This window comes from Salmonella sp. 32120201201600049SM (genome assembly GCF_017572835.1).
In the GTDB taxonomy this organism is placed as follows: Bacteria; Pseudomonadota; Gammaproteobacteria; order Enterobacterales; family Enterobacteriaceae; genus Salmonella; species Salmonella enterica.
Window position 1 is genome coordinate 57,672 of record NZ_JAGESA010000009.1, and the last position, 57,671, is coordinate 115,342.

A 57,671-nucleotide genomic window follows, 5' to 3' on the forward strand; every position below is an offset into this window, starting at 1 on the left:
CGGGGGCCCCAGCAGGATCACATTCTCGCAGCGCTCCACGAACGCCAGACCGGCCAACTCCCGGACGACCTTACGATCGATGCCTGGCTGGAAGCTGAAGTCGAACTGCTCCAGCGTTTTGACTCATGGCAGACGAGCCTGTTTCAGCCGGGATTCCATTCCGCGCTGATGTCTGCCGTTCTATTCCTGCTGCAGCGCCATGCACAGGAATGTCGACTTATTTTGGGCTGACAGAGGCATTGGTCGTTAAGACTTGTATATTCATGTTGCTTACTCGCACAAAAGGGGGAAAGGAACCGTAAACAACATTGACAGGTAAGGGACTGGCATCAATTTGAATGGTGTTTTTTTATAACATTATGTTTTAAAAGGTGAATTGTATTTTCATGGTGAATTGTTCTGTTTTATATTGTTGTTTATGGAATATTTAACCAATATTTCATCTAAAAATAGTGTATTATATTGATTACACTTTGCTGGAGAGGTGTAAACATCAAGCGTAACCATATGATGTATATAAGTTTTTGTTTGCTGATATCATATTTTTAACAGATATTGAGCAAGTAAATCTGATCTAACTGTAACTTTAGTTTTCTAAATTAATTACTTTGCTTACTTTTTTTTACCTGGTTTTGTAAAACCTCATGATGATCAGTCTATTTGTGGCTTTGTTTAAGGTTTATTTGGTTTTGTAGTCTGAATTGTATCTCCCTCCTGGAGGGCTTTCTTTAGATTCTCTGTCTCCTACGTTGTTATGTTACGTATTTGTTGCTTTGAAGGAGGGGGAAATACAGTTCCATTTATCTGAGTAAGTCAGGTACACTGTAACAACTTTCTTATGAAGAATTTCCAAAATTTTTACTGCGGCGTTATTAATTGTTCAGCGATTCTTACAGATCTGTCGTTCGCTTTTGGTGAATGAAATCCGTGGACTTTTATTTACTAATTTTTTCTTTCCTGAAAAAAACAGAGGTATTGAGCGAAAAATTTTATTCCGTATGATGCCCTCCACACAAAATGTATTAACACTGAATCGTAATTTGCTTCTTTATGCTGATAACTTTCTGTCTATGCTAATACTAAAATTTAGATGACTTTTATACGGTAAAATCTAGTATGAATTTTAAAGATACTCTTCCCGGGGTGTTTCTCTGTGTCGCTATGTTTGCATGTGGCCATGCCAGGGCGAATATGCTCGTTTATCCCATGGCGGCAGAAATTAATAGTAGCCGCGAAGAGGCCACCTCGCTGTTCGTCTATTCTAAATCAGATCATGTGCAATATATTCGAACAAGAATCATGCGTATTGAACACCCTGGTATGCCACAGGAGAAGGAGGTACCAGCAGGGAATGATATAGAGACAGGACTTGTTGTCTCCCCGGAGAAATTTGCCCTTTCCCCGGGAACAAAAAAAACAATACGTGTTATCACTACTCAGGCACCGGAAAGAGAGGAAGCCTGGCGGGTATACTTCGAGGCTGTTCCTGAACTGGAAGATGATCCACAGGCAGGTGGAAAGCAAAATTCATCCGTAAGTGTGAATCTTGTCTGGGGGGTGTTGCTGCGTGTTTCTCCGTCAGACCCCAGGCCTGCGCTGGTAACGGACGGTCACCACCTGCTGAATACGGGAAACACACGGCTTTCTCTTATTCGGGCTGGCAACTGCGACACCACATGCCACTGGCAGAATATAGGCAAAAGTATTTATCCCGGCGGGAGTGCTGATATTCCGGCCGGAATAAAAAGTAATGCATTTCGTGTGGAATATCGTACGGGTGCAAATTCACCGGTAATCTCTGCTGATTTAACAGCAGCCGGAAAGTAAAAACACACGGAGCGTACGCTATACCCTACATTTATTCTCAGGGGGAGCGGATGTATACCGAGTGTACATATATCACTGTAATAAACAACAAAGCAAGGTTATTTTTTATGAACATGAAAACATCTTTTATTGCCGCAGCTGTGGCATTGGCCACCGTTTATTCTTTTTCTGTTTCTGCGGTTCAGAAGGATATTACCGTCACTGCCAATATTGACAGTACACTTGAACTGCTGCAGGCCGATGGTTCATCCCTCCCGTCGACTATGAAGCTGGATTTCATGCCGGGTAAGGGCCTGGTCCATAAATCACTCCAGACCCGCCTTTACAGCAACGATCAGACCAAGTCGGTTAATGTAAAACTGTTGAATGCTCCACAACTTATCAACGTCCTGGATCCCACCAAAACCATTGATATGGAAGTGACTCTGGGAGGACGGTCACTGACCACCACCAATTCTGTACTGGAAGCTAAAACCCTGTTCCCGGACGGAAAAACTGGCGATGCTTCAGCTCTGCTGAACCTGGATATTGGTCAGAAGGCTGGAGCAGCCTTACAAAACCTGCCTGCCGGTGAATACAGCGGATTGGTCAGTCTGGTGATTTCACAGGCTGTCACTGCCGGCTAATAACCGGTTATTAGCTCTTCATCTGATCCGGTTTTGGGGTGTCACCGTTCGTACCTGAACCGGATCCGGTATTGATCTTATTATTCATTGCAATTCAGGTCTCTTTACGTGAGTCGTTATTTCTGGATGTATTATTTACTGGGATTGTGCAGTTTTACCAGCCAGGCAACTCTTATTCCCCCACCTGGATTTGAATCTCTGCTGGAAGGACAGACTGAGCAAATTGAAGTGTTGCTACCAGGGCATTCACTGGGATTATTTCCGGTGGTGGTTAAACCGGACACCGTGCAGTTCATGTCCCCATTGATGGTACTTGAAAGCAGTGGGCTTGCCGCGTTGCCGGTCGCAGAACGGCAAAAAGCGCTGGCTGCACTCAGCCGTCCGTTGCTACGTAACAGCAATCTGGTCTGTGGTGTCTCAGAAGCAAAAGACAGCAGCGAGTGTGGTTACGTGGCAACAGATAAAGAGGATGTTGCGGTTATTTTTGATGAGAACAACGGTCAGTTATCTTTGTTTCTTAACCGGGACTGGTTGCCGGATGAAGAACGACGTGATAAACGCTGGCTGACTCCGACCCCGGAGGGTGTCAGCGCATTTATTCACCGCCAGACGCTGTATCTGAGTGATGATCTCCACAGTCGTAATATGACACTGAATGGTAGCGGTGCCCTGGGGCTTGGTGACGGTCGTTATCTGGGAGGCAACTGGGCGGCTATCTGGAATCAGTCAGAACATTACAATAACAGTCAGGCCTGGTTTGACAATCTGTTTGTCCGTCAGGATCTCGGCAATCAGTATTATCTCCAGGCTGGTCGGATGGATCAGCGGAATCTGTCCAGCGCCACGGGGGGGGATTTTGGGTTCAGTCTGCTTCCCCTGAGCCGGTTTGATGGATTACGAACCGGGACCACCCAAGCTTATGTTAACCATGAGGTGGACCAGAATGCCACTCCGGTTATGGTTCAGGTTACCCGAAATGCCCGTATTGATATTTATCGTGGCAGCGAGTTGCTGGGGAGTCAGTTCCTGACCCCGGGAATGCATACCCTGGATACTCACTCTCTTCCACCGGGAAGCTATTCTCTGGCGTTGCGGGTGTATGAGGATGGGATTCTGCGGCGAACGGAGACCCAGCCCTTCAGTAAGGGGGGCAATAGCTTCAGTGCACAGACCCAGTGGTTTATTCAGAGCGGGCTGGAAGATACCGGGGATAAAGCCAGCCATTATGACGGTGAGACTGTCATGGCTGCCGGATTCCGAACTGGGCTGCGGAAAAATATCAGTCTGACCGAAGGTATCTCTCTGGCACATGAGGCCTGGTACAGTGAAACCCGACTGAATTCACAGCATGCAGTGCTGGATGGCACGCTGGACCTTTCTGCCGGGATACTGCATGGGACAGACAGCACGAGCGGTAACACTGAGCAGGTGACATACAACGACGGATTTTCCGCGAGTCTGTGGCGTAACCATACGGAAAGTGATGCCTGTAGTGGTCGTCATCCACAGTCAGTGCATGCCAGTATGACCTGCCAGACTTCGATGAACGCCTCCCTGTCGGTTCCGGTGGGGAACTGGTATGCCCTACTGGGATACAGTACCAGCAGGACAGAAGGTCGGCCGGTTTACCGGGGATATGATGATAACAGTGACAAAGAAAATGTGTTCTGGCGACAGGCATACATCCCTGCCTCTCACCGCGAATCTGCTCAGGCTAGTGCAACGTACAGCCTTAATATGGCTGGCATGAATATTAATACCCATGGGGGAGTATGGCGAACCCGAAATGACGGAGTGAATGATGATGGCTTGTTTATGAGTGTCAGTGTGTCATATGCCTCTCAACCACCGACAATGACTGGCAGTAATGGGTATACCTCAGCCGGGACCGATATTCACAGTAGCCGGAATCAAAAAACACAGACGTCCTGGAATGTGAACCATGTGAGATCCTGGCAGCAGGATCTGTATCGTGAACTGTCGGTGGGTTTCTCCGGTTATAACGACGACAGCTGGAGCGGGAGTCTCGGCGGACGCATGAGCGGCCGTATGGGTGAACTGAGCGCCACTATCAGTAACTCCCATCAACGTAATGCGGGCAGCGCCAGTTCACTCACCGCTGGCTACAGCTCGTCTCTGGCGTTATCCCGTAATGGACTGTTCTGGGGAGGTGGTCAGGACGGTGAACCGGCCTCTGGCATGGCGGTGAACGTGGAGTCAGAGGGGGACGAGGGCAGTAGCGGGAAAGTAGTCAGCGTTCGTGGCAGCAGCCAGCCGTTCAGTCTCGGTTTTGGTCAGCAGTCGCTGTTGCTGATGGAAGGCTATAACGCCACGGAGGTGACCATTGAGGATGCAGGGGTTAGTTCACAGGGTATGGCAGGCGTAAAAGCGGGAGGGGGAAGCAGGCGTTACTTCCTGACACCCGGGCATCTGCTGGTTCACAACATCAGCGCCAGTATGAGCCGACTGTACGTTGGCCGCGTACTGGACAAGGATGGCAGACCGCTGCTGGACGCACAGCCACTGAACCATCCATTTTTGTCGTTGGGACCTTCCGGGCGATTTAGCCTGCAGAGCGAGCATAAAGAATCCAGCCTGTGGCTGCTGTCAAAAAACAGGATCCTGCGTTGTCCGATGTCAGTACATAAACGTCGGGATGTTATGCAGGTAGTGGGTGATGTGCGGTGTGAATTAAGTGACGTGGATGCCCTGCCACAGGCGTTGCAAATATCGCCGCGGGTCATCCGTTTGCTGAACGTGGCAGGTTTGCTGCGCCATTCCGTTCAGGAAGCATGACGTAGAGATAAAAGCGTTAACTATGAGTAATAAAATGAAGTGGACGAGTATGACAGCCTATTGGTCAGCAATTATTAATTTCATCCGAAAATATGTTTATCCAGCAAGGATAATTGCCATCCTGCTGATGGCTGGCGCTACACTGCCACAAGTCGCCGATGCGATTACCGTCGACCTGAATTACGACAAGAACAATGTACCGGTCATCACTCCTGTCTGGTCCCAAGAATGGAGTGTAGCAAATGTGTTGGGGGGATGGGTATGTCGTTCAAACAGGAATGAAAATGAGGGGGCGTGTGAAGAAACACATTTGGTATGGTGGTATGCTTTTGGAGCTTATTCAAAAATTCGTCTGCGTTTCAGAGAACAAATCAGCCATGCTGAAATCACGCTCATACTGCTCGGCAGTGTTCGTAATGCCTGTTATACTGGTGTCGTGAACATGAACGCTGCTGCATGTCAATGGGGTAGGTCGCTGAAACTTAGGATACCTTCAGAAGAGCTTGCGAAGATACCTACAAGCGGAACATGGAAAGCAACGTTAGTCCTGGATTATTTACAATGGGGCGGAGACGATCCTTTAGGCACATCAACTACAGATATCACGCTGAATGTAACAGACCACTTTGCAGAAAATGCGGCTATTTACTTTCCGCAGTTTGGTACTGCAACCCCTCGTGTTGACCTGAATCTTCACCGGCTGAATGCCTCACAAATGTCGGGCAGGGCTAATCTGGATATGTGTCTGTATGACGGAGGTGTGAAAGCCCGTTCATTACAGATGAAGATAGAAGGAAGCAATAAGTCAGGTACGGGATTTCAGGTTATAAAGAGCGATTCTGCTGATACGATTGATTATGCGGTCAGTATGAATTATGGGGGACGAAGTATTCCTGTCACCCGTGGCGTGGAGTTCAGTCTGGATAACGTGGATAAAGCAGCAACGCGTCCGGTGCTACTTCCCGGGCAACGGCAGGCGGTACGTTGTGTGCCAGTGCCCCTTACCCTGACAACACAACCCTTTAACATCAGGGAGAAGCGTTCTGGTGAGTATCAGGGAACGCTGACAGTGACAATGCTGATGGGAACACAAACCCCCTGACAGTAATTATTTATTTTATTGATATCTTTCTTATATGGTTTTTTAAATCAGAGTTCTCTTTATATACTTGTTTTATTTAATAAAGAAAATCTATTCACTTATGAAAATCAATGCGTGAGGTTCTGCTTTCCTATGACTGAGTATTTAGATGATAAAGATAAAGAATTATTGAAAGAAATCCAAAAAGATTGTGCGCAAACTTTATGGCAACTTGCATATAAAGTGGGACTTACGCCCACACCATGTTTCAAACGTTTAAAAAAACTTAAAGACAGGGGGGTTATCATTGGTCAGTTCGCTTTATTGGATAAAGAAAAACTAGGTCTTTCACTTAATGTCTTTATTATGATTAACATATCTGAGGAGCAATACGCTAGTATTTCTGAGAAAATAAAGTCAATGCCTGAGGTTATTGCCTTTTATCGAATTTCTGGATCATTTAATGCATACAGTATTTACAGATATGAACGATTACTATAGTTTTTATGAGAAAGTAATATTAACTAATTCTTCAATTAGTGGATCTGCATCGAGCTTTGTTCTTGAGCAAATAAAGGAAACAAACGAACTGCCAGTGTGAAAGTGTGATGTGTACTTACTGATTTAATACATTATTATCCTTCTTACGGAACAACAACGGCAGATTGCGGCTGTTGAACAAGGATTTTAATCAGCAGTGGTGAAATTAAGCGGCACAGAATAACACAGCGGAATATCACATGGTTAAATATCACCCCGTGCATGTAACAAAAAACCGCATTAAAACAGATGATGTTACTGATATTTATTTCGTTGAACCCTTCTGGAAAGAAGGCGAAAACCACATAATTGAGTCATTGATGTTTTTTGAAGAGTTACAAAAGTCATTTAATTTATTCAACCATAAATATGGGTTAAATAAATATATACTCAGGATTCCCTGGGAATTTGTGCTCATACATATGGAAAGGATCAGTAAATTAAATAGCGTCGGGTTATTTGCTGTTTCTGTTGACTTTAATAACAACCACAAATTTCTGAGCGAGTACATCAGGAGTCGCAGAGATTATGGTATGGAAGTTTGGTTTGATTTTTGTGGTAAACATTCTTATTCCAGTGAAATTAAAAACCTTGGGTTCTTTTTTCAGGCTTGCGTAGTGCCTCGTGATCCTAATTTTATTAGTAGTGTTTATCATTATCATAAGTTCCAAAAGATTCTTGTCGGGGATATAAATGATGTAGAACAGAGGGCCGTGTACCAGAACGAAGTTGATTACATGTATGGAATGCAATGGCCATCGTCATATGACGGTTTTTTCTTTCGGGATCATAAAAAAAATGAAACTTGGTGTATATAACAGAAGGAGTGAAAATTTGAATCAAAAATATCTTATTTATTTTTTGTTTAATTATTGTTTTGTTTTTTATTACGATTAAATATAAAGAACATCATTGTTCGTGCGGTGGGGAGGCTGGAAGTTTAGGGGATGACCGTTTATCAACAATTTTATTACAGCCACCATACGAATGGTTTATATATGCACTAGATGTATTATTTTAGTTTAATATATCGATGGTTGCTATTTGCATTGATGATGTTCCGTTACATTAAGGAATATGCATCTGTATCTCGTTATACGCACACTCACATTACTAATCATTATTAATATGAGTGTGGTTCTTGTTTTACGCATGCATGGTTGCATGTGACGTTAAATTTAAATGAGCTGACTGTATGAATTCTAAATACTTTAGAGAGGTGTTTTTTGTCTCGGTAGTTGTTATATTATTATTTTATTTGGTGTTATTTGCAGCCAGTGCTCATGCTGAAGGCGGCTTCAGCTCTGGAGGCATTGGGTTATTTATGACGGGAACAAGAGAGATGCTACTGTAGAGATAATAAATTCTGCTAAAGATTCCCCAATTCTTGTGCATTGACATCCTCCACGTCCTGAAGGGCGTGGGTTCCTGCTCCAACGGGCTGCCTGACTGCACGCTCCTTCCACAGGCAAGCACGGCGTGTCCCGCTCTAAAATGTTACGCGCGCCGTTTACATCGGCGTTCGCAGTATATCTTCATACCAGACACTTGTAAGTATCTCGCATAATCGTGCCATTCACATTTAGAGATCATACAACAGGACGGGGCTGTTTTTGGGCAGCCGGAAGTTAAGCCCATACCAGAAACGTTGCAGTGTACTGAAAAATGGCGCCAGGTTGCACCTGTTCAACGATTTTCTGAAGGCGCAGGAGTATTCATTACTGATATCCTCCATTGCGCCTTCGGGAACCCACAGGACCAGCTATTTTACCGATAGTGTTTAAAAGGCGTAAGTAATGCCGAGCATGAAGTCATTGGAGGCAGCCTTTGTGTCTGCATCATAAGCGGTATGTTCATCACCAGCATAGTGATTTTTTGAAATGCTTACTTTGCCAGCATTAATGTATTTATAACTGGCGTCAATCATAATATTATCTGTTACAGCATATTTTGCACCGATACCTGCGCCCCAGGCAAAGTTATTTTTTGAAGCAGACAGAGTTTCATTAATACCAAAACCAACAGGAATGGTGTTATTACTTAGCTTCACATGAGCGAGGCCAACGCCTGCGCTGATATAGGGAGTAAATGCCGTACTATTGTGAAAATCATAATAGCCATTAACCATGTAAGTGGTCATTCGGATCTGATTTTTTACATTTATGTGTACTGGATCACCAAATGCAATAATATCCTGCCCGCCTTTAGCATCCGTCTCACCTCTGAAAGTGGTATCCAGTTCTAAACGTACTGGAAGCTGGAATGGATCATAAAAGTCATACCCGATAGCAACCCCGCCGCCAAAAACGCCTTTGGTACGGTCAGGTAACGTTGCATGACCATTGACTATCTCATCCTGGCTGAAGGTTGAGTTGATTCCATAGACATTGACTACGGATGTTCCCGCTTTCCCGGTGATATAGATCCCTTCTTTTGCTGATGCAGTAGCGGACCAGGCTACCACAAGGGGAATGATGCAGACTGCGAAAAAGTTTTTCATTTCAGAACCTGCCTTAATATTGGGCTAAAAGACAAGTTTCACGGTATAGGGTGTGATATAACGATTACATAAACGAAGCCCAAAAAACGGTCTATTGTAACGCTGGGTTTTCTGTAAGCGGGTAAAAAATGAGATGAAAATTTTAAATAACAATACGATAATCGTCGGTATGGAAATCCATCTCCTCGCCAAATTGCCCCACGTACGGTTTCACTTCTACGTTATGTAACGGGTAGTGTTAGATAGAGCGATGCTGTAACAAAAAGATGAAGATGAATTTGTACCCGACCTGGATAAAGCCCGTTATCCAGGAATAACGGGCAAAAATATTTACTCAAGTGCCTGGGCGAGATCTTGTTGTACCTGTTGACGCTGTTCTGGTGTTAAGACTTTGCTTAAATCAAAATAATATTTAACCCGATAATAGCGAGCCTGTTGTTCTATGTTACTGAAGGCTGCAAGCTGCTGTTTTACGGCGGCGTCATCCCATTTACCGGATTTAATCACCTCTATCAGCGCACCGTCTTTAATTCCCTTCATAGAAATCTGACTGACGTCGGTTTCCAGTTGTTGGTGAAGTTTTTTGATCCGGGTAATCTGATCGTTTGTCAGCTTCAGATGCTGGACAATAGGATCCTGGGCGGGCAGGGGAGGATTGGGGACAGCGGTGGCGAAAGCGCCAAAAGAAACGCCCGCCAGAGTCGCTGCCAGTAAAGTTGTGCGTACAAAGTTTTTCATGAAGATATCCTGATAAGGGAGTGATTAACCGTTTTTATTACCCACGAATGGCGAGCAATTATCTTAGAGCCTATCCCATTAGGGCTATTTTACTTGCCATTTTGGACCTGGGCAGTGCTCAAAATCCTCACGTACTACGTGTACGCTCCGGTTTTTGCGCGCTGTCCGTGTCCAAACTGGCTGCGCCAATAACGCCTGGTGGGATAGGCTCTTAGTCAGAATACGTTGCCTGCCACATTACGCCACGCGAATTTGTTTTACGGAGAGTTACGGAGTGAAACAATCCCGCCGCGGTGAGCGGCAGGTTGCTTACAAGGTGAATGGATCGGCATCGCGCCAGGCTGGAAATTTTTCGCGATAGTCCTGCAAGGCGACGAGAGAAAGATCGGCATCAATACGTGTCGCCTGGTGTGGTTCGGCGGTGGCGATAATATCACCCTGGGGATTAATGATCCGGCTATCGCCGCGATAATGTAACCCGTTACCATCGGTGCCAACCCGGTTGCAGCCTGCGACATAAGCCTGATTTTCAATAGCGCGCGCCGTCAGTAATGTTTGCCAGTGTAGCGAGCGCGGCGCGGGCCAGTTCGCTACATACAGCGCCAGATCGTAATCATTGCGGTTGCGTGACCATATCGGAAAGCGCAGATCGTAACAGATCAGCGGCAGAATGCGCCAACCGCGCCACTGCACGATGATGCGTTTATCGCCTGCGGCATAATGTTGATGTTCATCCGCCATACGAAAGAGATGGCGCTTATCATAGAGATGAACCTTGCCTTCCGGTTCAACCAGTAAGAAGCGATTTACGGCGCCGCGCTCAGTTTGTAGCGCCGCGCTGCCGGCAATCAGAGCGTCAGTTTGTCGGGCTTTGGCCTGCATCCACGTAATCACGCTATCTTGCGAAAGTGAGTTATTAGCGGCCTCCATCGCGAAGCCGGTGGTAAACATTTCAGGCAGAACAATCACATCCCGGCCAGATATGAGCTCTAGCTGTCTGTCAAAATGACGCAGGTTTGCCGGGCCGTCCATCCAGACTAAAGGTTGTTGCAACAGAGTAATTTTCAAACCAGACACGATCGGAGCTCCTCATTGAACAGCGTCTTTACACTGTAGCATGAGCAATAATAAAAAAGCGGCAAGAAAAAGCCCCGCGAAAGCGGGGCAGGAAAGAGGCGAGACTGATTATGCGGCTTCGACTTTACGCACTTTCTCCGGCAGCTTTACCGGTTTGGTCGCCAGCGCTTCAGGTTCAAAATCATCAACGTTGATACTGCGCAGGCGGCTCTCTTCCGCTTTCGCCAGAATGGCGGCTTCATCTTTATCTATAAGCCCTTTCGCCAGCGCATTGCGCGCCAGTTCATCCAGACGAGTAAACGGCAGATTTTTACCCAGTTCTTTGCAGATGCGCTGGTGGATAGGGTCGGCAGCGATGACATCACGCAGCGCTTCTTCCAGTAAACCGACCGGATTATGTTCGGCGGGCGTCAGATACTGACCGCGCCCAATGCGTGAACGTGTGGCGTTCGGCACCTGCAGGATCTTCGCCACGGCGTGATCCAGCTTATCAGACGGCGCCAGATAATGACGGCCAGTCGGGAAGATCATCGCGGTGAGCAATCCGGCCACGACGCGGTTCGGGAAGTTCTGCAGCAGATCGTCCATCGCTTGTTCAGCACGATACAGCGCATCCTGTACGCCCCAGTGCACCAGCGGCAGGTCGGCTTCGTGGCGACCTTCGTCGTCGTAACGCTTCAGTACGGCTGAGGCCAGATAAAGCTGACTCAACACATCGCCCAGACGCGCGGAGATACGCTCGCGGCGTTTCAGGCTGCCGCCCAGTACCGCCATTGACACGTCAGACAGCAGCGCCAGGTTTGCGCTCAGTCGGTTCAGATGCTGGTAATAACGCTTCGTGGCGTCGCCGGTTGGCGTATGGCTCGTTAATCCGCGGGTCAGGCCAAGCCAGAAACTGCGGACGGTATTGCTGCCGACATGGCCAATATGTTTAAACAACAGTTTATCAAAGGCATTCACATCATTATTCTGCGCTGCGGCCATCTCTTCCAGTACATAAGGATGGCAGCGAATGGCGCCCTGACCAAAGATCATCATGCTACGGGTCAGGATATTCGCGCCTTCCACGGTGATCGCGATAGGCGCGCCCTGGTAAGCACGCGCCAGGAAGTTGCTCTCGCCCAGCATAATGCCTTTACCCCCAGTGATATCCATCGCGTCGATAATGGACTGCTGGCCGCGGTGGGTGCAGTGGTACTTCACGATAGCCGACAGTACCGCCGGTTTTTCACCCAGCATAATGCCGTAGGTGATTAACGATGCGGCGGCATCCATCACATAAGCGTTACCTGCAATACGCGCCAGCGGTTCTTCAATACCTTCCATCTTGCCGATAGAAATTTTGAACTGACGACGAATGTGAGCATAGGCGCCGGTTGCCAGCGCGACGGATTTCACCCCGCCAGTGGAGTTGGACGGCAGGGTAATACCGCGTCCTACCGACAAACATTCCACCAGCATACGCCAGCCCTGTCCGGCCATTTTGGGGCCGCCGATAATATAATCAATAGGCACGAAAATATCGTTACCGCGGGTTGGGCCATTCTGGAACGGAACGTTAAGCGGGAAGTGACGACGACCAATTTCCACACCCGGCGTTGAGGTAGGGATCAGGGCGCAGGTAATACCCAGCTCTTCTTCTCCGCCTAACAATCTATCCGGATCGGAAAGCTTAAACGCCAGGCCCAACACGGTAGCTATCGGCGCCAGCGTAATGTAACGCTTGTTCCAGGTCAGGCGCATACCCAGCACCTGCTGGCCCTGCCATTCGCCCATGCAAACCACGCCGGTATCCGGAATGGCGCCTGCATCAGAACCTGCTTCCGGGCTGGTCAGCGCAAAGCAGGGGATCTCCTGGCCGCGCGCCAGTCGCGGCAGATAGTGATTCTTCTGCTCTTCCGTACCATAGTGCTGCAACAACTCGCCAGGGCCGAGTGAGTTTGGAACGCCGACGGTGATAGCCAGAATCCCGGAGACGCCGGACAGTTTTTGCAGTACACGGGACTGCGCATAAGCGGAGAACTCCAGCCCGCCATACTCTTTTTTAATGATCATCGCAAAAAAACGATGCTCTTTCAGATAAGCCCACAGTTCCGGCGGCAGATCCGCCAGTTCATGGGTAATCTGGAAATCGTTCGCCATCCGGCACGCTTCTTCTACCGGACCGTCGAGAAACGCTTGCTCTTCGGCAGTGAGTTGCGGTTGCGGATAGTTGTGCAGTTTTTTCCAGTCTGGCTTGCCCTGGAACAGATCGCCTTCCCACCAGGTTGTACCGGCATCAATCGCTTCTTTCTCAGTGCGCGACATCGGCGGCATGACCTTACGGAAGCCGCGGAACACCGGTGCGGAAATCATTGATTTTCGCATCGGTGTGAGGTTAAACGGCACGAGGATAATGGCCAGAGGAACCAACAGCCAGATGGACCACAGGCCAGCGACGCCAAGTGCGGCGGTCCAGGCGAGCAGAATCAGGCTGCTGAGAAATAAACTCACGCGGTGATAGAACAATGCGCCGAGCAGAACAACCGTAGCGATAATACTCAAAATCATCATAACGAAAAGCTCCCTTGCTTGTAGGAGGTCTGACCACTTGTGATGATTAGGTTGTAGTGGATGTAAAATCTTTTAGCAATGTGTTTACAAAATAATTACAACAAAGCTCACATTGTTGCCGTTTTTGGGGGCACGAAAAATCAAAAGCGTGAGGCGTTAATTCGGCTTATGCTTCTCGCCTGTACTGCTATCCGGTACACTGCATACTGTCATTTACATTCATGCTGAAGGATATCCTCATGTACCAGGATCTTATTCGTAACGAACTGAACGAAGCGGCGGAAACGCTGGCTAATTTTTTAAAAGATGACGCCAATATTCACGCCATTCAGCGCGCGGCGGTCCTGTTGGCTGACAGTTTTAAAGCGGGTGGTAAGGTACTTTCCTGCGGTAACGGCGGCTCCCATTGCGATGCGATGCACTTTGCTGAAGAGCTGACAGGTCGTTATCGTGAAAATCGTCCGGGCTACCCGGCAATTGCGATTTCTGATGTTAGCCATATATCCTGCGTCAGTAATGATTTTGGCTATGACTATATTTTCTCTCGTTACGTTGAGGCGGTAGGGCGCGAAGGCGATGTCCTGTTAGGGATCTCGACGTCGGGTAACTCTGGTAACGTGATTAAAGCGATTGCCGCGGCCCGTGAAAAAGGCATGAAAGTGATTACGTTGACCGGCAAAGACGGCGGCAAAATGGCGGGAACGGCGGATATTGAAATTCGCGTACCGCACTTCGGTTATGCCGATCGTATTCAGGAAATTCATATCAAAGTAATTCATATCCTGATTCAACTGATCGAAAAAGAGATGGTTAAATAACTATACCCGTCATACTTCAAGCTGCAGGTGCGTTGGTTGCGCTCAGAAACCCCAGTCACATAGTTATCTATGTTCCTGGGGATTTCCTCCCTTACCGCCTTCCTGCAACTCGAATTATTTAGGGTATAGCATATTGTTTTCTTTGATATTTTGAGATTTGATTGGCTGTAAAAATTACGCCTTCCCGCTTAAGGCGTTTGTGGAGGTGATGTATGTGCGAACTGCTTGGGATGAGCGCCAATGTGCCGACGGATATCTGCTTTAGCTTCACCGGACTGGTGCAGCGTGGCGGCGGAACCGGGCCGCATAAAGACGGCTGGGGAATTACCTTTTACGAAGGAAAGGGCTGTCGCACGTTTAAAGATCCGCAACCGAGCTACCATTCGCCGATTGCGAAACTGGTACAGAATTACCCGATCAAGTCCTGCTCGGTTATCGCCCATATCCGTCAGGCTAATCGCGGTGAAGTGGCGCTGGAAAATACGCACCCTTTTACCCGGGAATTATGGGGACGCAACTGGACTTATGCTCATAACGGTCAGCTCAACGGTTATAAGTCGCTGGAAACCGGTAATTTTCGTCCGGTGGGGGAAACCGACAGCGAAAAAGCGTTTTGCTGGCTATTGCATAAATTAACGCAGCGTTATCCCCGCACGCCGGGCAATATGACGGCGGTATTTAAATATATTGCGACACTGGCGACGGTATTACGTGAAAAAGGCGTTTTTAACATGCTGCTGTCAGATGGGCGATATGTGATGGCGTTTTGCTCAACCCATTTGCACTGGATCACTCGCCGGGCGCCGTTTGGCGTAGCCACGCTGGTGGATCAGGATATGGAAATTGATTTCAGTTCACAGACCACGCCAAATGACGTGGTTACCGTGATTGCTACCCAGCCGCTAACGGGGAATGAAACCTGGCAAAAGATTATGCCAGGCGAATGGGCATTATTTTGCCTCGGAGAGCGTATAATTTGAGGCCAGCTGTGGCTGAACGACTTCGTGACTCAACGGTTTGCTCACGACGTAACGCCCATCAACGATAGAAACAGTTGGCGGCTTATGCGTCTGTTCAAAATAATCGTAGCCGGGTTTTAGCTGCGCCCAGAAATCTTTGTAATATGAATATTTATGACGCTGCATATTGGCGTCGGTCATCCGGAACGGATAAATACTCACCTGCACGCTCGGCTGACCAAAGACCAGCGCGGCGGTGACAAACTGGAAAATCTCATCAATGCCGCTGTCGGTCATGGCATAGCAGCCGACGGAAACACAGGCGCCGTGAATCATCAGATATTTACCATCATAGCCATGCGCGCGATCGTAGGCATTGGGAAAACCAATGTTGATGGCCTTATAAAAACGGCTGTCTGGCTTGAGTTGATTGCGCTGAACGCTGTAAAACCCTTCCGGACTTTTAAAATCGCCCTGACGGCGTTTCGGGCCTAACCCACCGGAATAGTTGCAAATTTTGTAGCTATCAAGCAACTGGTATTGCTCACCCATTTTGACGTAGAGATCAAGAGTGCGCTCTTCTTTAAAAATCTGAATATAGACCGGTGAGCCCATTAACTGCTGCTTATACTCTTTACTGACCGGCGTGACGGGGCTGCTGCTGCTCAGCAAACCGGCAAATGAGACGCACGGCATCAGAAGCATCGCAAGAAAAAATGCGATTTTACGCATACTGCTTGTTCCTTGATAAAACGGTTACACACGCCAGAACGGCAAAAGAGTCCCCAAATCGGAGTAATCTGGATTTGGAGCGCTCACATTAGCACCACGGCAGTTTTTCGCAAGTCCCCGTGTGTACGTTTACAATTTTCCCGCCGCTTTCGTCGTCATACCTTCGAATATGTCGCATTTTTAACGCGAATGTCTCTTTGCGCGCAATAAAACATACTGTACACTTAAACAGTATTGTGGGGGCGAGCGATGCGCAAAATCATACATGTTGATATGGACTGTTTTTTTGCCGCGGTAGAGATGCGTGATAATCCGGCGTTACGCGATATTCCCATTGCCATTGGCGGGAGTCGTGAGCGTAGAGGCGTTATCAGTACCGCCAACTATCCTGCGCGCCAGTTTGGCGTACGTAGCGCGATGCCGACCGCCATGGCGCTAAAACTGTGCCCCCATCTCACCTTATTGCCTGGCCGCTTTGACGCCTATAAAGAGGCTTCGCGGCATGTACGTGACATCTTTTCCCGCTACACTTCACTGATTGAACCGCTCTCGCTGGATGAAGCCTGGCTGGATGTGACTGACAGCCCGCACTGTTATGGTTCGGCGACGCTGATCGCCAGGGAGATTCGTCAGACTATTTTCAATGAACTGCAACTCACCGCCTCCGCCGGCGTTGCGCCAGTGAAATTTCTGGCGAAGATCGCCTCCGATCTCAATAAACCGAACGGACAATATGTTATTACGCCAGCCGATGTACCCGGCTTTCTTAAAACGTTGCCGTTAGCCAAAATTCCAGGCGTGGGGAAAGTTTCCGCCGCCAAACTGGAAAATATGGGGTTAAGAACCTGCGGGGATATTCAACAGTGCGATCTGGCGATGCTTCTCAAACGCTTTGGTAAATTTGGCCGGGTATTATGGGAGCGTAGTCAGGGTATTGACGAGCGTGATGTTAACAGCGAAAGGCTGCGTAAATCGGTAGGCGTTGAGCGTACTCTGGCGGAGGATATTCATGAGTGGTCGGACTGCGAGGCCATTATTGAACATTTATATCCGGAACTGGAGCGTCGTCTGGCTATAGTAAAGCCCGATTTACTGATTGCCCGCCAGGGCGTTAAATTAAAATTTAATGATTTTCAGCAAACCACTCAGGAACATGTCTGGCCGCAATTAAATAAAGAAGACTTAATTACCACCGCCCGTAAAACCTGGGACGAGCGTCGCGGCGAGCGCGGCGTACGGCTGGTGGGGCTACACGTAACGCTGCTCGACCCTCAGTTGGAACGACAGTTGGTGTTAGGGTTATAAGTCAGGCTATTAAGATTTTATCACTATTACGATTGCGCCATCTAAATTTCAGTATTACTATGCCCGCGCTTTCTCATTCTCAATAACTGCAAAGGAGGTTCATCATGACACTTTATTCTCTGAACGCACTTTGCAGACCTTTCCAGGATTAATTTTCTTTTATTGCTCTGGATTAGTCTGCCATTTCCTGATTTTTTAATTCATATATGGAATGGTATATGGGCAATTATATTCGTCCTTTATCAGATGTGGTATTTTCTATCGCATCGGATAACCTGTGGATCGAAGATTCCGCGATCCAACAATTATATACGACGGCTAAGTTAACCGGTATGAAACGCGTTATCGGGATGCCAGATCTGCATCCGGGGCGCGGCTACCCTATTGGCGCAGCCTTTTTCTCGCGTGGACGTTTTTATCCGGCGCTGGTCGGCAACGATATCGGCTGCGGCATGGCGTTATGGCAAACGGATATTTTAGGGCGTAAATATAACGCCGATAAACTGGAGAAGCGACTGGCGTCGCTGACTGACGTGGCGGACGCGCAGTGGCTGGAGGAGAATGTCCCCGTCGCAATGCAGCATCATTCGTGGCGCTCTGCGCTGGGTTCCATTGGCGGCGGCAATCATTTTGCCGAGCTGCAACAGGTCGATCGCATCGTCGATGCTGATTCGTTCGCTTTGTCGGGGTTGCAAAAAGCGCAGTTATTACTGTTGGTACACAGTGGTTCACGCGGTCTGGGGCAAGCTATCCTGCGTCGTCATGTGGAGGCGTTTTCGCATAACGGTTTGCCGGAAGATAGCGACGATGCGCGCCGCTACCTTGCAGAACATGACGATGCGCTGGCATTTGCCCGCAGTAATCGCGCGCTGATTGCCCGCCGGATACTGCAACAGCTCAGGGCTGAGGGCGAACCGCGGCTGGATGTGGCGCATAACTTCGTTGAACCCTGTACTGTCGCGGGTGAGGCGGGGTGGCTGCACCGTAAAGGCGCTACGCCAGATGGGCAGGGACTGGTGATTATCCCCGGCTCGCGCGGCGATTATAGCTGGCTGGTGAAACCCGTCGTCAGCGAGGAGAGCCTCTTCTCCCTGGCGCACGGCGCGGGGCGCAAATGGATGCGTACCGAGTGTAAAGACCGGTTATCGGCAAAATTTACCCCGCGACAGCTCTGCCGTACCGGGATGGGTAGCCGGGTGATTTGCCGCGATCGCCAGCTCATTTATGAAGAAGCGCCGCAGGCGTATAAATCCATCGATAGCGTTGTGGATTGTCTGGCAGACGCCGGACTGATTACGCCGGTTGCCTGCCTGCGTCCGGTGCTGACGCTGAAAACCTCAGGGGAGAAAAGCGCATGATCTTACTGCAACTTTCTTCCGCACAGGGACCGGACGAGTGTTGTCTGGCGGTAAAAAAAGCGCTGGATTGTCTGACGAAAGAAGCCGCCAGAGAAAAGGTATCGCTGACACGGCTTGAAACAGAGCCGGGACGATTACCAGACACGCTGCGTTCCGCGCTGGTCTCGCTGGACGGCGAAAAAGCCATGGCTTTCAGTGAACGTTGGTGCGGCACGTTACTGTGGATTTGTACCAGCCCGTATCGCCCGCACCATGGGCGAAAAAACTGGTACGTCGGCATTGGGCGCTTTTCCGCCGACGAACACATACAGTCTGATGAGATTCGTTTCGAGACTCTGCGCTCTTCCGGCCCGGGTGGGCAGCACGTTAATAAAACCGACTCGGCAGTGCGGGCCACGCACCTGGCGAGCGGGATTAGCGTGAAGGTTCAGTCGGAGCGCAGTCAACATGCGAATAAGCGTCTGGCCCGGCTGCTGATTGCCTGGCGGCTGGAACAGCAACGGCAAAATGAGTGTGCGGCGTTGAAGTCTGAAAGGCGTCTGTTCCATCATCAGATTGAGCGCGGCAATCCGCTACGGATATTTAAAGGAATGGCGTTTACGCCACAATAATTCGGTGCTACCAGCGCTGTTATAGGGCTGTCCGGCTATTCGCGTGTAGCCGCAGCGCTATTCAGCGCATCCAGGAGAGCTTATCTGGCAATGGATACCCGATATTCCATATTGATAGCCCGTACCAGAAATGGGACGGGCATTTTAGCGCTTTCTTACTTCGCAGGAATCGCTTTCAGCAATTCGGTCAGCAGAGTCCAGTAGTGGCCGACGCTTTCGATATGTACCTGCTCATCCGGAGAGTGAGGTCCGGTAATGGTAGGCCCAATAGAAACCATGTCCATATCCGGATAGGGTTTCTTAAACAGACCGCATTCCAGGCCGGCGTGGATAATCTGGATGTTCGGTGTCTTGTTGAACAGACGCTGATAGGTTTCCCGCACCAGGTGCATCACCGGCGAGTTCGCATCGGGCTGCCAGCCAGGATAGCTGCCTTTTGCTTCGGTTTTCGCGCCAGCCAGCTTGCCCAGCGAATCCAGCATACTCACCACATAATCTTTACCGCTGTCGATAAGAGAGCGAATCAGGCAGTGAATTTCGACATTCGCATCAGACATTGTGACCACGCCAACGTTCAGCGATGTTTCCACTACGCCTTTCGCCACGTCTGAATTGCGGATCACGCCGTTCGGCGTTGCGTTCAGCAGGCGCACAAAGGTATCGCGTGACGGCGCGGTCAATGCGGCTTTATCACTGGCAACCTCATTGAGTTGCAGCGTCAGGTTTTTCTCTTTTTCCGCCAGTTCGTTTTTCAGAATATCCTGGTAAGCGTTCACTAACGTTTTCAGAGCGCCTACGTTGTCTGCGGCAACGGCGAGGGTAGCGAACGCTTCGCGCGGAATCGCGTTACGCAGCGTGCCGCCGTTGAAATCGATCAGACGCAGATCCAGTTCTTCTGCGTGCCCGGCCAGAAAACGCGCCAGCAATTTGTTAGCATTGCCAAGGCCGAGGTGAATTTCACCACCGGAGTGGCCGCCTTTCAGGCCTTTCAGGGTTAGCTTAAAGCACGCAAATCCTGCGGGTACAGCTTCACGGGTCAACGGCAGATTAGAGGTAAAATCAATACCGCCTGCGCAGCCCATATAGATCTCACCTTCTTCTTCAGAGTCAGTGTTGATCAGGATATCGGCCTGCAACCAGCCGGACTGGAGGCCGAACGCGCCATCCATGCCCGCTTCTTCGGTCATGGTCAGCAGCACTTCCAGCGGGCCGTGGACGACATTATCGTCAGCCAGTACCGCTAACGCAGAAGCCATTCCAATACCATTGTCGGCGCCGAGCGTAGTACCGCGCGCTTTAACCCATTCGCCATCAATATAAGGCTGGATAGGATCTGTAGTGAAGTCGTGAACGGTGTCGCTATTTTTTTGCGGCACCATATCCAGATGCGCCTGTAAAACGACCGGCTTGCGATTTTCCATACCTGCAGTGGCGGGCTTACGGATCAGAATATTACCGACCTGGTCGCGATCCACGTAAAGGCCTTTCTCTTTGGCCCAACTCACAATATGTTCCGCGAGTTGCTCTTCGTGATAGGACGGGTGAGGAATAGAACAGATTTTGGCAAAAATATCCCACAAAGGTTGTGGTGATAACTGAGACAGTTCAGACACGATAAGTCTCCTTGGCGGTGGTCTGAAAAACGTTCTTACAGGCCACAGGGTTAGCGGAATTGATAACTCTTACGAGATGCGACTGAGAATACCACTTTCTCCGCCTGCGGGTAGTATAAAGCATACAAAAAGAGGCGTGGATTCCGCTAAACACTGGTTTTTAGCGCGTCAGGTCTCTATAATCTCGCGCAACTATTTCCCCCTCGAACACTTTTTAAGCCGTAGATAAACAGGCTGGGACACTTCACATGAGCGAAAAATACGTCGTCACCTGGGACATGTTGCAGATTCACGCACGCAAACTGGCGAGCCGCCTCATGCCTTCAGAACAATGGAAAGGCATTATTGCCGTAAGTCGTGGCGGCCTTGTACCGGGCGCACTACTGGCGCGTGAATTGGGCATTCGTCATGTCGATACCGTATGCATCTCCAGCTACGATCACGATAACCAGCGCGAACTGAAAGTGCTGAAACGTGCAGAAGGCGACGGCGAAGGCTTTATCGTCATCGACGATCTGGTCGATACCGGCGGCACCGCCGTCGCGATTCGCGAAATGTACCCTAAAGCGCATTTCGTCACGATTTTCGCTAAACCGGCGGGCCGTCCGCTGGTTGATGATTATGTTATTGATATTCCTCAGAACACCTGGATTGAACAGCCCTGGGATATGGGTGTGGTATTTGTACCGCCGATTTCAGGTCGTTAATCAGCAGCTTTTCAGAGCGCCCGGCAATGCCGGGCGCTGTTTTATTGGTTACAATAAGCCTCTATGAGTATCCAAGGAGGCTGCACGAATGACACAGGCTAACCTCAGCGAAACCCTGTTCAAACCCCGCTTTAAACATACTGAAACGTCTACCCTTGTCCGTCGGTTCAATCGTGGGTCGCAGCCGCCCATGCAATCCGCGCTGGACGGTAAGAACGTCCCGCACTGGTATCGCATGATAAACCGCCTGATGTGGATTTGGCGCGGCATTGACCCACGAGAAATCCTTGATGTGCAGGCGCGTATTGTGATGAGCGACGCAGAGCGAACGGATGATGATTTATACGATACGGTCATCGGTTACCGCGGCGGCAACTGGATTTATGAGTGGGCAAAGCAGGCGATGGACTGGCAGCAGAAAGCCTGTCAGGAACAGGACGCCATGCGCAGCGGACGCTACTGGCTTCATGCCTCAACGCTCTATAACATTGCCGCCTACCCGCATTTGAAGGGCGATGAGCTGGCGGAGCAGGCGCAGGCGCTGGCGAATCGCGCCTATGAAGAGGCCGCGCAGCGGTTGCCAGGCTCGTTACGTGAAATGGAATTTGCCGTTCCTGGCGGTTCGCCTGTCACCGCGTTTTTACATATGCCGAAAGGGGATGGCCCGTTTCCGACGGTGCTCATGTGCGGCGGCCTGGACGCCATGCAAACCGACTATTACACCCTGTATGAACGCTATTTCGCGCCGCGCGGTATCGCGATGTTAACGCTTGATATGCCTTCGGTTGGATTTTCATCAAAGTGGAAATTAACCCAGGATTCCAGCTTGCTCCACCAGCATGTGTTAAAAGCGCTTCCTAATGTCCCCTGGGTGGATCATACCCGTGTTGCGGCGTTTGGTTTCCGTTTTGGCGCCAACGTTGCGGTGCGTCTGGCCTATCTGGAAGCGCCGCGTTTGAAAGCGGTGGCTTGCCTGGGGCCGGTGGTCCATGCGCTACTTAGCGATCCGCAACGACAGAGCACGGTGCCGGAGATGTATCTGGATGTGCTGGCCAGCCGTCTGGGTATGCATGATGCTTCGGATGAGGCGCTGCGTGTGGAGCTCAATCGCTATTCGTTGAAAGTACAGGGGCTACTGGGCAGACGTTGTCCTACGCCAATGCTTTCCGGCTTCTGGAAAAACGATCCTTTCAGCCCGGAAGAAGAGTCTCGCTTAATTACAACATCATCTTCAGACGGTAAGCTGATAGAGATCCCTTTTAACCCGGTGTACCGTAATTTTGACCACGCGCTGCAAGAAATTACCGACTGGATTAATCATAGATTGTGTTAATAGATTGATAAATTCTATTGATTTGGTAAAACAGTTGCTTCATTAAAGGAGATCGCAATGACGTTACCGAGTGGACACCCGAAAAGTAGATTGATCAAGAAATTTACCGCGCTTGGCCCCTATATCCGGGAAGGGCAGTGCGAAGACAATCGTTTTTTTTTCGATTGCCTGGCAGTTTGCGTCAACGTGAAGCCCGCGCCAGAGAAGCGTGAATTTTGGGGCTGGTGGATGGAGCTGGAAGCACAAGAGAAACGCTTCACTTATCGTTATCAGTTTGGTTTGTTTGATAAAGAGGGCAACTGGACCGCAGTGCCGATTAACGAAACCGAAGTGGTGGAGCGACTGGAATACACGCTACGCGAGTTTCATGAAAAGCTACGCGACCTGCTGATTTCTATGGAGCTGGCGCTGGAGCCGTCTGACGATTTCAACGACGAGCCGGTAAAACTGTCGGCATAACCCTGCTGTCATGCCTGATGGCGTAGCGCCATCAGGCACAATGCGACTTATCAGAACTGGTAGGTCAACCCTATTGCCACAATATCATCGTCATTAATGCCTAACGTGTTATCGCTATTAAGCTGATTGATTTTGTAATCTACAAACGCGGACATATTTTTGTTGAAGTAATAGGTTGCGCCAACGTCAATGTAATTCACCAAATCCTCACTGCCGACGCCCTCAATATCTTTGCCTTTTGACAGCACATAGCCTAATGACGGACGCAGACCAAAATCAAACTGATACTGGATAACTGCTTCGAAGTTTTGGGTTTTATTGGCAAATCCGCCGGAAACTGGCGTCATGTTGCGGGTTTCTGAATAGAAGGTCGCAATATAAATATCATTCGCGTCATACTTTACACCCGTAGCCCAGGCTTCGGCTTTATCGCCCGTACCGCGGCGCTGCAGATTTTGCTCCCTGGTGCGATCGGAGAGAGTATAAGCGCCGCTGACGGCAAAATCGCTGCCGCCGAAATCATAGCTCACGGATGTGCCGAAGCCGTCGCCGTTTTGCTTTTTCACATCGCGATTTTCGTTTTTCCCCTGATACTGTAAGGTAAGATCCAGTCCATCAACGATGCCGAAGAAATCGGTATTGCGGTAAGTCGCCAGCCCGCTGGCGCGTTTAGTCATAAAATTATCGGTCTGGGCGGAAGAGTCGCCGCCGAATTCGGGAAACATATCCGTCCAGGCCTCAACATCGTACAGCGCGCCCAGGTTACGTCCATAGTCAAAAGAACCGATATCTTTTAATTTCAGGCCAGCAAAGGCCAGGCGGGTTTTTTGCTGGGACGAATCACTTTCGGCTTTATTACCGGCAAACTCAGCTTCCCAGCGCCCGTAGCCGGTCAATTGATCGTTAATTTGCGTTTCGCCTTTAAAACCAAAACGAACGTAGCTTTGATCGCCATCTTTGCTGTCATAATCGCTCATATAGTGCATGGCTTTAACTTTTCCATACACATCAAGCTTATTACCGTTTTTATTGTAAACCTCGGCGGCGTGAACAGATGCTGATGCGATGATACTCACCACTATTGCCAGAGTGCTCTTATTCATTTCCATTCCTGTTTTAATTACGCGCTATGATTTGTCGGGAGACCCGGTAAAAAACAGGAAGGTTTTTAACGTTCGGTAATGAAAGATTTATGACAAAGTGAGAATTTTTTTAAAAAAATATGTTTAATTGTTGCGGTAATAAAATGGTCAAATTCCGCCGCTACGCTTGCTGATCCTGCGCAACAAAATTTCACGCTATGCGTACAGGTTGTTGGCAACCGGAGCCAGTCCTGCTAAAACGTTCATTTGGTCTTTATTTCTTATTTTGAACGGCAGAGAATCATGAGTGACAGCCAGACGCTGGTCGTAAAACTCGGCACCAGCGTGCTAACAGGCGGATCGCGCCGCCTGAACCGTGCCCATATCGTAGAACTTGTCCGCCAGTGCGCGCAGCTACACGCCGCGGGACATCGTATTGTTATTGTTACCTCTGGCGCGATTGCCGCCGGACGTGAACATCTCGGCTACCCGGAACTGCCGGCAACGATCGCCTCTAAACAGCTTCTGGCGGCGGTAGGGCAAAGCCGCCTGATTCAACTGTGGGAGCAGTTGTTTTCAATTTACGGTATCCATATCGGGCAGATGCTGTTGACGCGTGCGGATATGGAAGACAGAGAGCGCTTTCTGAACGCCCGCGATACGCTACGTGCATTACTGGATAACCATATTGTGCCGGTTATCAATGAAAATGATGCCGTTGCGACAGCGGAAATTAAAGTGGGCGATAACGATAACCTCTCCGCGCTGGCGGCTATCCTGGCAGGCGCGGATAAACTGCTGCTGCTGACCGATCAGCAAGGATTATTTACCGCCGATCCGCGTAGCAATCCGCAGGCGGAGCTTATCAAAGATGTGTATGGCGTTGACGATGCGCTGCGCTCTATCGCGGGAGACAGCGTTTCCGGGCTGGGAACCGGTGGTATGAGCACTAAGCTTCAGGCGGCAGACGTAGCCTGTCGCGCGGGTATTGATACGATTATTGCCTCAGGCAGTAAACCGGGCGTGATCGGCGATGTGATGGAGGGGATTTCCGTCGGCACCCGTTTTCATGCGCAAGCCTCGCCGCTGGAAAACCGCAAACGTTGGATCTTCGGCGCGCCGCCGGCAGGTGAAATTACGGTTGATGAAGGCGCGACCGCGGCAATGCTGGAACGTGGCAGTTCACTTCTGCCAAAAGGCATCAAAAGCGTGACGGGCAATTTCTCGCGGGGGGAGGTCATCAGAATTTGTAACCTGCAAGGGCGTGATATTGCTCATGGCGTCAGCCGTTATAACAGTGATGCTCTGCGGCGGATAGCCGGTCACCACTCTCAACAAATCGATGCGATTCTGGGCTATGAATATGGCCCGGTCGCTGTTCATCGTGATGACATGATTACTCGATAAGGAACAGGCATATGCTGGAACAAATGGGCATTGCTGCTAAAGCGGCGTCGTATAAGCTGGCGCTGCTCTCCAGCGGCGAAAAAAATCGCGTGCTGGAAAAAATAGCCGATGAACTGGAAGCGCAAATGGAAAGTATCCTCAGCGCGAACGTACAAGATGTTGAGCAGGCGCGGGCCAACGGCCTGAGCGAAGCGATGCTGGACCGCCTGGCGCTGACCCCTGCGCGTCTGAAAGCGATTGCTGACGATGTGCGCCAGGTCTGTAATCTCGCCGACCCGGTCGGGCAGGTGATCGACGGCGGTCTGCTGGACAGCGGGCTACGTCTGGAGCGCCGCCGCGTGCCGTTGGGCGTGGTTGGCGTTATCTATGAGGCGCGTCCGAATGTTACCGTTGATGTGGCTTCTTTGTGTCTGAAAACCGGTAATGCGGTGATTCTACGCGGTGGGAAAGAGACGCATCGCACGAATGCCGCAACCGTTCGTGTCATTCAGAAGGCGCTGAAAGCTTGCGGTTTACCGGAAGCGGCGGTTCAGGCGATTGATAATCCGGATCGTTCGCTGGTCAATGAAATGCTGCGTATGGATAAGTACATCGATATGCTGATCCCGCGCGGCGGCGCAGGCTTGCATAAACTGTGCCGCGAGCAATCCACCATTCCGGTGATTACCGGCGGGATTGGCGTGTGCCATATTTTTGTCGATAGCAGCGCAGACATCGCCCCGGCGCTGAAGATTATCGTCAACGCTAAAACCCAGCGCCCGAGCACCTGTAACACGGTGGAAACCTTGCTGGTGCATCAGGACATCGCAGAACGCTTTTTGCCTGCGCTGAGCAAGCAGATGGCGGAGAGCGGCGTGACGTTGCATGGGGATGAAACCGTCATGCAGGTACTGCATGGCCCTGCCAAACTGGTGCCGCTGAAACCGGAAGAGCTGGATAACGAGTTTCTGTCTCTGGATCTGAACGTTGTGGTGGTCGAAAATATGGATGGCGCTATCGCCCACATTCGCGAACATGGTACTCAGCACTCCGATGCGATTTTGACGTGTGATATGCATAATGCTGCGCGTTTCGTGAACGAAGTGGATTCCGCTGCGGTTTATGTCAACGCCTCTACCCGTTTTACCGACGGCGGGCAGTTTGGGCTTGGCGCAGAAGTGGCGGTCAGCACGCAGAAATTACATGCCCGCGGTCCGATGGGGCTTGAAGCGCTTACCACCTATAAGTGGATAGGCTTTGGCGATGGTACGATTCGTGCGTAATTAATGACGAGCGGTGCAAAAATAGCCGGTTGAGTAGCAAGGCTATTGACGCACCGCCCGGTTAGTTTTAACCTTCTACCCCGTGATTCACCCGCGTGAACACACCCTTCTCAGGGCCGATATAGCTCAGTTGGTAGAGCAGCGCATTCGTAATGCGAAGGTCGTAGGTTCGACTCCTATTATCGGCACCATCTCAAGTTCCTCAAACGTCCGTATTCATCCATAAATACACTGATTTATAACGACTTTATTGCTTTTTTGTCCATCACCGTCCGTAACCATCCAGTAGAATCCGACACTGAATGTGTATAGGATTGTGTATATGTTCCTGTTCGGTCTTGGATTCCTATCCACATGCCTTTAAACGATATGCAGATTCGCCGCGCTAAGCCTGAAACTAAAGCCTATACACTCGGAGATGGGCAAGGGTTGTCATTGCTAATTGAACCTAATGGAAGCAAGAGCTGGCGGTTCCGTTATCGTTTTGCCGGTAAGCCAAAAATGATCTCGCCGGGTGTGTATCCGACGATCACACTTGCAGATGTCAGTTCTCGTCGTGATGATGCCCGAAAACTTGTGGCAGAAGGAAAGAGCTGTGATCCTACCCGCGTAATATGGGCACAACCCTAAGCGAGGTTCTGGTTTTCAAATTGTTCCGGACTGAGACCGCCACAGGCACTGTGACGACGCCACCGATTGTAATCACACTCACTATAATTAAACACTGCTGTCCGCATTATTTCCCGGCTGACAAAGTCCTCTCCGTGGATACATTCCACCCTCAGCGTATGGAAGAAGCTTTCCGCACAGGCATTGTCGTAACAACAACCTCTGGCGCTCATACTTCCCCGCAGATTATGGCGTTTCAGTAAGCTCTGGTAATCCGTTGAACAGTACTGACCGCCTCTGTCTGTATGCACGATGACATTTTCCGGACATTTACGCCGCCACAGCGCCATCTGTAACGCATCGCAGGCAAGCTGTGCTGTCATCCGCGAGGACATCGACCAGCCAATGACTGACCGCGACCACAGATCGATAACCACGGCCAGATAAAGCCAGCCTTCACCAGTGCGAAGATACGTGATGTCACCCACCCACTTCTGATTCGGGCCGCTGGCGTAAAAGTCCTGCTTCAGCAGATTCTCTGAGACTGGCAGACCATGTTTGCGGTAACTGACCGGACGGAACCGGCGCGAGGCTTTCGCCCGCAGCCCCTGCCGACGCAGGCTGGCCGCCACGGTTTTCACGTTGAACTGGTAACCCTGAGCACGAAGCTCATCCGTCAGGCGTGGCGCACCATAGCGTTGTTTTGCGTCACTGAATGCTTCCCGGAAGACGTTATCACAGACAAGGTGGAACCGCTGACGCCGGTTTATCTGATGACGACGCTGATGCCAGACGTACCGCTTACAGATGCAGGCTATCGCCAGCGAGCTAAGCGCCCGGTTAAATACCCCAGTTGAAGTCGGTGGTGTGGAAGCCAACATGGCTGTGGCTGGCGCGTTAACGACGCCTGGATGCGACGCTCCGCTGGCGATCCTCGATTTAGGCGCAGGATCCACCGATGCCGCCATTATCAATAACGATGGCGTAGTGAAGGCGGTACACCTTGCCGGGGCGGGGAATATGGTCAGCCTGTTGATTCAAACGGAGCTCGGCTTAAGCGATCTGTTTTTGGCAGAGGAAATTAAAAAATACCCGCTGGCCAAAGTGGAGAGCCTGTTCAGCATTCGCCACGAGAACGGCGCGGTGGAGTTTTTTCGTGAACCGCTCAGCCCGTCAGTATTTGCCAAAGTGGTGTATTTGAAAGACGGCGAGCTGATCCCAGTCGATAACCAGATCTCGCTGGAGAAGATTCGTCTGGTGCGCCGTCAGGCCAAAGAGAAAGTCTTTGTGACCAACTGTCTGCGCGCGTTACGTCAGGTCTCGCCTGGCGGCTCGATTCGCGATATCACTTTTGTGGTGCTGGTAGGTGGCTCATCGCTGGATTTTGAAATTCCGCAGATGATCACCGATGCGCTGGCGCAGTACGGCGTTGTCGCCGGGCAGGGTAATATCCGTGGTACTGAAGGCCCGCGCAATGCGGTAGCGACCGGGCTGGTTTTAGCCGGAGAAGCCAAAAAATAGTGCAGAAAACAGCCGCGCAAGCGTTTAGCTGCGGGGTAAGTCAAAGAAAGGCGATGTTCTCTTTGATATCCCGGCGGAGTTGGGTACATAGTATCAAGGTGTCTCTCACGTGGTTAATTTTAAGGATAAGAGCATGCCAACAGCAATTGAAAAAGCCTTGGATTTTATTGGTGGTATGAACACTTCGGCGTCAGTGCCCCATTCAATGGATGAAAGCACCGCTAAGGGAATTCTAAAGTATTTGCATGACTTAGGTGTGCCAGCGAGTCCGGAAGTTGTGATGGCACGGGGTGAGCAGGAGGGATGGAATCCTGAGTTCACGAAAAAAGTGGCCGGATGGGCAGAAAAAGTCGCCTCCGGTAACCGCATCCTTATCAAAAACCCAGAGTATTTTTCGACCTATATGCAGGAGCAGCTCAAAGAACTCGTGTGAGCTGACTATCGAATAAAACGCTAACGGACGTTTCCATCTAAGGATGGCGGCGTCCAGAAGGGGTTGCCAGTGACAATTTTGGACTGCCGATTCATTTCTTTTCGTCAAATTAATGTCTATATATTTATTGAATAAATATATAGTTCATAACTTACTACGTTGCCATTACCGCGTCATTCTTAGATGATCTACATTTCATAAAACACTTGATTCCATTTTGTCTCTATTAAGAAAAATAAAATGTGAACGCTGTCAATTCTGTAAACGTAAAAGATAAATATTGTATACACGGATGTTTGTTGGCAAACAGGCAGATGGCAATCAGGATCTTTTACGGAACATTGTGTATGAAAAATAATATTGAAGAGACAATAGGTAAGTACTTGCCTATTTTAATGATATTACCTCTGGCGGGTTTGGCAGAGTTAGCTTCTTTATATTCAATCCAGGCTTTATTACCAAAGTTAAGTGAGGTTTATAATATCCCATTGAATCAGGTAGGGATGATTTTGTCTGCTGAGGTGGGGTTTCTGGCATTAGCCATGTTATTTAGCGGCACGTTATCTGACCGTTTTGGGCGAAAGCCAATCATTTTTTATTCGTTGCTGGCAGGAGGTATTTTAACTCTATTGTGCGCAACTGCATCATCATGGCCGATGCTGGTGGTATACCGCGCTTTGCTCGGCATTGCAGTAAGTGGTATTACGGCGGCCGTTACAGTCTATATCAGTGAAGAAGTCTCTCCTGCTTTGGCAGGGATTGTTACTGGATATTTTATTTTTGGCAATTCGCTAGGGAGTATGTCTGGTCGTGTGTTTGCAACTTTGATGATGGAGCATGTATCTATAGATACGATTTTCTTTATCTTCGGTGGTGTTCTGATTGCTATGGCACTCGCGGTGAAGTTGTTTCTCCCGACATCCCGACAGTTTGTTCCTACACCTTCACTACAGCTTGGTGCAGTGTTGAACGGCGGGTTGGAACATTTTAAGAATATCCGCGTATCATTATGTTTTGTCATTGGATTTATTCTTTTCGGCTCTTTTACGTCCATCTTTAATTTTCTGGCGTTTTACCTGCATCGACCGCCTTATGAGCTGAGCTACACCTGGATAGGTTTGATTCCAGTTAGCTTCTCATTAACTTTTTTTCTTGCGCCATATGCTGCCCGTGTCGCGTTGAATATTGGGTCGATGAATGCGCTCAGTATGCTGATCATCTGTATGATGGTCGGTGCATTTCTCACGCTAATCGCCCCTTCTCTGTGGGTTTTCATTTCAGGTATCGTTTTACTGTCAGTCGCATTTTTCTCTGCTCATTCCACCGTATTAGCCTGGGTCAGTTCACGGAGTCCAAACGCAAAAGGACAGGCGACATCGTTTTATCTGCTTTGCTACTACGCTGGCGGTGCAGTAATGGGGTATTTCAACGGGTATCTTTTCTCCTGGCAGGGATGGAATGCTATTGCGGCATCATGTCTGATGATGCTGGGGATAGGATTATTTATCTGCCGGTTTATTTTCGCAAAATATGAGAAACAACCGCAAATCAAAAAACAGTCAGTTCAGGAGAGTTTCTGATTATAGACACGAAGTGTGTTTTTATACTTTCCATAATGGAATCATCATTTTTTCATTAATGTGTCACTATAGCTAAAAGCTTAAACTGTGAATATTTGGCTACCCGGATATTCGTTGCTCCAGGAATATATATGTCTGCTAAAACGCTGTATGAAAAATTAGTTGAGTCACATACCATTCGTGAACTTGATAACGAAGGACATGTTTTACTTTATATTGATCGTTCAATACTGAATGAATATACCAGCCCGCAGGCATTTAGCGGGTTAAGAGAACGCGGTCGCACCGTTCGGCACCCCGACACGTTTTTATTGAATATTGACCATGTTAATCCCACGCGGTCGCAACGGGATGTCTTAATGACCGATCCGGGAGGACAGCTACAGGTTGATTACTTTCGGGAAAATGCCGCTGACTTTGGCATCACATTATTTGATGTGCTGGATCCGCGTCAGGGGATTGAACACGTGGTTGCTCATGAACAAGGGCTAGTGATGCCTGGCATGGTGATCGCCGCCGGGGATAGTCACACGACAACCTATGGTGCATTTGGCGCGCTGGGCTTTGGTATCGGGACGTCGGAAATTGAACATCTGCTGGCCACGCAGACGCTGGTTTACCGCAAGCTCAAAACCATGCGCGTAAGTGTTCAGGGAGAGCTACCTTTCGCCTGTTCCGCAAAAGATATTGTTCTTGAATTGCTTGAACGTATTGGCGCTGATGGCGCGACCGGATATGCCATTGAATTTGTGGGTGAGGCCATCAGCGCGTTGAGCGTTGAAGGACGAATGACGCTCTGCAACATGGCGGTAGAAGCGGGGGCGCGTGGTGCCATTATTGCGCCGGATAAAAAGGTTTTTGACTATATCTACGGTAAACCGCAAATGCCTGTAGGTGAACTCTGGCAGCAGGCATTGCTGGAATGGTCACAGTTGAGCAGCGATGCTGATGCGGTATTTGATAAGACGGTGGCGATCAACTGCCATGATCTTGAGCCTAAAGTCACCTGGGGAATCAGTCCGGATCAAACAGGTTCCATCACCGGACGTGTCCCTTTCCCGGAACAGGAAACCAATCCGCTTAAGCGCCTGGCGCTTGAGAAGGCCCTTCATTACATGGGATTAACGGCTGGCATGTTGCTGAAAGATATTCGTATCTCTCACGCTTTTATTGGTTCATGCACAAATGGTCGCATTGAGGATTTGCGTGCCGTTGCGAAGGTGCTTGAAGGGCGCAAAATCGCCAGCCATGTTCGCGGGATCATTGTGCCTGGTTCAACAATGGTAAGACGCCAGGCGGAAGAAGAAGGACTGGCGAAAATCTTTATTGCTGCCGGTTTTGAATGGCGGCAGTCGGGTTGCTCAATGTGCCTTGCGATGAATGAAGATGTGTTGTCGCCCGGCGATCGCTGTGCATCAGGTACGAACCGTAATTTCCCTGGACGACAGGGCGCTGGAGCAAGAACGCATTTGATGAGCCCGGCGATGGTTGCGGCGGCGGCGGTAGCGGGGCATCTGGTCGATGTTCGGTCATTACTTCAGGCAGGGGAATAAGATGGATACGTTTAAGCAAATCAGCGGGCGAATTGCGCCGATGCTGGAACCGAATATCGACACTGATGTGATTATGCCAAAACAGTTCCTGAAAGGGATCGATCGCCAGGGGCTGGATAAAGGGGGGTTTTTCGATCGTCGCTTTATGGCTGGCGGCCAACCAAATCCTGATTTTATTCTGAACATGCCGGGCTGGCAGAGCGCGACATTCCTGCTGGTTGGCCCCAATTTTGGCTGTGGATCGAGTCGTGAACACGCCGTATGGGGATTAAAACAACTGGGAGTACGGGGGCTGATAGGTAGCACATTTGCAGGCATTTTCGATGATAACTGCCAACGCAACGGGATCCTCACGGTCTCATTAGATGAACCTGCTTTGGCGCGCCTGGCGCAGCTTGCCGCGAGTGCTGATACCAATTCTATCACTGTTTCACTCGATCGCTGCGAAATTACGACGGCAGAGGAAACGATCTCCTTTGTGATCAGTGAACTCAAACGGGCGATGCTGGCCGCAGGCGAAGATGCGATAGCCTGGACATTGCAATACTTGCCGGAGATTGAAAATTTTGAGGTTGCGCATTATTCACGGCGGCCGTGGTTAAAACGCCCTGCATCCCCGCGCGGTTAAGGAAGAAGACTGCAATGAAACTGGTTCAATATCTTGTGAACGGTGGCAAACGCTACGGCATTATGCAGGAAACCGGAATAATTGATCTCTCGCAGCGGCTTGGCGACAAATATCCCACTTTGAAATCTCTCCTGTGCGCTAATGCGCTGACGGATGCGGCGTTATGGTGTGATGAGCCGGCGGATTATTACTACCAGGAAGTCACTTTTCTGCCGGTGATTGACGATCCGCAGAAGATCATCTGTGTCGGAATGAATTATGCCGATAAGCGTATTGAGTTTAATGAAACCAACCCGGCCCCAACCCTTTTTGTCCGCTTTGCGGATTCTCAGACCGGGCATAATGGCCTGCTGCTGAAGCCTGAAAATACCAATGAGTTCGACTACGAAGGTGAATTAGCCGTAGTGATTGGGCGGCGATGCTCCCGGGTCAGCGCTGAGGATGCTTTAGATTATGTCGCCGGATACAGCTGCTATATGGATGGTTCAGTGAGGGACTGGCAGCATAGCTGGTTTACGGCTGGAAAAAACTGGCCTTCGACAGGATCATTCGGTCCGTGTCTGGTGACCACAGACGACATTCCCGATCCCCAGATGCTACGTTTACTGACACGACTAAACGGGCGGGAGGTGCAGAACGAATCTACGGCAAATATGATCCATCCTATCGCTTCACTCATTGCTTATATAAGCACCTTTACTCTGCTTTCCCCAGGCGACACGATCCTCACAGGGTCGCCTGGTGGAGTGGGCAAAAAACGCGTTCCACCGCTGTTTTTACACGATGGTGATGTTATTGAAGTTGAGATTGAACATATTGGAACCCTGCGCAATGTCGTCCGGGATAGCCGTTATTTAACATCATCTGTTAGCTGGCATGACGGGAGAAAGTGATGAGTACACTGATTGAATGCGGCGCCTCTCCGTTTATTCCGGGGTTTGCGCTCAAGGATGTTCGTCTGGAAAATGGTCTGACGGTAAGAGTGGCTATCGGAGGCAGCGGTTCACCTTTGGTACTGCTACATGGGCATCCGCAGAATCATACAACATGGCGGAAAGTCGCACCGACATTGGCGCAAAATCATACAGTCATTTTGCCGGATTTGCGTGGCTATGGCGACAGCGATAAACCAACGAGCGATCCGGCGCACCGTACCTATTCAAAGCGCACCATGGCGCAGGATATCGTCATGTTAATGGATGCGCTCGGCTTTTCCCGTTTTGCCTTTGTAGGGCATGATCGTGGCGGACGCGTAGGACACAGGCTCGCGCTGGATTATCCGGATCGTGTGACCTGTTGTACTTTTATCGACATTGCTCCAACCGCGACGATGTACGCCTTGACCGATAAATCCTTTGCTACGCGTTACTTTTGGTGGTTTTTCCTGATTCAACCTTTCCCGTTACCCGAAACGATGATTGCGCACGATCCGGCATTTTTTCTGCGTAAGCATATTTCTGGCCAGCTAAAAATAGAGGGCGCGACCTCGCAGGAAGCATTCAATGAATACCTGCGCTGTTACCAGAACCCTGAGATGATCCACGCGATCTGTGAGGACTACCGGGCTGCTGCGACGATTGATTTGGACGATGATGCCGCAGATACGTCGGCGCGTATCCGGTGTCCGTTACAGTTGCTGTGGGGAGGGCTGGGAACGGTAGGGCAACTATATGATGTGGTTGGTACCTGGAAAGAAAAGGCGCTAAACGTTCAGGGGGAAGCATTGCCTTGCGGACACTCTCCGCAGGAAGAGTGTCCTGAGTACTTTATCCAGAAACTTCAGTCCTTTTTACATTCAGTGTTATAACTCGGTCATCCTTTGCAACTTCGCACTGATGCTATGAAAACGACACCTGTAGGAAAAAAACATCGCCAGCCCCTTGAGGGCTGGCCTTCTGTTGAAGATCTTTTCGTTTTTGTCACCGTTGCTCGCAACGGTGGATTTGCCCGGGCAGCGCTGGAGCTGGGGTTATCTCCCTCCTATATCAGCAAACGTATCGCTATCCTTGAAAAATGTCTCAACGCCCGGCTTTTTTTTCGAAATAACAGAGTGATGCGTCTCACACCGGAAGGCGAAAATGCGCTGTGTGGGGCTATGCAGGTCGTCAGTGAAATGGATGGCTTTGTCAGTCGTTTGGATAATCAACGTGGTGTGTTGGCTGGTAATATCACCATCAACTGCTCATTTGGTTTTGGGCATAAATATGTCGCAGAGGCGCTGTCGTCATTTATGATCGCCTATCCTGATATTACGGTAAAACTCACGCTAACGGATCGTGAAGTGGATCTGGTGGAAGAGGGGATCGATATTGAAATTCGCGTTGGGGATGATATCAACGAATTGTATATCGCACGGCAGTTAGCCACTAATCGACGGGTCCTGTGTGCTTCCCCTGAATACCTCGAACGCCACGGCAAGCCAGAGTCTGTTAGTGCGCTTGTGCAGCACGATTGCCTAATGATTCAGGAAAAAAACTCGGCATTTGGCAATTGGATATTAACGGACGGTAAGCAGCAGACACATTGCCGACTAAACGGTTTTCATTCTTCCAACAGCGGCAGTGTGGTGCTTATTTGGGCCCTGAAAGGCCATGGCATTACATTGCGGTCGGAATGGGATGTTGCGCAGTATATTGAACGAGGTGAGCTGGTTCGCGTGTTGCCTCAGTGGTATCAGGAAGCGAATATCTGGGCTGTATATACCCGGCGTTCATCAAGTTCTGATCGTATCAAAATCTGCATCGATTTCCTCACGGAGCATCTTGCACAATGCTTGCCAGGCGGTAAAGCACCGGGCGTACTGTGATCAGTCGGCGCCAACTGTCGTGGCGCCAGATGCTCTGACTTACGTTTACTGTTAGGTGTTCTTTTTGCCAGCACCCAGTAGCTTTTAGGGCGTTGCGTTGGTGGCGCGGTTTTGTTTCCGCTATCGTGGCGAAGTTATCTTTTATCCCACCACGCGGCCCAACCTCCACATAGATACCTCCATTATTACCGGATTTCTCACCTGGTTTTAACGTCATATTTTATCTCCTGATTTTTGGGTGACGATTATCGGAGGTTGAGAATTCTATTGGTATCGGCTGGATGGCATTGTAAGTATCACACACTCACTCCATAACAATCAGATTGATTGAGCGACTACTTTAGCTCAATAGATATGTGTTCATCTTAAGCGTATTATCGCAGGTTGGTAATTAAAATTCTTTAAAAAACAATACCATCCATCAATTCAATATGCTGATTTTTCGAGGTTTTCTCAAATTTAGTTATGCTTATGTAATGCTACCTAACTGACTAAAAGTAATGCTCTTTTCACACAAAAGCCTTAACAGAGGAAACGCAATATTACGTGACTTAATGCCTCTGCTCATTCTCATTAGTTATACCAATGTAATGTTTTCTCACAGCAAAAGAGAAGTAGCTACCTGTGCAGCATTATAGGCGGAAAATCCATTGGGGGTATCACCAAAGATGAAATAGAAAATTAATATTATTAATTAAATGAATATGAAATAGGTATTGTTCCTGTTATCGTTACAACCTTTTCTGTCATAACAATCTTCTCATTTTCTTTCTCGCATACTTGCTGAGCATGATATAAATGTCTATGAGGACGTCAGCTCGGAAAGCATTCGTTCTGCATGGTATGCCTTTCGCTATTCTCAGGGGCGTGAAATGAAAGTTTTCTTTGATGGAGTCTATATAACTATATGAAATTGATAATAATCCTCCTTCTCGCGCTATTCCCGTTATGTTCATCTGCCAGCAATCATTATGCCCTTGTTTTTGAAAATAACACGATACTGCTTGTTTTAAATCTTAAATGTTCTCCCTGTGATTTAAACTGCGCAAATATTCAATATCAGCTTTTCAATAAAGAGACGGAATCTGTTATTTCAGGGGTTGCTAAGCCTGTGACAACGGGCATCGAAAATAATTTTCGTGGTTATATGATGCGTAATAATAATACGTTCTACACATTAACTGAGTCAGATAATGAAAACGTATGGGATATGTCTGTTGAGGAGAAGGGAACTCAACAGAACAAAGATGCCGTGCAAAAAGTAAAATATCAGCTTAATACTATTTTTGACAATGGTACATGCTGAGTCTGACTTGTCTCAGGGATACGATCGCATCCCTGAATATTTCCCATCAAAACTCAGGAGTAAAATCACTCTCACTAATATATTTTTCCAGTATGGCGGTATATTGTCGCCAGTTCCCGGAGTCATTGATTACTGCATAATTTATCGATGCTCCCGGCGTTGGCGAGCGTGTTAGCGGCACATCACGTGCTGTTTTCGGCGCAACCATGATATCGCCGATACTTTTCCTGTCATCCGTCGTTAACGTTAAACTCATATACCACGAGGTGGGGTTAACTATCCGTATAGTATTCTCTTTAGCAATAAAGCGTAATTTTTTCTCCTCCGCTTCCGTTGGCGCTTTTAATCCGGTCGGGCGAATTAAAATTTTTAGCCGCAAACGAAGCGGTAATACCAGTTTTCGCGGGTGGTTTTTAATGTCCTGGGTGACTGGCGGTATCTGATAAATGTTTAGCCAGAAGAGACTCTCCCGGTCCGTTGCCAGCTGCTGGCGGGAACTCAGGAGCAGGCGAAGCGTTCTCAGTTCTCCTGGCTGCATTTTAAATACCGGCGGCAGCGCCACCAGCGGCGTTTTGCTATTATCCGGAGAGGCGTCAATGTTTCCGGCGTCGGTCCATACCTGTAACAGCATCGGCGTTGTATTATCGTTGGATAATGTCAACGATTGAGCGACCTCATCTGAAGCAAAAATAATTCGGGTTCTGTCAATATTAACGGCGGCTTGTACCGGGCCATACCATCCCGTCAACCCAAGTAGCGTTAATATGACTTTACTGAAAACTAACCACTGCCTGTAATTGCGCATTCACGCTTCCTGCCGTTACTGTTTGTCCGCCGATCGCCTCAAGCGAGGCAGTAAAATCACCGCTGTAGGTTTCTACTGAACCGGATGATACCCGTGTGGTTAAATCTTTATAGCCATACCAGCCTCGGGCGTTGCCAGTGCCTGTCTTGATCCGATCGGGTAACAGGTTAATCGGCGTACCGGCATCGTTATAGATGCGGATACCCACTCCGGAAGCTACGCCAGGTTCGCCATAATGGGTGTCCAGTAGCCACGACAGACCGCCTGCGGATGTGGTTAGCCCCAGGCGACGCGCCGCCGCCACGGCGGTGGGTTGATTAACGACAAACCCCATTGCGACATTAGCGGCGCTGGTGGACGGTAGGGCACTGGACACGGCGCCGGACTCACATTCCAGGCTGACATGGAAAGGCGCCTGACTATTGCCTCCGGCGGCTAATATGCCGACGGCGACAGGGGGAATTTTCACGATCGCAGGATAATCTGTGATTTTACATAACGCGCCGCGAACATAGGTGACGCTATTATATGTACTCCATGCCCCGGGCCAATAGCTGGGCCAGCCATAATAATCGCTGGCATGATCCAGTCCCGCTTTGATCCGCTCGGTAATCAAGCCTGGGCCTTTAAACGCGATATAACCCCGAGGCTGCGTCCAGGTATCTCGGTCCATTGGATTCTGGTAGGCAAAATATTTTCTTGAGTCAATTTTAAACATCTCATATAGCACGTTGCTAAACGCGCTGGCAGGAATATAAATATATTTGTCATCCTGAAACCAACTGTCTGCGGTAAGTTGGCGTTCTTTCCAGAAACGGCTGTAATATTCGCCGGTACTGAGGTTTGTCATACGGACAGCAACATTACGCTCCACATCATAATAAGCGCCTTCTACTTCGGGAGTAAAAAATGCCCCCGCAAAAGCGCTATCGCCATTTGTCGAATACATCTCATAGAGTTTCCCGGCATCGGCGGTATCGCAGCGGTAAAGTACCTGTTTACTGGAATAGGGCGTGCCGGTGGCGGCCGTCAGGAAGTTACCGATCCCACTGGCCAATAGTGTGCCGGAGGGTTGAAATGTTTCACTATTACTGACGCTAATCACCGTTGGCAAACCGATATTACCCGTATTCGTGTCAAGTGCGCCGATCCAGTTTTGCGCCGTGTAGCCCGCTTTTATCGCCGCGTCAGAGAGCGCGCTCTTATCGGTGACTTTGATACATGACGACCATGTTCCGGCGCTGACGAACAGGCTGGTGATAAACAATAGCGTTCGGAAATTAAAAAGCATTGTGCTATTCCTTCTCGCAGATTTTGTTCAGATAGAGAAACGGTTCTTTGGTGTGAAGATCGAGTTGGTAGGCAACCCGGCAACGCTGGTTTGCCCCTGTTCCCCAGCGCACCAGTAGAGAACCCGACGGATGGGCGATACGGGCATAAATCTGCCCACTCTGGCCGACCATGCCGATGTTTGTGCCTTCACCGTTGAAAACATCAGCGCCCATTGGCGGTATGCCGCCATCCGGCATCTTCACGGAGATCAGCACCGCTTTGCCGCTGATAGTGGCGAAATTGACACGCGCGATGGCGCCGGCATAGGGCACAATCTGCTGACTTCCTCCCGTCAGTTCGGCATCGCTGCGCATCTTACGGGTATCGAGCGTAACGTTATTGACGCGGTAAGGAGATAACGAAGGCAGAATGGCGTAACCAAAGCGATCAACCACAGCGCCCTGGCCATTTTGTACGATCGCGCCCTGCGCGCCATCGGCATGAATAAGCGCAAAGGTATCGCTGGTATAGGGGCCAGCCGTCAGACCGCCAGGGTGGAGTACCAGGGTGCCGGACGCGCCCAGTCCTTCCTGACGATAGTTATCACCCTGGTCATAGTTGGCGCGAAGTGCGCCAAACCGGGTGTTTTGTTGTAGATTACCGCCAAACGTCGTTGGCGCGCTGCTATCGCTATTACTATTGCGATAACGCTCGTAGCCGCCATAAACCGACCATGACAGGTCGCTGTTTTCACCGCTACTGCCGGTCATGGATACGGTTGAGGAACGGCTTTGACTGGACTGGTTATAATTCATGGCGACAGACGTTCTGTTTTCGCCCCAATCCAGCGGTATAGAGACATTAAACGACATTGTGGTTTCGGTATATTTTTGTCGGCTACTCACGTCCAGTGGTTCGTTAACGCCGTGATAAAAGCGATCGTAATCCCAGGTGGTGCGCTGTCGTGCGATATTCACCCCGTAGCTTATATTCCGCCACTGGTTGCTATACCCCATTTGTAGCTGTGTTATACGCGATTGGTTATTGTAGTAGTCTGCGGTGCTGGCGCTGAGGTTAAGCGTGCCAAGCCGTCCTAACGGCTGGCTTACCGTCGCGGACAGGCGATTGCGCTGATGCAGCGTGTCGGAGTAGTAATCAATCCCCGTTTTTGCTTCCCGGCGTACGCCGAGCACGTCCTGAAGATCGCGAAAGCCGTTGGTTGAATAACGATAAGCCGCCAGCACCAGGTTAGTGCCGGTGGTAAACGTTTTGCTGTAACTGAGTTCCGCGCGCCAGCCTTGCTGGCGATCGTTATGCTCTGCGCGCGCATTCGACCAGGTGGCGTTAAGGCCGAACGCGCCCATACCGGTGGCCCAGACACCGCCCGCCAGCCATGCCTGGTAACGCTGCGCAATTCGTGAACCGAGGTTGAGGGTAATGGTGTTATTAACGCCGTGCTGGAACGTTCCCTCAAAGAAACGATTTTCAATATCGTAGTACTGACGAACCCTGCCGAAGGCCAGCGAATAGTGCCAGTTACCGGGGCGAACCGAATCCGGCACGGAAGAATAAGGCACGGTGAAACGTGAGGTTTTACCGCTGGCCTCGATAACCTCTACCTCCAGATCGCCTTGATAACGGGTGTTGTACAGATCGTCAATATAAAATGGGCCCGGCGGAACGTTGGTTTCATAAATCACTTTCCCCAGTTGTTTTACTACCACGTGCGCGCTACTGGCCGCTACGCCCCGAACTTCCGGCGCATAACCGCGTTTGCCCTGCGGGCGCATCCGCTCGTCGGTGACAAGCTTAGCCCCGTTAAAAGACAGACTGCCGAATAAGCTGGAGTCCGTATAGCTATCGCCCAGCGACAGGATACTGTTAATAGACGAGACAGGTCTTTGCACCCAGGTTCGAACGCTATTATAGCGCCAGGCGCTTCCGCTCTGGTTGCTATTGGCATAGCGCAGATTACTTTGATGACGGACCTGCCAAAGTCCGAGGTTAACGCCCATGTTTAAACCGCTCCATAAGTATTGGTAGCGATAATGGCTGTCGGTATTTTCGGTGTGGGTCCAGTTTGTGTTATGGCGTAAAAACAGCGCCAGCGCGCCGCTATCCCACTCTGAAGGGGAGATATAACCGCGCGGTTTGTGCGTAAGTTCGGTCATTGGAATCGTCAGCAACAGGCGAAGCGTGGCGCTATCAAATTGCCAGCCGGCATGAGGTACCCACTCCCTGAGCGGGCGGCACTCGGTCGCAGCGTCGGTCGCGGGGAGTGATTTTATTTGTGCCGCTTTCATCACCGATAAGGGCAGGCAGGGTTCAGTCTGTTGACCCTCTTTTACAGCATTAAATCGAATATTAGTGCTCGAGGTTACCAGCGTGCCATTAACGTAAACGTCGGCAAGATAGTCTCCGGAAGGCGTTTGCCGTTCATTAAAACGGGCAATATTTTGTCCGTAAGTGGCCCCCTGAAGTAGCGCAGGATCAAAATAATACTCTTCACCTTGCGCGGAGCCTGAGCAAACTATGGCGATCAATAGCGCAAGGCTTTTGCGGTTCAAATTAATGGTGGGGGACATCGTAGCTCTCGCTTATCCTTGCGCCCAGGTCGTTAACCAAAGTAACGGTGACTGTACCGGAGAAGGATTTGAGTGACCGTTTGCCCGGCAGCCACCAGGTTTGACTGGAGAAAGGGGCAATCATGTCAGCATCCAGGTTATACGAAGCGCCGTTCACTTTTACATTCAGGTTACTTAAAGAGGCAAACCAGGGCTGCGGATTAACAATAACAATACCGCTTTTTCCGGAACCCTTATTTACCGTTTTAATCTGTAGTTTTTTCGCCAGATTATCAGGTTTACCTAGCCCGTCAGGACGATAGAAAAGTTTTATTCTTGAGCGCAGCATCACCAACATTTTATTTTGTCCGCTGTCGCTGCCAATATTCGTTGGTGGTACCTGTAATACGTTAAACCAGAATACTGACTCACGATCCTGCGGCAATTTTTTCGTGTTGTTATAAATTACGCGTACCACCTGGCCTGCTTTGGGTTGAATACGAAATACCGGCGGCGTGGCAATGAACGGCATCGCGCTGCTATTTTCCGGGCTGGTATTCATATCGCCATCGTCAAACCAGGTTTGTACGATATAAGGTATTGCATCATTATTTTTTAACTGCACATCTACGGAGGAGGCTGTTGATGGGTAAATTATTCGGCTACCCAAAATAGTAACGCTCGCCCACGATGCTGTGGCGGGTAGGGCCAGCAATAGAAAAACTATTAAGTAATATAATGCGGAATGTCGGGTATCCATTTTCATCTCAACAACTCCCTGGCGATTGAAAATGGTCTGGCGTTTCAACGCCAGACCGTAGCGACGATTATTTATACGAAACGGCGTATTGTAGGGTGGCAGCGACTGTCCCAGCCTCTGCTTTCCCGGTAGAGTAATACCGCGCGGTATAAGTCGCGCTCGCTTCAGAAGCATTTGGTTCCAGCTGTAGGTCGCCGTCGCCAGTAAAGCCGCCGGTCAGATTGATTGGCTCCCCTGAGGTGTCGAGTAATTGGACTTCAACATTTTTCGCGCTGCCAGTATTACCCAGGTTACCGTTACTGGTGACCTGATTACCGACAAAGACAGTGGAAATTTTTGTTGTTTTGTCCTGAGAGCCGGTACATCCGGACAGCCCAATATCAAACGTTATTGGCCCCGCGGTTTTCCCTTGTTCTGATAAATCTTTAGTACTTACTGTTGGTAATAACACGACGGGTTTAGCCTGATTACCATTAATCACGACAGAGCATGTTTCATCAGAGACTTCCCCTTGAAAGGTGATGGTGTTATCAGAAACAGCCATCGCGCTGCTGGAGACAAGAAGTGAGCCTGTGATCATTGCTAAATATTTTTTCATAGACATATGATAATGTTCCTGTATTAATCTTTACTTTTTCAGGACGAGTGCAATTCGCCCGAATGTTTCGTGCTTATGGAGGAGTGGTAAAAATAACGATCATTAACTCTATTTTTGGATGTGAGCTATACCCTCCTGACTATTGATAATGCGATATAAAACAAACAGACTTATTTCTCTTATCATGAAATAGAGCGATAAGCGCTTTCGTCCATACATCTCATTAGTACAACTGATAGTGTTATCATTTGATTGAGTGTAATCCGATAACAATTCTCTCCGCGTCTGAATAGATAGACTATGTTGCAATACAAACCTGCACATTTTTGCTATGTAAAATCCGTATCAGTTAAACCTCCCGATGGATAATACGATGGTGAGATTAAGGTAAATTTTCTGAAATGTGCTTCTGAAACAGTATAATTAGTCTTACTTTTTTCTTACTTTTGGCCTTTCAGAAGTTTCCTGAGTTTGCGTTAAGGTAAAGAAAAGTGTTCAGATTTACCTATAACTGTTTGATTTGTAATGTGCAGGTAATACTTGTGTCAATTATTGTTTACTATAAGTGAGACTTATAAGTTAAACTCAGGTTAATTAGGGGGCTGAATTCTTTTTTGAGCATGATAATATGTCGTCTGAATGATGGATGCAGTTACCTTTAGGATTGTCATGAATGAAAGCATATTTTTACTTGATAAGCGTGTTGTATTTGATAGTACGAAGATGACCTTATCGCATGGTAATGAGATAATCAGAATATCAGAAGCTGAGACCCATCTGCTTCTTGCTTTTTGGCATGGTCTTTACAAAAAAGAAGATATTATTCATTTTGTTTGGGAAAATCGTGGAGGCTGCGTCTCAGAATCAAGTTACTATAAACTCATTAATCAAATGAGAAATGATTTTAGTAGCATCGGTCTACAGTCATCTGACATCGTAACTCGTCCTCGGGTGGGGGTGTCGCTGTCTGTTGCCATTGAACCTATAAAAAAAATCACCTCCCTAAAGGTGAGTGATGAAAACGTTAAAGGCACCCCGACTCGGGAGAACATATTTTACAAAATTAAACGTCACAGCGTATTTGTGGTATTAACAGGAGCCATTCTTCTGGCATTGCTCTATGGTGTATTTACTATATATAAAGCGCCTGTTCGTAACAGCCCTGATAGTTTTTTTACATATCTTGGCGAATATAACGATTATGCAATCTATAAAACAAAAGAGGATAAGGTCACATTAAGTGAAGTAGTTTTTGCTTTTAACTCTCTGAAAATTAAAATTTACCGGCAAAATGGACGCCATCTTTATTATATCAGGGAGCCAAATATGAATATTTTTCTGCAATGCTTAAATCCTGTTGAAATGGCGGTGCCAAAATGTATTACAGTAAAAGAACGTTACTGATTATATTTGTAATATTTATCGCCATTGTCGCAATCGGATCGGTAATAGCGCTTGAGTGGGTAAATCGTGACTCTTATAGAACCAATAATCTTATATGCACGACAAAATCAGAAGCGTATATTGAACCACGAAAATTGTACATGGATGGTGGACTTGTGCTGGATCTTAAATCCGGCAGGATTACCCTACACTACGATGTTACTACCGATACGAAAGAGAAGCGGCTTTTTTTTCGTGACATCTGCATCAGCAAACTGCGCAGAACGGGTATGAAAACATTTACTTTTAAAGTCAATTCAGTTAAGACCTTTGAGTCTGATACTGCTGGCGATTTATTTTCCTGGTTGAGGTTGTTACAACCCGGTACGATTAATGAGCTAAAGATTATCAAAATTGGGAAAAACACCTACATGTTTTCGCTTAATCGGCATTTGTATAATGTGTGTACCACCAGTAGTAACGTTGAGTTGTAGCCAATAATCCCTGTATTGATGGGAATTCGTTCCGTGATTTATGCCTCATCAGGCAGCGAACCTGGTATCAGGCTAACATATTGAATTTAGATATCTGCTATCGCTTATTCTAACGATAGTATCCTGCACCTGTTGGGTATTGATATTTTCTTGTCTATTTTCGGCACAGGGAGTGCCATCTTGCTATCATTAAGAACGTATAACCTATCTCTCAATATTGCTTTTCTATATTAATGTTACTTTAGTTATCCTATAAAAGCGTACAGTGGCAAAAGGAAGGCCGGTAAGAGGGCAATGATTTGAAAGTAAGAAAGCTATTTCTGATGTTGTTTATTGCCGTTCCACTGATCGTAATGATATTGGTGGGGTTACTCGCGGGTATCTTCCAGCTAAAACGAGATATCGCCGTCAGCGCCAATACGCTGCTGCGGTTTAGCGCGGATATATCTGCCGCCTCCTGGCAAGTCGCCGGAAAAGCCGCCAGACTGGCTGAGAGTTCTTGCACTGACACGCTGAAAGAACTGTCCAGAACGCGGGCCTTCACTCCTTATGTCCGTGACATTGGGTTTCTGGAAAATGGCGATATCACTTGCTCCTTTGTCACAGGAACCGAACGCTATCATTTTTCCCGGCTGGCAGGGCTTTCTTTACCTGCTTCTTATCCGGAACGGTGGTTGCGATCTATCGGTAGTATGGCCGAAGGACCCGATCGCCTTGTTGTGGTGTATGTGAAAAAAGTAGCAGCGGATAAAGCGGCTTTCGTCATTGTGGATTCGCAGTATGTCCAGGAGCTCATGGAGATATTGGCTGCAGAAAGAGCATCAGCCTTTAGCCTGACATTCGGCGCAGGAGAGGCGATTACCAGCGCTGCGAAGTTGCGCGGTAAGGCGTTTTTAACGCAGCGGTTCACCTCAACCGATCACACTATCCAGCTGATGGTGCGAACCCCTTTCTCAACGTTATCGGCATACTGGTTACAAAACCTTTTTATTTTTATTCCGCTGTCATTATGTCTTTCTGTAGGGATGATGTTGTTCTACAGGCGCTGGTATTTAAAACGCTTATCTCTGGCCCGGGAGATTGCCAGGGGAATAACGCACAATGAATTTACGGTACATTATCAACCTGTTTTTAATGTTAAACACGGTAGTTGCGGCGGCGTGGAGGCGCTAATGCGCTGGCCGCAACCGGATGGCCGTTTTATAACTCCCGATATTTTTATTACCGCCGCAGAAAATGAAGGCATGATTATTCCACTCTCTCGTCATCTGTTCGAACTGATTGCTCATGACGTGATAAACTGGACTGTACCGGATGATTTCTATATCAGCGTAAATATATCGCCTGCGCATCTTATGGATGACGGTTTTATACAAGATATAGAGGCGCTCAGGACTCGTTTGGGAACGATAACGCTTATGTTGGAGCTCACCGAACGTAGCCTGATTGTAGAACCTTCACAGGTCGCAGAAAAACTTTCAACGCTCCGTGAAAAAGGCGTGTTAATAGCGATTGATGATTTTGGGACCGGCTATTGCTCCCTCTCCTATCTCCAGCAATTACCTGTAGACTCTCTTAAAATAGACAGAACGTTTATCGATACCATTGATACCAGCAGCGATGATGTTCCTGTCCTGGATACTATCATTACGCTGAGTCAGCGACTGGGACTCAATGTGGTTGCCGAAGGGGTCAGTACCCAGCACCAATTGCGTTACATCTTAAGCCACGGGGTAGGATTCGTTCAGGGATTTCTTTATGCCAGGCCGATGGGGACTAATGACTTTATGAGTTGGCTTGGCAAGTCAGCCCAGCGGCAAAATGGTTTGCTCAAGGGGGAAAGCGGATCCGCGAGCGGCCTGGTGGCTGAATAATGCAGGAACTCGCTACGGAAAAAAATTCAATAGCACGATATATCCTGGTAATATGTTTATGCCGTGAAGAAACGTGATAGCACTGGGGCGGATATTTTTATGAGTCAGAACAATTATCTGATTGACAAAAGGGTTATTCTTGATTGTGAACGAATGACGCTTTCCTGCGCCGGAGAGTCGATAACGATATCTGAATCGGAACGCAGTTTGCTTATCGCTTTTTATGAAGGCCTTTTTAAAAAAGATGATTTAATTAACTATGTCTGGGGGCGCAAAGGTGTCGTGGTCTCTGATGCCAGTTATTATAAATTGATTAACCAGCTACGAGGGTCATTTGATAAAATTGGTCTTAAGGGGGCGTCTGTTGTGACTCGCCCTCGCGTGGGTGTTTTACTCTCAGTTTCCATTGAACCGTTGAGTGATGAGGCGCAAAATACGCCGTTGCCTGCTGTTGCTGAAACAGAAGTATCGACGGTTGAAGTGCGGCACGATGATACTATTATTACCCCAATACCGGGCGCTGTGAATAAAAAAGATTGGCTCTACTTTTGCCTGGCCGCGCTTCTGATGTTTTTTATGATGTATAAAGTTAAGGGTGAAAATATTGATTACTTTACCCTCCAGGGTTCGTATAATGGATACACTTTTTATAGTGTCGGGCATGATAAAACCCATCTGACGGATATCGTTGAAGCGTACTCTGAGATGAGTAATGAAATACATAAACAAAACGGAAAAATCATTTATTACATTCGCGTTCCTAATACAAATATTTTTGTCCAGTGTCTTAACCAACTTGATATAGCGGAGCCGAAATGCATTTCCATAAAAGAACGTTATTAAGCGTGGCGACGCTTGGTATGCTGGCTGTTTCAGTCGTACTGATGGTAGTTTGGGTACGAAACAGTAACCATAGTTCTATTAATACTAATGAATTTTTATGTACGACAAGAACGGTAACGACGATACAACCTAAAGATATCCATGCCGATGGCAATCTTGTTCTTGATTTTAAGATGAAGAGAATTACGCTTCAATATGAAATAAAAACAAAAGATAACGGTGTAAAAATATTATACCGGGACGTATATATGAAAAATTTACATCGAACAGCGCCTGGTGTTTATACGTTCGAAGTATCCCAGGTAAAAGTCTTTGCCACGGACACGGCTGGCGATCTGTTATCATATTTACGGGTTCTGCATCCGGAAGCGGCTAATGAGATTCGAATATCTAAAGTGGGTGAGAAAACCTTTTTTTATTCTCTTAATCGGCAGCTTTATAACGTTTGTACCGCGCAGTAGATCTGAATGTTGTCTGAATGCGTCAGAAAGCGAGTTGCGAAATTGCCCTCCGCAAGGGTAAAGGTTAACTCGAACACCAGTTAAAGAGCATTAAAAACAATGAGTTATGGGTTTTTTACTCTTCATGGCGGTAACTGATACTCGCTGATAACCTCTCGCAGCCCGCCTGACGGATGCGATGCCAGGATCGGGTCTGAAGCAACTATGAATCCGCTATTAATAAAAAAGTAAGAACTCTGTAAGACTGATTTCATATCCATTATCGAATATATCAGGGTATATTACCTCCGCAGTTGGCATGACTGGTAATAAGCGCATTAGGTGCTCTTAATCTAAATGCTATTTGTGTGCCATAAGTTCCGGTACCGCCTTAATTATATATCAAAAATGGAGTGGTTTTAATGAAAAGACGGTCTTCGTTCCTTGTTTTTTTAGGTTTATTATTAGCGTCACCTTTAGCTTTGGCTAACGATCAGCACACCGTATCGTTTGGTTATGCACAAACTCATCTCAGTTCATTGAAAAATAGCGATAGCAAAGATCTGCGAGGCTTTAATTTTAAATATCGTTACGAGTTTAATGAGACCTGGGGGATGTTAGGCTCATTCACCGCGACGCGCAATGAAATGGAGAACTACACCTGGAAAGAGGGGAAATTGCATAAAAATGGTTCCGATTCTGTGGACTATGGTTCTTTGATGTTTGGACCAACATATCGTTTTAATGACTATGTGAGCCTGTACGGCAATGCGGGTATAGCGACGATGAAATTTAATAAACACTCAAAAGAAGAGTCCTTTGCCTACGGCGCTGGCGTAATATTTAATCCAGTTAAGAGTATATCTATCGATGCATCATGGGAAGCCAGTCGTTTCTTCGCTGTGGATACCAATACATTTGGTGTCAGCGTAGGTTATCGCTTCTGACATTAAAAGTATAAGCGTTACGTTTATGGCAAGGAATTAAAAATAATATGGCGCTGCTACAGAATAGGGATGGTTATGAGCGCTCAGGTAATCTTAAGAGGAAGATAAAACACTCACCGTAGCGTTATTCTATTGATGAAATTATGATAAATTCACTATCGGAACAACTTCCGTTAAAAACGATAGGTATAGTTTTAACGGATGATTATTATACTTATTTAGGCATCGCTTCACTCTTTGAAGATGGGAAGTGCTTTATGTTCCCACTCAATGGAGAATATAATTCGTGTCAGATATCAGCTAGCGAAGATATCATAATTATTATTGATGGACGAGTTTTGATTCAGGGGGTCTGGAAAGGTTTTAAGGCGCTCATGCAGCATTATCCACATGCTCGTCGAATCTGGCTCACGCGCAGAGATATTGGAAAACTTTATCCACATGGCTGCGATAGAGATCCTGATATCGATCCCGATTTGGCAAAGCCTGTTTTTATTGAGCATTTCATTAAATACGCTTGTGCAAACGATGTAGCGGTCGGTGAACTTGCGCCGTTGACAAAAAAGGAGGAGGAGTTGTTATGGCACTTTTTATATAAAAAGTCGATGAGTCAGATCGCCAGTAGCTATGGCATGAGTCGTAAGACTTTGTACATTCATAGATTGCGTATCTGTCGTAAATATGGCTTCAAGCGCTTTTTCCATTTGCTATTTATTTACCAAAGAAGTCGCCATATCTTCGCATCTAAAATTTGCCGTGTAGACAAAAACGCCGATCAGGCTTGAAGTAAACAAGATGAAAAAGTTAACGATGAGAGAGTGTGAAAGCATCAATCCTACTTTGCTGCTTGCCATTAAGATACTTATCTCGGCGCTTGACGAAAAAACAAAAATAAGGCTCAGAGAGCATATTGAAAAAACTGAACAAGAAATAACCTCAAGCATACATGATAGCATCATGACAGAGACTTTTCTTCAGCAAATGAAAGACATTCGTTACATCTTAAATATAGTTCCTTGACGGCGTTCAGAAGCAAGAACGCGTTATTATTTAATGATTAATAGACCAGGTATTAGTATGAAAAAGATCTTAGTATGTTTCGTCGGCTTGGCTTTAACCGCATGTAGCGCTAATTCGCTGAATTATGGCGCTGAACAGGTACGGGTGATGACCAGCGAGCCAGGTAAGGAATGCAGCTACTTAGGAGATATCACGGGCAGCCAGGGGAATTTCTTTACCGGTGGCTGGACTTCCAACAGTAACCTGGAAACGGGTGCCCGTAACGATCTGAAAAACAAAGCTTATAAAATGGGCGGCAATACGGTAGTCCTGTTAACCCAGCGTGCAGGCCAGACAGGAAGTTCATGGCACGGTTCGGGCTCAAGCAAACAAACCAATGTCACGTTAAGCGGGAACGTTTATCGTTGCCCTCGTTAACCTTATTTTGCAGGCAATATATGCCTGTTTAGCGCGCGCGCCGCACTGGCGACGCGGGCGCTATTTGGGCTAACCTTGCTTTTTCTCGCTGTATTCCCGCCAACCGCCGCCTAATGCTTTATACAGATTAATGATATTCAGCTGTTGCATGAGCCGTGTGCGTACCAGGCGCTGTTGCGCGCCATAAAGCATACGATGGGTATCAAGCAGCGTAAGGTAGTCATCGACGCCTTCCTGAAAACGGAGTCCGGCCAGCTCATAGGCGATTTGGCTGGCTTCAACCGCGCGTTGTTCTGATTGCACCTGGTCATTCAGCGTACGCTGTCCCGCCAGACCATCCGCCACGTCGCGAAAGGCTTGCTGAATAACGTTTTCATACCTGGCGATTTCAATCTGTTTTTGGACATGCGCCCTATCCAGGTCAGCGCGTAATGCGCCGCCGTGAAAGAGAGGCAAGGTGATTTGCGGTAGAAAACGCCAGCTTCCCGATCCCGGTTCAAAGAGTCCGCTAAGAGACGCGCTGGCCGTTCCCGCCGCGCCTGTCAGGCTGATGGTCGGGAAGAAGGCGGCGCGCGCTGCGCCTATCCGGGCGTTTGCGCCACGCAGCCTGTACTCGGCGGCGCGAATATCCGGGCGGCGTACCAGCAGATCTGACGGTAATCCGCCTGGCAATGTGGTCGGGATCGCGCCTTCCGTAAGCGTGACCGCCTCGTTTAGTCGACGCGACAGTTCAGGCGTGAGCGGCTGGCCCAACAGCAATTCAAGCGCGTTACGATCCCGCGCCAACTGTCGCGTATACGCCGCGCGATTGATTTCGGCAGAACGCAGCGCGATCTCCGCCATACGCAGATCGAGCTGTGTGGCGTTGCCTGTCCGGGCAAGCTGGGTTGTCAATGTGTATGAACTTTTTTGCGCGGCCAGCGTATCTTCGGTTAAGCGCAGCAGCTCCCGGTCAGCCCGTAGCGTCAGCCAGGCGCTGGCGACTTCGGAAACCAGGCTCATTCGCGCCGCAATGTACGTCTCATCAAGCGCCATATAGGCGGCTAATGCCTGGTCGCTAAGGCTTCGCACTCGCCCCCAGAGATCCAGTTCCCAGGCCGTCGTCGCCCCAGCCGCCTCGTAGCGTCGGTTAATCTCAGACTCGTCCATGACGCTGAGATCGGCGGGAGTGCGACCGGCGTCCATGGCGGTGGCGATGCCGAGCGTCGGCAGCATCTCCGCGCGCTGAATACGGTATAACGCCCGGGCGGCTTCAACATTGAGCCCTGCCTTGCGTAAATCCCGATTATTGCGTAACGCGATCGCGATCAGTTCCTGTAGAAGCGGATCGTGGAAGAAATCACGCCAGCCAATGTCAGCGGCATCCGGCGCGCCAGAAACGGTTGACGTTGCGTAGGGATAGACCACCGCAGTCGGCGATGTGGGGCGTTCGTGCTTCGGCGCCATCGTACAGCCAGCAAGCGTGGTGACGAAAGCAAGCGTCGCCAGCGTGGCGGTCTGCCGATAGCCTGTAAAAGTGATCTTCATTATGCCATTCCCATCATTATGCTTGCTGATCATGTGAATCAACGCGGTTCTCACGCTTTAATGCCATCCTGCGAACCACCACGTAAAACACAGGCGTCAATAACAGGCCGAAGAGCGTGACGCCCAACATGCCGGCAAACACGGCGATGCCCATCGCATGTCGCATTTCCGCGCCGGCACCCGTCGCGAGTACCAGCGGTACTACGCCTGCGATAAAGGCGAATGAGGTCATCAGGATAGGACGCAGACGCAGGCGGGACGCTTCCAGTACGGCGGTCAGCGGGTCTGCGCCGTCGTGTTCTTTGGCGCGGGCAAACTCGACAATCAAAATGGCGTTCTTGGCCGCCAGGCCGACCAGCACCACGAAACCAATCTGCGTAAAGATATTGTTATCTCCGCCAGATACCCACACGCCGACAATGGCTGAGAGTAATGACATAGGCGCAATAAGCAGGACGGCAAAGGGCAGCGACCAACTGTTGTACTGCGCCGCCAGGATCAGGAAGGCCAACAGCACCGCCAGCGCAAAGATAGCAAGCGCAGAATTGCCGGCCTGTTTTTCCTGATAAACCAGATCGGTCCATTCGAAGACCATCCCTTCCGGTAACGTTTCACGCACGATCTTTTCAATTGCGTCCGTCGCCTGTCCGGAGGAGAAGCCCGGAGCCGGTCCACCGCTAATATCTACCGAGGGGAAGCCGTTGTAATGGATGATTCTGTCCGGCCCCGACTGGCGCATAATCGTGACGAAAGCGCTAAGCGGGATCATCTCGCCCTTCGCATTGCGGACTTTAAGCAGGCCGATATCCTCTTGTTGCATACGGAATGGCGCATCGGCCTGCGCCATCACCCGCCAGGTACGGCCAAATCGGTTGAAATCGTTGACGTAAAGCGAGCCGAGGTTAATTTGCAACGTTTCAAAGATGTCGGTGAGCGATACCCCCATTGATTTCGCCTTTACCCGGTCGATATCCACCTGTAATTGCGGGGCGTTTGTCTGGAAACTGGCCAGCATATTGGCCAGTTCGGGCGTCTGCATCGCCTTAGACATAATCTCGCTTTGCACCTTTGTCATCGCTTCAAATCCCAGTTCCGCACGATCTTCAATCTGCAATTTAAAGCCGCCCGTCGCGCCAAGCCCTGGAACCGGCGGTGGCGGGAAGATGCCAATAAATCCGTCGGGAATGTGGCTAAATTTGTGCATTAGCTTTCCGGCGATAGCGTTAGCGGAAAGCGAAGGATCTTCACGCTCGTCAAAGGGTTTCAGCATGGCGAACATCAGCGCCGAATTTGGCACATTTACCGGGCCGTTAACCGACAGACCGGGGAAGACGACGACGCTTTCAACGCCGGGTTCCGCCAGCGCGATAGCGGACATCTGTTTCACGACCGCCTCTGTGCGATCCAACGATGCGCCGCTTGGGAGCTGGGCGATGCCGACGAGATAGTATTTATCCTGCGCAGGCACAAACCCGTTCGGCACCTGATGGAAGCCAAGCCAGGTCAGCCCCACAAAGCCAGCATAGAGCACCATCACAATGACGCTGCCGCGCACGGCCCGACGGACGGCGCTAACATAGCGGTTCGACGCGCTGTCGAAGAAACGGTTAAAGCGATGGAAAAAACCGCCAGTGACCGTGCCCATCAACCGCGTTAGCCAGTCAGCCTTCGCAGTATCGTGGTGCGGTCTTAGCAAAATGGCAGCCAGCGCAGGGGAGAGCGTCAGCGAGTTAATGGCCGAAAGGATGGTCGAAATAGCGATGGTCAACGCGAACTGACGATAAAACTCACCCTGCAGGCCCGCCAGGAATGCGGAAGGGATAAAGACCGCCGTTAGCACCGAGGTAATAGAAAGAATGGGACCAGTGACTTCATCCATCGCCTTCTTTGCCGCCTCTCCGGGACTTTTGCCCTGCGAGATATGCCGTTCCACGTTTTCGACCACAACGATGGCGTCATCGACAACGATACCTATCGACAGGACCAAACCAAACAGCGAAAGCGTATTCAGCGAAAAGCCAAACAGGTGCATCAAGGCAAAGGTGCCGACCAGCGAAACGGGAACCGCCACCAGAGGAATAATGGACGCCCGCCAGGTTTGCAGGAACATCACCACGACAAGGACGACCAGCACGAGGGCTTCCAGCAACGTAATCGCCACCGATTGTAGCGATGCGCGCACGAAGACCGTAGGATCATAGGCAATCCGGTATTCGATATCCTGCGGGAAGTTTTGCTGCAACTCATCCATTTTGCCGCGAATCGCGTTAGAAACGTCAATCGCATTGGCGCCCGGACTTTGAATAATCTGTAACGCTGGCGCCGCTTCGCCATTCAGTAAACTGCGCAGCGTATAGGCATCTGCGCCCAGCGTGACGCGGGCGACATCACGCAGACGCGTCACCTCGCCGTCAGCGCCGATTTTTACCACAATCTCGCCGAACTGTTCTTCGCTGGTCAGGCGGCCCAGCGTGTTTACCGTCATCTGAAAAGCGGCGGAGGCCTCCGGCTGTTGCCCGACGGAACCGGCGGCGACCTGTACGTTTTGTTCCCGCAACGCCGTAACGATATCACTGGCGGTAAGACCGCGGTTGGCGATTTTCGCCGGGTCCAGCCAGACGCGCATGGCGTACTCGCCCGCGCCCCAGACGAGAACATCGCCGACGCCGGGTAAACGGGCCAGTTCGTCGCGAACCTGCCGGATGGCGAAGTTAGACAGGTAAAGCGAGTCATAGCGTTTTTGCGGCGAGACAAGATGAACCACCATCAACATATCGGGGGACGTTTTCTCCGTTACAACGCCAATTCGCTGGACTTCTTCGGGCAGGCGAGGCAGCGCGCGGGATACCCGGTTTTGCACCTGAATTTGCGCCATATCAGGATCGGTTCCCTGTTCGAAGGCGATAGAGATAACCATGCGACCATCAATGGCCATCTGGGTATTCATATACAACATGCCGTCAACGCCGTTGATCACCTGTTCCAGCGGCGCGGCTACCGTATCGGCAATCACTTGCGGGTTAGCGCCGGGGTAGCTGGCGCTAACCTGTACCGTGGGCGGCGTAACGGCCGGATATTCACTCAGCGGCAGTTTTAAAAAGGCGATAGCGCCAGCCAGCAGCATTAACAGCGACAGGACGATGGCGAAGATGGGCCGTGCGATGAAAAAGTGGGTGAATTTCATTGGCGCACCGCCTTCGACGCGCTGTCGCCGTCCGCTTTAGTCAATGTCGCGGTCTGTTTCTCGGGCATATTCTGCCGCATCGGCACCAGACGCGGCGCAACGGTCATGCCAGGACGCACCAGCCCCTTGAGGATGATTTTTTCTCCCGGCTGTACTCCCTGTGTAACGACGCGGAGTCCATCGACCATTTGTCCCAGCTCAACCGGACGATACTCCACCTGATTCTCCTTGCCGACGATCAGCACATAGTTTTTGCCCTGATCGGCGCTCACCGCCAGATCGTCAATCAGCACGGTTTCCCGCGGCTCGCCGATGGGCAAACTGATTCGGGCAAACAGGCCGGGAGAAAGCATTCCGTCGGGGTCAGGAATCACGGCGCGCGCCCGGATAGTGCCGGTGCTGCGGTTCATCTGATTGCCCATAAAGTCGAGTACGCCCTGATAAGGCAGCCCGTTATCGGTGGTTAACCCCATGTTGACTACCGGTGGATTTTTGTCGGAGCGGGTATGCCGTAACGCCTTCAGCCAGGTGGCTTCGTCAATATCGAAATACACATACATGGGATTGTGAGACACGATAGTCGTCAAAAGCGTGGCGTTACCCGCTACGCCGCCGCTGACCAGGTTGCCCCGGGTCACCAGTATGCGGTCAACGCGTCCGGCAATGGGCGCGGTAATACGGGTCCAGGAGAGTTCAAGGCGCGCTGCGGCGACGGCGGCTTTGGCCGATTGCATCTGCGCCTGTCGCGCATTACGCGTGGCGGTGACATCGTCAGCGTTTTTACGTGATACGGCGCCGCTGGCGACCAGTCGTTGAATGCGATCGAAATCCGCCTGCGCCTGGCGGGCCAGTACTTCAGCCTGACGTAATTGCGCGACGGCGGTGTCGAGGGCGACCTCGAACGGGCGCGGATCGATCTGGAACAGCAGTTGTCCGCGGCTTACCAGACGTCCTTCCGGAACGCTGACGGCGTCAAGGGTTCCTCCCACGCGCGAACGCAGCTCCACGGTCTCCGGCGCGGCCAGAAAACCGGTGAATTCCGCCGTAGGCGCGAGTGTACGGCTAAGGGCTTTAGCAACCGGTACCGACGGTGGAGGCGGCGCGCTGGCCGGGGGGCCGACGGCGTTGTCTTTATCCCATAGTGCTTCGCCGGCCATGTAAATCACGCCCCCGATGGCGGCGATGACGCCGGCTATCAACATAATTTTGAATGTTCTACGCATGTCGTTTCCCTCTTTACCGCAGCGTGTCGGCCATTCCGCAACGCTGCCGCAGAATTTTTGGCAAAGGCTAGGCGTTACAACGAAGGAAAGGTCAAGCGCTCCTGACGGGTTTTTTCGGGGCGTGGGTCGGCATCGTGGCGTAAATGTCTCGCATCATCCTCTTTTATGAGCCATCTCACATTCTCGCCGAACCGTGCAGCCTGAATACGCTTGACCTTCCCACAATGGCAAGCTTTAGGCTTTCTGATACCGAATAGTCAGGATGGGGAAGTCGTCATGAGTCAGTCAGAAAATCGTCACGACACGATAAGCTTGCTTATTGAAGGTATGACCTGCGCGTCGTGTGTCGCTCGCGTTGAAAAAGGTATTAAGGCTGTGCCTGGCGTAACGGACGCTACGGTGAATCTGGCGACGGAGCGCGCCACCGTCCGCGGGACGGCGTCGGCGGAGGCGGTGATCGCAGCGATTGAAAAAACGGGGTATGAGGCGCGACCGATAGA

General features: G+C 49.4%; 50 protein-coding genes, 1 tRNA gene and 6 pseudogenes (2 of these 57 cut by a window edge). 38 read left to right on the forward strand and 19 right to left on the reverse strand.

Annotated features, from left to right (window positions below):
* Window positions 1-114: pseudogene (locus J4650_RS17030) on the reverse strand (ATP-binding protein); it reaches 477 nt to the left of the window's first position.
* A 1,002-nt stretch (window positions 115-1,116) separates the two neighbouring features.
* On the opposite strand from J4650_RS17030, the gene tcfA reads away from it, so the two are divergent.
* The 6 genes from tcfA to tioA all read left to right on the forward strand — a co-directional run bounded on the left by tcfA (window position 1,117) and on the right by tioA (window position 7,688).
* Window positions 1,117-1,827, forward strand: a complete 711-nt coding sequence (tcfA, locus tag J4650_RS17035; protein ID WP_001009508.1) for a fimbrial chaperone TcfA — start codon at window positions 1,117-1,119, stop codon at window positions 1,825-1,827.
* Between the two features lie 50 nt (window positions 1,828-1,877).
* Entirely contained in the window at window positions 1,878-2,453 is a 576-nt protein-coding gene (tcfB, locus tag J4650_RS17040; protein WP_000287810.1) for a fimbrial protein TcfB, read from the forward strand.
* 108 nt (window positions 2,454-2,561) lie between these two features.
* A complete protein-coding gene (tcfC, locus tag J4650_RS17045; RefSeq protein WP_023993810.1) occupies window positions 2,562-5,249 on the forward strand; it encodes a fimbrial outer membrane usher protein TcfC in 2,688 nt (895 codons plus the stop codon).
* Window positions 5,250-5,271: 22 nt separating this feature from the next.
* A complete protein-coding gene (gene tcfD, locus J4650_RS17050) occupies window positions 5,272-6,351 on the forward strand; it encodes a fimbrial protein TcfD (RefSeq protein WP_000066479.1) in 1,080 nt (359 codons plus the stop codon).
* A 132-nt stretch (window positions 6,352-6,483) separates the two neighbouring features.
* On the forward strand, window positions 6,484-6,831 hold the full coding sequence (locus J4650_RS17055) for an Lrp/AsnC family transcriptional regulator (protein WP_023993809.1): 348 nt from the start codon (window positions 6,484-6,486) through the stop codon (window positions 6,829-6,831).
* A 239-nt stretch (window positions 6,832-7,070) separates the two neighbouring features.
* Window positions 7,071-7,688 carry a protein TioA gene (tioA, locus tag J4650_RS17060; RefSeq protein WP_000241747.1) on the forward strand — a complete coding sequence of 206 codons (618 nt, stop codon included), beginning with the start codon at window positions 7,071-7,073 and terminating at the stop codon, window positions 7,686-7,688.
* A 601-nt stretch (window positions 7,689-8,289) separates the two neighbouring features.
* Here tioA and J4650_RS17065 read toward each other — a convergent pair.
* Window positions 8,290-8,423, reverse strand: a pseudogene (locus J4650_RS17065) (RNA-guided endonuclease TnpB family protein); the annotation flags it as partial.
* Between the two features lie 35 nt (window positions 8,424-8,458).
* On the opposite strand from J4650_RS17065, the gene J4650_RS17070 reads away from it, so the two are divergent.
* The gene (locus J4650_RS17070) at window positions 8,459-8,647 is read left to right on the forward strand and encodes a hypothetical protein (RefSeq protein WP_031603649.1); all 189 of its coding nucleotides are present in this window, start codon (window positions 8,459-8,461) and stop codon (window positions 8,645-8,647) included.
* Window positions 8,648-8,650: 3 nt separating this feature from the next.
* Here the strand turns inward: J4650_RS17070 and pagN are convergent, their stop codons facing one another.
* From pagN to fadE, 4 genes are all read right to left on the reverse strand, one after another.
* Window positions 8,651-9,370, reverse strand: coding sequence for an adhesin/invasin protein PagN (pagN, locus tag J4650_RS17075; RefSeq protein ID WP_000787601.1), 720 nt, complete (start codon window positions 9,368-9,370; stop codon window positions 8,651-8,653).
* Window positions 9,371-9,700: 330 nt separating this feature from the next.
* On the reverse strand, window positions 9,701-10,108 hold the full coding sequence (locus J4650_RS17080) for a Spy/CpxP family protein refolding chaperone (protein ID WP_000788200.1): 408 nt from the start codon (window positions 10,106-10,108) through the stop codon (window positions 9,701-9,703).
* 309 nt (window positions 10,109-10,417) lie between these two features.
* Entirely contained in the window at window positions 10,418-11,185 is a 768-nt protein-coding gene (locus tag J4650_RS17085) for an amidohydrolase (RefSeq protein ID WP_023993808.1), read from the reverse strand.
* A gap of 108 nt (window positions 11,186-11,293) precedes the next feature.
* Window positions 11,294-13,738 (reverse strand): acyl-CoA dehydrogenase FadE, encoded by a 2,445-nt coding sequence (gene fadE / locus J4650_RS17090; protein ID WP_000973041.1) that lies wholly within the window; start codon window positions 13,736-13,738, stop codon window positions 11,294-11,296.
* A 239-nt stretch (window positions 13,739-13,977) separates the two neighbouring features.
* Here fadE and lpcA point away from each other — a divergent pair, with 239 nt between their 5' ends.
* Both lpcA and J4650_RS17100 read left to right on the forward strand, forming a co-directional pair.
* Entirely contained in the window at window positions 13,978-14,556 is a 579-nt protein-coding gene (gene lpcA / locus J4650_RS17095) for a D-sedoheptulose 7-phosphate isomerase (RefSeq protein WP_000284051.1), read from the forward strand.
* 212 nt (window positions 14,557-14,768) lie between these two features.
* Window positions 14,769-15,536, forward strand: coding sequence for a class II glutamine amidotransferase (locus tag J4650_RS17100; protein ID WP_000333387.1), 768 nt, complete (start codon window positions 14,769-14,771; stop codon window positions 15,534-15,536).
* Here J4650_RS17100 and dpaA read toward each other — a convergent pair.
* Complete coding sequence (gene dpaA / locus J4650_RS17105; RefSeq protein WP_001225658.1) at window positions 15,507-16,247, reverse strand: peptidoglycan meso-diaminopimelic acid protein amidase; 741 nt, start codon at window positions 16,245-16,247, stop codon at window positions 15,507-15,509. The two genes, J4650_RS17100 and dpaA, sit on opposite strands and share 30 nt — an antisense overlap.
* Window positions 16,248-16,496: 249 nt before the next feature.
* Between dpaA and dinB the strand changes: the two genes are divergently transcribed.
* The 3 genes from dinB to prfH all read left to right on the forward strand — a co-directional run bounded on the left by dinB (window position 16,497) and on the right by prfH (window position 19,521).
* Window positions 16,497-17,552, forward strand: a complete 1,056-nt coding sequence (gene dinB / locus J4650_RS17110) for a DNA polymerase IV (RefSeq protein ID WP_001226204.1) — start codon at window positions 16,497-16,499, stop codon at window positions 17,550-17,552.
* A gap of 218 nt (window positions 17,553-17,770) precedes the next feature.
* Complete coding sequence (locus J4650_RS17115; protein ID WP_000528902.1) at window positions 17,771-18,910, forward strand: RNA ligase RtcB family protein; 1,140 nt, start codon at window positions 17,771-17,773, stop codon at window positions 18,908-18,910.
* Window positions 18,907-19,521, forward strand: a complete 615-nt coding sequence (gene prfH / locus J4650_RS17120; RefSeq protein ID WP_000602086.1) for a peptide chain release factor H — start codon at window positions 18,907-18,909, stop codon at window positions 19,519-19,521. The genes J4650_RS17115 and prfH overlap by 4 nt, the downstream gene beginning before the upstream one ends.
* 155 nt (window positions 19,522-19,676) lie before the next feature.
* Here the strand turns inward: prfH and pepD are convergent, their stop codons facing one another.
* The gene (gene pepD / locus J4650_RS17125) at window positions 19,677-21,134 is read right to left on the reverse strand and encodes a cytosol nonspecific dipeptidase (protein ID WP_001292977.1); all 1,458 of its coding nucleotides are present in this window, start codon (window positions 21,132-21,134) and stop codon (window positions 19,677-19,679) included.
* Window positions 21,135-21,382: 248 nt separating this feature from the next.
* Between pepD and gpt the strand changes: the two genes are divergently transcribed.
* The 3 genes from gpt to crl all read left to right on the forward strand — a co-directional run bounded on the left by gpt (window position 21,383) and on the right by crl (window position 23,633).
* Entirely contained in the window at window positions 21,383-21,841 is a 459-nt protein-coding gene (gpt, locus tag J4650_RS17130) for a xanthine phosphoribosyltransferase (RefSeq protein WP_001292018.1), read from the forward strand.
* Between the two features lie 88 nt (window positions 21,842-21,929).
* On the forward strand, window positions 21,930-23,174 hold the full coding sequence (frsA, locus tag J4650_RS17135; RefSeq protein ID WP_023200507.1) for an esterase FrsA: 1,245 nt from the start codon (window positions 21,930-21,932) through the stop codon (window positions 23,172-23,174).
* A 57-nt stretch (window positions 23,175-23,231) separates the two neighbouring features.
* On the forward strand, window positions 23,232-23,633 hold the full coding sequence (crl, locus tag J4650_RS17140) for a sigma factor-binding protein Crl (protein WP_000174693.1): 402 nt from the start codon (window positions 23,232-23,234) through the stop codon (window positions 23,631-23,633).
* Between the two features lie 50 nt (window positions 23,634-23,683).
* Here the strand turns inward: crl and phoE are convergent, their stop codons facing one another.
* Entirely contained in the window at window positions 23,684-24,736 is a 1,053-nt protein-coding gene (gene phoE / locus J4650_RS17145) for a phosphoporin PhoE (protein ID WP_001043673.1), read from the reverse strand.
* Window positions 24,737-25,018: 282 nt separating this feature from the next.
* On the opposite strand from phoE, the gene proB reads away from it, so the two are divergent.
* The 4 genes and pseudogenes from proB to J4650_RS17165 all read left to right on the forward strand — a co-directional run.
* Entirely contained in the window at window positions 25,019-26,122 is a 1,104-nt protein-coding gene (proB, locus tag J4650_RS17150) for a glutamate 5-kinase (protein ID WP_001285275.1), read from the forward strand.
* A gap of 11 nt (window positions 26,123-26,133) precedes the next feature.
* On the forward strand, window positions 26,134-27,384 hold the full coding sequence (gene proA, locus J4650_RS17155; protein ID WP_000893225.1) for a glutamate-5-semialdehyde dehydrogenase: 1,251 nt from the start codon (window positions 26,134-26,136) through the stop codon (window positions 27,382-27,384).
* Between the two features lie 115 nt (window positions 27,385-27,499).
* Window positions 27,500-27,575: transfer RNA gene (locus tag J4650_RS17160), tRNA-Thr, on the forward strand.
* 163 nt (window positions 27,576-27,738) lie between these two features.
* A pseudogene (locus J4650_RS17165) lies at window positions 27,739-27,975 on the forward strand (Arm DNA-binding domain-containing protein); the annotation flags it as partial.
* 35 nt (window positions 27,976-28,010) lie between these two features.
* Here the strand turns inward: J4650_RS17165 and J4650_RS17170 are convergent.
* Window positions 28,011-28,790 (reverse strand): annotated as a pseudogene (locus J4650_RS17170) (IS3-like element ISSty2 family transposase); the annotation flags it as partial.
* A 1-nt stretch (window position 28,791) separates the two neighbouring features.
* Between J4650_RS17170 and J4650_RS17175 the strand changes: the two are divergent.
* From J4650_RS17175 to J4650_RS17210, 8 genes and pseudogenes are all read left to right on the forward strand, one after another.
* A pseudogene (locus tag J4650_RS17175) lies at window positions 28,792-29,514 on the forward strand (diol dehydratase reactivase subunit alpha); the annotation flags it as partial.
* A 109-nt stretch (window positions 29,515-29,623) separates the two neighbouring features.
* Entirely contained in the window at window positions 29,624-29,947 is a 324-nt protein-coding gene (locus J4650_RS17180) for a DUF1889 family protein (protein WP_001573898.1), read from the forward strand.
* 341 nt (window positions 29,948-30,288) lie between these two features.
* Window positions 30,289-31,527 (forward strand): MFS transporter, encoded by a 1,239-nt coding sequence (locus tag J4650_RS17185; RefSeq protein ID WP_077677835.1) that lies wholly within the window; start codon window positions 30,289-30,291, stop codon window positions 31,525-31,527.
* Window positions 31,528-31,658: 131 nt separating this feature from the next.
* Complete coding sequence (gene leuC / locus J4650_RS17190) at window positions 31,659-33,080, forward strand: 3-isopropylmalate dehydratase large subunit (RefSeq protein WP_001274861.1); 1,422 nt, start codon at window positions 31,659-31,661, stop codon at window positions 33,078-33,080.
* Between the two features lies 1 nt (window position 33,081).
* Window positions 33,082-33,708, forward strand: coding sequence for a 3-isopropylmalate dehydratase small subunit (gene leuD, locus J4650_RS17195; RefSeq protein ID WP_000379339.1), 627 nt, complete (start codon window positions 33,082-33,084; stop codon window positions 33,706-33,708).
* 14 nt (window positions 33,709-33,722) lie between these two features.
* Window positions 33,723-34,601 (forward strand): fumarylacetoacetate hydrolase family protein, encoded by an 879-nt coding sequence (locus tag J4650_RS17200; RefSeq protein WP_000780210.1) that lies wholly within the window; start codon window positions 33,723-33,725, stop codon window positions 34,599-34,601.
* The gene (locus J4650_RS17205; protein ID WP_000105592.1) at window positions 34,601-35,515 is read left to right on the forward strand and encodes an alpha/beta hydrolase; all 915 of its coding nucleotides are present in this window, start codon (window positions 34,601-34,603) and stop codon (window positions 35,513-35,515) included. Before J4650_RS17200 ends, J4650_RS17205 begins: the two co-directional genes overlap by 1 nt.
* Window positions 35,516-35,548: 33 nt before the next feature.
* Window positions 35,549-36,514 (forward strand): LysR family transcriptional regulator, encoded by a 966-nt coding sequence (locus J4650_RS17210; RefSeq protein ID WP_023993804.1) that lies wholly within the window; start codon window positions 35,549-35,551, stop codon window positions 36,512-36,514.
* On the opposite strand, the gene J4650_RS17215 is transcribed toward J4650_RS17210, so the two are convergent.
* Window positions 36,459-36,731, reverse strand: a complete 273-nt coding sequence (locus J4650_RS17215) for a hypothetical protein (protein ID WP_001675688.1) — start codon at window positions 36,729-36,731, stop codon at window positions 36,459-36,461. The two genes, J4650_RS17210 and J4650_RS17215, sit on opposite strands and share 56 nt — an antisense overlap.
* 690 nt (window positions 36,732-37,421) lie before the next feature.
* On the opposite strand from J4650_RS17215, the gene J4650_RS17220 reads away from it, so the two are divergent.
* A complete protein-coding gene (locus J4650_RS17220; RefSeq protein ID WP_023993803.1) occupies window positions 37,422-37,820 on the forward strand; it encodes a hypothetical protein in 399 nt (132 codons plus the stop codon).
* A 46-nt stretch (window positions 37,821-37,866) separates the two neighbouring features.
* Here J4650_RS17220 and stbE read toward each other — a convergent pair whose 3' ends face one another.
* The 5 genes from stbE to J4650_RS17245 all read right to left on the reverse strand — a co-directional run bounded on the left by stbE (window position 37,867) and on the right by J4650_RS17245 (window position 43,825).
* The gene (stbE, locus tag J4650_RS17225) at window positions 37,867-38,625 is read right to left on the reverse strand and encodes a fimbrial biogenesis chaperone StbE (RefSeq protein WP_023993802.1); all 759 of its coding nucleotides are present in this window, start codon (window positions 38,623-38,625) and stop codon (window positions 37,867-37,869) included.
* Entirely contained in the window at window positions 38,591-39,916 is a 1,326-nt protein-coding gene (gene stbD, locus J4650_RS17230; protein ID WP_023993801.1) for a fimbrial usher protein StbD, read from the reverse strand. Before stbD ends, stbE begins: the two co-directional genes overlap by 35 nt.
* Before the next feature lie 4 nt (window positions 39,917-39,920).
* Window positions 39,921-42,482: a fimbrial outer membrane usher protein gene (locus J4650_RS17235; protein ID WP_023993800.1), complete on the reverse strand. Its 2,562-nt coding sequence runs from the start codon at window positions 42,480-42,482 to the stop codon at window positions 39,921-39,923.
* Entirely contained in the window at window positions 42,466-43,227 is a 762-nt protein-coding gene (gene stbB / locus J4650_RS17240) for a fimbrial biogenesis chaperone StbB (RefSeq protein WP_000781492.1), read from the reverse strand. Before stbB ends, J4650_RS17235 begins: the two co-directional genes overlap by 17 nt.
* A gap of 61 nt (window positions 43,228-43,288) precedes the next feature.
* Entirely contained in the window at window positions 43,289-43,825 is a 537-nt protein-coding gene (locus J4650_RS17245; protein WP_000062035.1) for a fimbrial protein, read from the reverse strand.
* Between the two features lie 663 nt (window positions 43,826-44,488).
* On the opposite strand from J4650_RS17245, the gene J4650_RS17250 reads away from it, so the two are divergent.
* From J4650_RS17250 to J4650_RS17290, 9 genes and pseudogenes are all read left to right on the forward strand, one after another.
* Window positions 44,489-45,223: a membrane protein gene (locus tag J4650_RS17250; protein ID WP_001005866.1), complete on the forward strand. Its 735-nt coding sequence runs from the start codon at window positions 44,489-44,491 to the stop codon at window positions 45,221-45,223.
* Window positions 45,196-45,496 (forward strand): annotated as a pseudogene (locus tag J4650_RS17255) (hypothetical protein). Before J4650_RS17250 ends, J4650_RS17255 begins: the two are co-directional and overlap by 28 nt.
* Before the next feature lie 499 nt (window positions 45,497-45,995).
* Window positions 45,996-47,570, forward strand: a complete 1,575-nt coding sequence (locus J4650_RS17260; RefSeq protein WP_023994371.1) for an EAL domain-containing protein — start codon at window positions 45,996-45,998, stop codon at window positions 47,568-47,570.
* 99 nt (window positions 47,571-47,669) lie between these two features.
* A complete protein-coding gene (locus J4650_RS17265; protein ID WP_023993796.1) occupies window positions 47,670-48,413 on the forward strand; it encodes a hypothetical protein in 744 nt (247 codons plus the stop codon).
* Entirely contained in the window at window positions 48,386-48,874 is a 489-nt protein-coding gene (locus J4650_RS17270) for a hypothetical protein (RefSeq protein WP_000545415.1), read from the forward strand. Before J4650_RS17265 ends, J4650_RS17270 begins: the two co-directional genes overlap by 28 nt.
* Before the next feature lie 401 nt (window positions 48,875-49,275).
* Window positions 49,276-49,800, forward strand: coding sequence for an Ail/Lom family outer membrane beta-barrel protein (locus J4650_RS17275; protein ID WP_000830239.1), 525 nt, complete (start codon window positions 49,276-49,278; stop codon window positions 49,798-49,800).
* A 143-nt stretch (window positions 49,801-49,943) separates the two neighbouring features.
* Complete coding sequence (locus J4650_RS17280; protein WP_000610824.1) at window positions 49,944-50,585, forward strand: helix-turn-helix transcriptional regulator; 642 nt, start codon at window positions 49,944-49,946, stop codon at window positions 50,583-50,585.
* A 10-nt stretch (window positions 50,586-50,595) separates the two neighbouring features.
* Window positions 50,596-50,820: a membrane protein gene (locus tag J4650_RS17285; protein WP_000737125.1), complete on the forward strand. Its 225-nt coding sequence runs from the start codon at window positions 50,596-50,598 to the stop codon at window positions 50,818-50,820.
* 57 nt (window positions 50,821-50,877) lie between these two features.
* On the forward strand, window positions 50,878-51,237 hold the full coding sequence (locus J4650_RS17290) for a DUF4156 domain-containing protein (RefSeq protein WP_000722978.1): 360 nt from the start codon (window positions 50,878-50,880) through the stop codon (window positions 51,235-51,237).
* 69 nt (window positions 51,238-51,306) lie between these two features.
* Here J4650_RS17290 and mdsC read toward each other — a convergent pair whose 3' ends face one another.
* From mdsC to mdsA, 3 genes are read right to left on the reverse strand one after another with little or no spacing between them, the layout of a single operon-like run.
* Window positions 51,307-52,764: a multidrug efflux transporter outer membrane subunit MdsC gene (gene mdsC / locus J4650_RS17295; RefSeq protein ID WP_023993795.1), complete on the reverse strand. Its 1,458-nt coding sequence runs from the start codon at window positions 52,762-52,764 to the stop codon at window positions 51,307-51,309.
* Window positions 52,765-52,780: 16 nt separating this feature from the next.
* On the reverse strand, window positions 52,781-55,948 hold the full coding sequence (mdsB, locus tag J4650_RS17300) for a multidrug efflux RND transporter permease subunit MdsB (RefSeq protein WP_023993794.1): 3,168 nt from the start codon (window positions 55,946-55,948) through the stop codon (window positions 52,781-52,783).
* On the reverse strand, window positions 55,945-57,171 hold the full coding sequence (gene mdsA / locus J4650_RS17305; RefSeq protein WP_001254850.1) for a multidrug efflux RND transporter periplasmic adaptor subunit MdsA: 1,227 nt from the start codon (window positions 57,169-57,171) through the stop codon (window positions 55,945-55,947). The genes mdsB and mdsA overlap by 4 nt, the downstream gene beginning before the upstream one ends.
* A gap of 276 nt (window positions 57,172-57,447) precedes the next feature.
* Here mdsA and golT point away from each other — a divergent pair, with 276 nt between their 5' ends.
* Window positions 57,448-57,671 carry the beginning of a gold/copper-translocating P-type ATPase GolT gene (gene golT / locus J4650_RS17310; protein WP_023204765.1) on the forward strand. Its footprint extends 2,065 nt past the window's final position, so only the first 224 of its 2,289 coding nucleotides appear in the window; the start codon lies at window positions 57,448-57,450; the stop codon falls past the right edge of the window.

What these genes read in the sequence shown, in the direction of transcription:
- J4650_RS17115 (WP_000528902.1), top strand. Translation starts at nt 17,771, where the DNA reads ATGGGCAATTATATTCGTCCTTTATCAGATGTGGTATTTTCTATCGCA.
- lpcA (WP_000284051.1), top strand. Translation starts at nt 13,978, where the DNA reads ATGTACCAGGATCTTATTCGTAACGAACTGAACGAAGCGGCGGAAACG.
- fadE (WP_000973041.1), bottom strand. Translation starts at nt 13,738, where the DNA reads ATGATGATTTTGAGTATTATCGCTACGGTTGTTCTGCTCGGCGCATTG.
- J4650_RS17280 (WP_000610824.1), top strand. Translation starts at nt 49,944, where the DNA reads ATGATAAATTCACTATCGGAACAACTTCCGTTAAAAACGATAGGTATA.
- frsA (WP_023200507.1), top strand. Translation starts at nt 21,930, where the DNA reads ATGACACAGGCTAACCTCAGCGAAACCCTGTTCAAACCCCGCTTTAAA.
- J4650_RS17100 (WP_000333387.1), top strand. Translation starts at nt 14,769, where the DNA reads ATGTGCGAACTGCTTGGGATGAGCGCCAATGTGCCGACGGATATCTGC.
- J4650_RS17290 (WP_000722978.1), top strand. Translation starts at nt 50,878, where the DNA reads ATGAAAAAGATCTTAGTATGTTTCGTCGGCTTGGCTTTAACCGCATGT.
- mdsB (WP_023993794.1), bottom strand. Translation starts at nt 55,948, where the DNA reads ATGAAATTCACCCACTTTTTCATCGCACGGCCCATCTTCGCCATCGTC.
- J4650_RS17200 (WP_000780210.1), top strand. Translation starts at nt 33,723, where the DNA reads ATGAAACTGGTTCAATATCTTGTGAACGGTGGCAAACGCTACGGCATT.
- J4650_RS17210 (WP_023993804.1), top strand. Translation starts at nt 35,549, where the DNA reads ATGAAAACGACACCTGTAGGAAAAAAACATCGCCAGCCCCTTGAGGGC.
- J4650_RS17205 (WP_000105592.1), top strand. Translation starts at nt 34,601, where the DNA reads ATGAGTACACTGATTGAATGCGGCGCCTCTCCGTTTATTCCGGGGTTT.
- proB (WP_001285275.1), top strand. Translation starts at nt 25,019, where the DNA reads ATGAGTGACAGCCAGACGCTGGTCGTAAAACTCGGCACCAGCGTGCTA.
- J4650_RS17275 (WP_000830239.1), top strand. Translation starts at nt 49,276, where the DNA reads ATGAAAAGACGGTCTTCGTTCCTTGTTTTTTTAGGTTTATTATTAGCG.
- gpt (WP_001292018.1), top strand. Translation starts at nt 21,383, where the DNA reads ATGAGCGAAAAATACGTCGTCACCTGGGACATGTTGCAGATTCACGCA.
- proA (WP_000893225.1), top strand. Translation starts at nt 26,134, where the DNA reads ATGCTGGAACAAATGGGCATTGCTGCTAAAGCGGCGTCGTATAAGCTG.
- J4650_RS17285 (WP_000737125.1), top strand. Translation starts at nt 50,596, where the DNA reads ATGAAAAAGTTAACGATGAGAGAGTGTGAAAGCATCAATCCTACTTTG.
- tcfA (WP_001009508.1), top strand. Translation starts at nt 1,117, where the DNA reads ATGAATTTTAAAGATACTCTTCCCGGGGTGTTTCTCTGTGTCGCTATG.
- J4650_RS17215 (WP_001675688.1), bottom strand. Translation starts at nt 36,731, where the DNA reads ATGACGTTAAAACCAGGTGAGAAATCCGGTAATAATGGAGGTATCTAT.
- pagN (WP_000787601.1), bottom strand. Translation starts at nt 9,370, where the DNA reads ATGAAAAACTTTTTCGCAGTCTGCATCATTCCCCTTGTGGTAGCCTGG.
- leuC (WP_001274861.1), top strand. Translation starts at nt 31,659, where the DNA reads ATGTCTGCTAAAACGCTGTATGAAAAATTAGTTGAGTCACATACCATT.
- J4650_RS17265 (WP_023993796.1), top strand. Translation starts at nt 47,670, where the DNA reads ATGAGTCAGAACAATTATCTGATTGACAAAAGGGTTATTCTTGATTGT.
- J4650_RS17080 (WP_000788200.1), bottom strand. Translation starts at nt 10,108, where the DNA reads ATGAAAAACTTTGTACGCACAACTTTACTGGCAGCGACTCTGGCGGGC.
- leuD (WP_000379339.1), top strand. Translation starts at nt 33,082, where the DNA reads ATGGATACGTTTAAGCAAATCAGCGGGCGAATTGCGCCGATGCTGGAA.
- crl (WP_000174693.1), top strand. Translation starts at nt 23,232, where the DNA reads ATGACGTTACCGAGTGGACACCCGAAAAGTAGATTGATCAAGAAATTT.
- mdsA (WP_001254850.1), bottom strand. Translation starts at nt 57,171, where the DNA reads ATGCGTAGAACATTCAAAATTATGTTGATAGCCGGCGTCATCGCCGCC.
- J4650_RS17270 (WP_000545415.1), top strand. Translation starts at nt 48,386, where the DNA reads ATGCATTTCCATAAAAGAACGTTATTAAGCGTGGCGACGCTTGGTATG.
- dpaA (WP_001225658.1), bottom strand. Translation starts at nt 16,247, where the DNA reads ATGCGTAAAATCGCATTTTTTCTTGCGATGCTTCTGATGCCGTGCGTC.
- tcfB (WP_000287810.1), top strand. Translation starts at nt 1,878, where the DNA reads ATGTATACCGAGTGTACATATATCACTGTAATAAACAACAAAGCAAGG.
- J4650_RS17245 (WP_000062035.1), bottom strand. Translation starts at nt 43,825, where the DNA reads ATGTCTATGAAAAAATATTTAGCAATGATCACAGGCTCACTTCTTGTC.
- J4650_RS17250 (WP_001005866.1), top strand. Translation starts at nt 44,489, where the DNA reads ATGAATGAAAGCATATTTTTACTTGATAAGCGTGTTGTATTTGATAGT.
- dinB (WP_001226204.1), top strand. Translation starts at nt 16,497, where the DNA reads ATGCGCAAAATCATACATGTTGATATGGACTGTTTTTTTGCCGCGGTA.
- J4650_RS17220 (WP_023993803.1), top strand. Translation starts at nt 37,422, where the DNA reads ATGAAATTGATAATAATCCTCCTTCTCGCGCTATTCCCGTTATGTTCA.
- prfH (WP_000602086.1), top strand. Translation starts at nt 18,907, where the DNA reads ATGATCTTACTGCAACTTTCTTCCGCACAGGGACCGGACGAGTGTTGT.
- mdsC (WP_023993795.1), bottom strand. Translation starts at nt 52,764, where the DNA reads ATGAAGATCACTTTTACAGGCTATCGGCAGACCGCCACGCTGGCGACG.
- J4650_RS17235 (WP_023993800.1), bottom strand. Translation starts at nt 42,482, where the DNA reads ATGTCCCCCACCATTAATTTGAACCGCAAAAGCCTTGCGCTATTGATC.
- tcfD (WP_000066479.1), top strand. Translation starts at nt 5,272, where the DNA reads ATGAGTAATAAAATGAAGTGGACGAGTATGACAGCCTATTGGTCAGCA.
- stbD (WP_023993801.1), bottom strand. Translation starts at nt 39,916, where the DNA reads ATGCTTTTTAATTTCCGAACGCTATTGTTTATCACCAGCCTGTTCGTC.
- stbB (WP_000781492.1), bottom strand. Translation starts at nt 43,227, where the DNA reads ATGAAAATGGATACCCGACATTCCGCATTATATTACTTAATAGTTTTT.
- J4650_RS17055 (WP_023993809.1), top strand. Translation starts at nt 6,484, where the DNA reads ATGACTGAGTATTTAGATGATAAAGATAAAGAATTATTGAAAGAAATC.
- tioA (WP_000241747.1), top strand. Translation starts at nt 7,071, where the DNA reads ATGGTTAAATATCACCCCGTGCATGTAACAAAAAACCGCATTAAAACA.
- phoE (WP_001043673.1), bottom strand. Translation starts at nt 24,736, where the DNA reads ATGAATAAGAGCACTCTGGCAATAGTGGTGAGTATCATCGCATCAGCA.
- stbE (WP_023993802.1), bottom strand. Translation starts at nt 38,625, where the DNA reads ATGCGCAATTACAGGCAGTGGTTAGTTTTCAGTAAAGTCATATTAACG.